Origin of the sequence: Phreatobacter sp. (assembly GCF_016793595.1) — a bacterium.
Classification (GTDB): Bacteria; Pseudomonadota; Alphaproteobacteria; order Rhizobiales; family Phreatobacteraceae; genus Phreatobacter.
Genome location: NZ_JAEULY010000019.1, coordinates 1 through 56,507 on the forward strand (window position 1 = coordinate 1; position 56,507 = coordinate 56,507).

General features: G+C 67.9%; 53 protein-coding genes, 1 tRNA gene and 1 pseudogene (1 of these 55 running past the window's edge). 33 read left to right on the top strand and 22 right to left on the bottom strand.

The annotated features are described in order from the left end of the window. Window positions 1-128: pseudogene (locus JNK84_RS18740) on the top strand (IS5/IS1182 family transposase); the annotation flags it as partial. Window positions 129-137: 9 nt separating this feature from the next. On the opposite strand, the gene JNK84_RS18745 reads toward JNK84_RS18740, so the two are convergent. Next, window positions 138-593, bottom strand: coding sequence for a MarR family winged helix-turn-helix transcriptional regulator (locus tag JNK84_RS18745; RefSeq protein WP_293426596.1), 456 nt, complete (start codon window positions 591-593; stop codon window positions 138-140). A 174-nt stretch (window positions 594-767) separates the two neighbouring features. On the opposite strand from JNK84_RS18745, the gene JNK84_RS18750 reads away from it, so the two are divergent. The 13 genes from JNK84_RS18750 to JNK84_RS18810 all read left to right on the top strand — a co-directional run bounded on the left by JNK84_RS18750 (window position 768) and on the right by JNK84_RS18810 (window position 10,152). Next, complete coding sequence (locus JNK84_RS18750) at window positions 768-1,175, top strand: hypothetical protein (RefSeq protein WP_293426598.1); 408 nt, start codon at window positions 768-770, stop codon at window positions 1,173-1,175. Between the two features lie 177 nt (window positions 1,176-1,352). Beyond that, window positions 1,353-2,618 (top strand): hypothetical protein, encoded by a 1,266-nt coding sequence (locus JNK84_RS18755; protein ID WP_293426600.1) that lies wholly within the window; start codon window positions 1,353-1,355, stop codon window positions 2,616-2,618. Window positions 2,619-2,631: 13 nt separating this feature from the next. Continuing rightward, window positions 2,632-2,910, top strand: coding sequence for a hypothetical protein (locus JNK84_RS18760; RefSeq protein WP_293426602.1), 279 nt, complete (start codon window positions 2,632-2,634; stop codon window positions 2,908-2,910). A 99-nt stretch (window positions 2,911-3,009) separates the two neighbouring features. Then, window positions 3,010-3,216, top strand: a complete 207-nt coding sequence (locus tag JNK84_RS18765; RefSeq protein WP_293426604.1) for a TOBE domain-containing protein — start codon at window positions 3,010-3,012, stop codon at window positions 3,214-3,216. 5 nt (window positions 3,217-3,221) lie between these two features. Continuing rightward, window positions 3,222-3,713, top strand: a complete 492-nt coding sequence (gene tsaA / locus JNK84_RS18770; RefSeq protein WP_293426606.1) for a tRNA (N6-threonylcarbamoyladenosine(37)-N6)-methyltransferase TrmO — start codon at window positions 3,222-3,224, stop codon at window positions 3,711-3,713. An 85-nt stretch (window positions 3,714-3,798) separates the two neighbouring features. Then, complete coding sequence (locus JNK84_RS18775) at window positions 3,799-4,833, top strand: iron ABC transporter substrate-binding protein (protein ID WP_293426608.1); 1,035 nt, start codon at window positions 3,799-3,801, stop codon at window positions 4,831-4,833. A 2-nt stretch (window positions 4,834-4,835) separates the two neighbouring features. Beyond that, window positions 4,836-5,849, top strand: coding sequence for a FecCD family ABC transporter permease (locus tag JNK84_RS18780; RefSeq protein WP_293426609.1), 1,014 nt, complete (start codon window positions 4,836-4,838; stop codon window positions 5,847-5,849). Then, window positions 5,846-6,610 (top strand): ABC transporter ATP-binding protein, encoded by a 765-nt coding sequence (locus tag JNK84_RS18785; RefSeq protein WP_293426610.1) that lies wholly within the window; start codon window positions 5,846-5,848, stop codon window positions 6,608-6,610. Before JNK84_RS18780 ends, JNK84_RS18785 begins: the two co-directional genes overlap by 4 nt. Before the next feature lie 111 nt (window positions 6,611-6,721). Continuing rightward, a tRNA-Thr gene (locus tag JNK84_RS18790) sits at window positions 6,722-6,797 on the top strand. Between the two features lie 280 nt (window positions 6,798-7,077). Beyond that, on the top strand, window positions 7,078-7,614 hold the full coding sequence (locus JNK84_RS18795; RefSeq protein ID WP_293426612.1) for an RNA polymerase sigma factor: 537 nt from the start codon (window positions 7,078-7,080) through the stop codon (window positions 7,612-7,614). Further along, window positions 7,604-8,398: an anti-sigma factor gene (locus tag JNK84_RS18800; protein ID WP_293426614.1), complete on the top strand. Its 795-nt coding sequence runs from the start codon at window positions 7,604-7,606 to the stop codon at window positions 8,396-8,398. The genes JNK84_RS18795 and JNK84_RS18800 overlap by 11 nt, the downstream gene beginning before the upstream one ends. A gap of 177 nt (window positions 8,399-8,575) precedes the next feature. Then, entirely contained in the window at window positions 8,576-9,799 is a 1,224-nt protein-coding gene (locus JNK84_RS18805; protein WP_293426616.1) for a sulfite oxidase, read from the top strand. A gap of 11 nt (window positions 9,800-9,810) precedes the next feature. Then, window positions 9,811-10,152 carry a hypothetical protein gene (locus JNK84_RS18810; RefSeq protein ID WP_293426618.1) on the top strand — a complete coding sequence of 114 codons (342 nt, stop codon included), beginning with the start codon at window positions 9,811-9,813 and terminating at the stop codon, window positions 10,150-10,152. A 172-nt stretch (window positions 10,153-10,324) separates the two neighbouring features. Here the strand turns inward: JNK84_RS18810 and JNK84_RS18815 are convergent, their stop codons facing one another. Next, the gene (locus JNK84_RS18815; RefSeq protein WP_293426620.1) at window positions 10,325-10,990 is read right to left on the bottom strand and encodes a TetR/AcrR family transcriptional regulator; all 666 of its coding nucleotides are present in this window, start codon (window positions 10,988-10,990) and stop codon (window positions 10,325-10,327) included. A 212-nt stretch (window positions 10,991-11,202) separates the two neighbouring features. Here JNK84_RS18815 and JNK84_RS18820 point away from each other — a divergent pair, with 212 nt between their 5' ends. The 7 genes from JNK84_RS18820 (at window position 11,203) to pta (ending at window position 20,749) form a co-directional block, all read left to right on the top strand. After that, window positions 11,203-12,315 (top strand): HlyD family secretion protein, encoded by a 1,113-nt coding sequence (locus JNK84_RS18820; RefSeq protein WP_293426622.1) that lies wholly within the window; start codon window positions 11,203-11,205, stop codon window positions 12,313-12,315. An 89-nt stretch (window positions 12,316-12,404) separates the two neighbouring features. Beyond that, window positions 12,405-13,895 (top strand): DHA2 family efflux MFS transporter permease subunit, encoded by a 1,491-nt coding sequence (locus tag JNK84_RS18825; RefSeq protein ID WP_293426976.1) that lies wholly within the window; start codon window positions 12,405-12,407, stop codon window positions 13,893-13,895. A 120-nt stretch (window positions 13,896-14,015) separates the two neighbouring features. Next, window positions 14,016-14,414: a nuclear transport factor 2 family protein gene (locus JNK84_RS18830; protein ID WP_293426625.1), complete on the top strand. Its 399-nt coding sequence runs from the start codon at window positions 14,016-14,018 to the stop codon at window positions 14,412-14,414. A gap of 123 nt (window positions 14,415-14,537) precedes the next feature. After that, window positions 14,538-16,016 carry an aminotransferase-like domain-containing protein gene (locus JNK84_RS18835; RefSeq protein ID WP_293426628.1) on the top strand — a complete coding sequence of 493 codons (1,479 nt, stop codon included), beginning with the start codon at window positions 14,538-14,540 and terminating at the stop codon, window positions 16,014-16,016. A 174-nt stretch (window positions 16,017-16,190) separates the two neighbouring features. Further along, complete coding sequence (locus JNK84_RS18840; protein WP_293426631.1) at window positions 16,191-17,591, top strand: NAD(P)/FAD-dependent oxidoreductase; 1,401 nt, start codon at window positions 16,191-16,193, stop codon at window positions 17,589-17,591. 149 nt (window positions 17,592-17,740) lie between these two features. Continuing rightward, a complete protein-coding gene (gene xsc, locus JNK84_RS18845) occupies window positions 17,741-19,516 on the top strand; it encodes a sulfoacetaldehyde acetyltransferase (RefSeq protein ID WP_293426634.1) in 1,776 nt (591 codons plus the stop codon). A 225-nt stretch (window positions 19,517-19,741) separates the two neighbouring features. After that, the gene (pta, locus tag JNK84_RS18850; RefSeq protein WP_293426637.1) at window positions 19,742-20,749 is read left to right on the top strand and encodes a phosphate acetyltransferase; all 1,008 of its coding nucleotides are present in this window, start codon (window positions 19,742-19,744) and stop codon (window positions 20,747-20,749) included. Between the two features lie 118 nt (window positions 20,750-20,867). Here the strand turns inward: pta and JNK84_RS18855 are convergent, their stop codons facing one another. Then, window positions 20,868-22,472 carry an ABC transporter substrate-binding protein gene (locus tag JNK84_RS18855; protein ID WP_293426640.1) on the bottom strand — a complete coding sequence of 535 codons (1,605 nt, stop codon included), beginning with the start codon at window positions 22,470-22,472 and terminating at the stop codon, window positions 20,868-20,870. A gap of 341 nt (window positions 22,473-22,813) precedes the next feature. On the opposite strand from JNK84_RS18855, the gene JNK84_RS18860 reads away from it, so the two are divergent. Both JNK84_RS18860 and JNK84_RS18865 read left to right on the top strand, forming a co-directional pair. Next, entirely contained in the window at window positions 22,814-24,454 is a 1,641-nt protein-coding gene (locus tag JNK84_RS18860) for an amidohydrolase (RefSeq protein WP_293426643.1), read from the top strand. A gap of 2 nt (window positions 24,455-24,456) precedes the next feature. Continuing rightward, window positions 24,457-25,449, top strand: coding sequence for a CobW family GTP-binding protein (locus JNK84_RS18865; RefSeq protein ID WP_293426646.1), 993 nt, complete (start codon window positions 24,457-24,459; stop codon window positions 25,447-25,449). A gap of 80 nt (window positions 25,450-25,529) precedes the next feature. Here the strand turns inward: JNK84_RS18865 and JNK84_RS18870 are convergent, their stop codons facing one another. The 5 genes from JNK84_RS18870 to JNK84_RS18890 are packed head-to-tail and all read right to left on the bottom strand — an operon-like array spanning window position 25,530 to window position 29,643. After that, window positions 25,530-26,585, bottom strand: coding sequence for an ABC transporter ATP-binding protein (locus JNK84_RS18870; protein WP_293426649.1), 1,056 nt, complete (start codon window positions 26,583-26,585; stop codon window positions 25,530-25,532). Beyond that, complete coding sequence (locus JNK84_RS18875) at window positions 26,582-27,574, bottom strand: ABC transporter ATP-binding protein (protein WP_293426651.1); 993 nt, start codon at window positions 27,572-27,574, stop codon at window positions 26,582-26,584. The genes JNK84_RS18870 and JNK84_RS18875 overlap by 4 nt, the downstream gene beginning before the upstream one ends. Then, window positions 27,571-28,473 (bottom strand): ABC transporter permease, encoded by a 903-nt coding sequence (locus tag JNK84_RS18880; RefSeq protein ID WP_293426653.1) that lies wholly within the window; start codon window positions 28,471-28,473, stop codon window positions 27,571-27,573. Before JNK84_RS18880 ends, JNK84_RS18875 begins: the two co-directional genes overlap by 4 nt. Then, window positions 28,470-29,450: an ABC transporter permease gene (locus JNK84_RS18885; protein ID WP_293426655.1), complete on the bottom strand. Its 981-nt coding sequence runs from the start codon at window positions 29,448-29,450 to the stop codon at window positions 28,470-28,472. The genes JNK84_RS18880 and JNK84_RS18885 overlap by 4 nt, the downstream gene beginning before the upstream one ends. 28 nt (window positions 29,451-29,478) lie before the next feature. Next, window positions 29,479-29,643, bottom strand: coding sequence for a hypothetical protein (locus tag JNK84_RS18890; protein ID WP_293426658.1), 165 nt, complete (start codon window positions 29,641-29,643; stop codon window positions 29,479-29,481). 140 nt (window positions 29,644-29,783) lie between these two features. Between JNK84_RS18890 and JNK84_RS23505 the strand changes: the two genes are divergently transcribed. Next, window positions 29,784-30,113, top strand: a complete 330-nt coding sequence (locus JNK84_RS23505) for an MlrC C-terminal domain-containing protein (RefSeq protein WP_367272365.1) — start codon at window positions 29,784-29,786, stop codon at window positions 30,111-30,113. On the opposite strand, the gene JNK84_RS18895 is transcribed toward JNK84_RS23505, so the two are convergent. From JNK84_RS18895 to JNK84_RS18935, 9 genes are read right to left on the bottom strand one after another with little or no spacing between them, the layout of a single operon-like run. Continuing rightward, window positions 30,048-30,497, bottom strand: coding sequence for a CoxG family protein (locus tag JNK84_RS18895; protein ID WP_293426661.1), 450 nt, complete (start codon window positions 30,495-30,497; stop codon window positions 30,048-30,050). The genes JNK84_RS23505 and JNK84_RS18895 overlap by 66 nt on opposite strands. Before the next feature lie 18 nt (window positions 30,498-30,515). Beyond that, window positions 30,516-31,220 carry an ABC transporter ATP-binding protein gene (locus tag JNK84_RS18900; RefSeq protein ID WP_293426979.1) on the bottom strand — a complete coding sequence of 235 codons (705 nt, stop codon included), beginning with the start codon at window positions 31,218-31,220 and terminating at the stop codon, window positions 30,516-30,518. Beyond that, a complete protein-coding gene (locus JNK84_RS18905) occupies window positions 31,213-31,968 on the bottom strand; it encodes an ABC transporter ATP-binding protein (RefSeq protein WP_293426664.1) in 756 nt (251 codons plus the stop codon). Before JNK84_RS18905 ends, JNK84_RS18900 begins: the two co-directional genes overlap by 8 nt. After that, entirely contained in the window at window positions 31,965-32,963 is a 999-nt protein-coding gene (locus JNK84_RS18910) for a branched-chain amino acid ABC transporter permease (protein ID WP_441343272.1), read from the bottom strand. Before JNK84_RS18910 ends, JNK84_RS18905 begins: the two co-directional genes overlap by 4 nt. 13 nt (window positions 32,964-32,976) lie before the next feature. After that, window positions 32,977-33,852: a branched-chain amino acid ABC transporter permease gene (locus JNK84_RS18915; RefSeq protein WP_293426667.1), complete on the bottom strand. Its 876-nt coding sequence runs from the start codon at window positions 33,850-33,852 to the stop codon at window positions 32,977-32,979. 38 nt (window positions 33,853-33,890) lie between these two features. Beyond that, window positions 33,891-35,135, bottom strand: coding sequence for an ABC transporter substrate-binding protein (locus JNK84_RS18920; protein WP_293426670.1), 1,245 nt, complete (start codon window positions 35,133-35,135; stop codon window positions 33,891-33,893). Window positions 35,136-35,170: 35 nt separating this feature from the next. Next, complete coding sequence (locus JNK84_RS18925; protein WP_293426673.1) at window positions 35,171-37,543, bottom strand: xanthine dehydrogenase family protein molybdopterin-binding subunit; 2,373 nt, start codon at window positions 37,541-37,543, stop codon at window positions 35,171-35,173. Continuing rightward, entirely contained in the window at window positions 37,540-38,031 is a 492-nt protein-coding gene (locus JNK84_RS18930; RefSeq protein ID WP_293426676.1) for a (2Fe-2S)-binding protein, read from the bottom strand. The genes JNK84_RS18925 and JNK84_RS18930 overlap by 4 nt, the downstream gene beginning before the upstream one ends. Further along, window positions 38,028-38,900: an FAD binding domain-containing protein gene (locus tag JNK84_RS18935; protein WP_293426679.1), complete on the bottom strand. Its 873-nt coding sequence runs from the start codon at window positions 38,898-38,900 to the stop codon at window positions 38,028-38,030. The genes JNK84_RS18930 and JNK84_RS18935 overlap by 4 nt, the downstream gene beginning before the upstream one ends. A 173-nt stretch (window positions 38,901-39,073) precedes the next feature. Here JNK84_RS18935 and JNK84_RS18940 point away from each other — a divergent pair, with 173 nt between their 5' ends. Both JNK84_RS18940 and JNK84_RS18945 read left to right on the top strand, forming a co-directional pair. Continuing rightward, window positions 39,074-39,763, top strand: a complete 690-nt coding sequence (locus tag JNK84_RS18940; protein ID WP_441343273.1) for a TetR/AcrR family transcriptional regulator — start codon at window positions 39,074-39,076, stop codon at window positions 39,761-39,763. Between the two features lie 348 nt (window positions 39,764-40,111). After that, window positions 40,112-40,612 carry an invasion associated locus B family protein gene (locus tag JNK84_RS18945; RefSeq protein WP_293426682.1) on the top strand — a complete coding sequence of 167 codons (501 nt, stop codon included), beginning with the start codon at window positions 40,112-40,114 and terminating at the stop codon, window positions 40,610-40,612. Between the two features lie 21 nt (window positions 40,613-40,633). Here JNK84_RS18945 and JNK84_RS18950 read toward each other — a convergent pair whose 3' ends face one another. Both JNK84_RS18950 and JNK84_RS18955 read right to left on the bottom strand, forming a co-directional pair. Further along, complete coding sequence (locus tag JNK84_RS18950; protein ID WP_293426685.1) at window positions 40,634-43,912, bottom strand: carboxyl transferase domain-containing protein; 3,279 nt, start codon at window positions 43,910-43,912, stop codon at window positions 40,634-40,636. Between the two features lie 32 nt (window positions 43,913-43,944). Continuing rightward, a complete protein-coding gene (locus tag JNK84_RS18955) occupies window positions 43,945-45,564 on the bottom strand; it encodes an AMP-binding protein (RefSeq protein WP_293426688.1) in 1,620 nt (539 codons plus the stop codon). Between the two features lie 174 nt (window positions 45,565-45,738). On the opposite strand from JNK84_RS18955, the gene JNK84_RS18960 reads away from it, so the two are divergent. From JNK84_RS18960 to JNK84_RS18990, 7 genes are all read left to right on the top strand, one after another. Further along, window positions 45,739-46,584, top strand: coding sequence for a TetR/AcrR family transcriptional regulator (locus JNK84_RS18960; RefSeq protein ID WP_293426691.1), 846 nt, complete (start codon window positions 45,739-45,741; stop codon window positions 46,582-46,584). Window positions 46,585-46,698: 114 nt separating this feature from the next. Then, the gene (locus JNK84_RS18965; RefSeq protein WP_293426694.1) at window positions 46,699-48,399 is read left to right on the top strand and encodes an AMP-binding protein; all 1,701 of its coding nucleotides are present in this window, start codon (window positions 46,699-46,701) and stop codon (window positions 48,397-48,399) included. A gap of 75 nt (window positions 48,400-48,474) precedes the next feature. Further along, window positions 48,475-49,701 (top strand): ABC transporter substrate-binding protein, encoded by a 1,227-nt coding sequence (locus JNK84_RS18970; RefSeq protein ID WP_293426696.1) that lies wholly within the window; start codon window positions 48,475-48,477, stop codon window positions 49,699-49,701. Between the two features lie 74 nt (window positions 49,702-49,775). Then, window positions 49,776-50,504 (top strand): transglutaminase-like domain-containing protein, encoded by a 729-nt coding sequence (locus tag JNK84_RS18975; protein ID WP_293426698.1) that lies wholly within the window; start codon window positions 49,776-49,778, stop codon window positions 50,502-50,504. 123 nt (window positions 50,505-50,627) lie between these two features. Further along, complete coding sequence (locus JNK84_RS18980) at window positions 50,628-51,389, top strand: SDR family NAD(P)-dependent oxidoreductase (protein WP_293426700.1); 762 nt, start codon at window positions 50,628-50,630, stop codon at window positions 51,387-51,389. After that, window positions 51,386-52,576: an acyl-CoA dehydrogenase family protein gene (locus JNK84_RS18985; protein WP_293426704.1), complete on the top strand. Its 1,191-nt coding sequence runs from the start codon at window positions 51,386-51,388 to the stop codon at window positions 52,574-52,576. Before JNK84_RS18980 ends, JNK84_RS18985 begins: the two co-directional genes overlap by 4 nt. A 29-nt stretch (window positions 52,577-52,605) precedes the next feature. After that, window positions 52,606-53,766: an acetyl-CoA C-acetyltransferase gene (locus JNK84_RS18990; RefSeq protein ID WP_293426707.1), complete on the top strand. Its 1,161-nt coding sequence runs from the start codon at window positions 52,606-52,608 to the stop codon at window positions 53,764-53,766. 33 nt (window positions 53,767-53,799) lie between these two features. On the opposite strand, the gene JNK84_RS18995 is transcribed toward JNK84_RS18990, so the two are convergent. The 3 genes from JNK84_RS18995 to JNK84_RS19005 all read right to left on the bottom strand — a co-directional run. Beyond that, complete coding sequence (locus JNK84_RS18995; protein WP_293426710.1) at window positions 53,800-54,153, bottom strand: DUF2794 domain-containing protein; 354 nt, start codon at window positions 54,151-54,153, stop codon at window positions 53,800-53,802. Between the two features lie 88 nt (window positions 54,154-54,241). Continuing rightward, entirely contained in the window at window positions 54,242-54,817 is a 576-nt protein-coding gene (locus JNK84_RS19000; RefSeq protein ID WP_293426713.1) for a hypothetical protein, read from the bottom strand. A 52-nt stretch (window positions 54,818-54,869) separates the two neighbouring features. After that, window positions 54,870-56,507: the 3' portion of an ABC transporter ATP-binding protein/permease gene (locus JNK84_RS19005; RefSeq protein ID WP_293426716.1), read on the bottom strand. 132 nt of this gene lie beyond the right edge of the window; 1,638 of the gene's 1,770 nt are visible here — the last part of the coding sequence; the start codon falls outside the window, past its right edge — the gene reads right to left on this strand; it ends in the stop codon at window positions 54,870-54,872.

A 56,507-nucleotide genomic window follows, 5' to 3' on the forward strand; every position in this document is an offset into this window, starting at 1 on the left:
ACCGCGTCGAACGCATGTGGTGCAGGCTCAAGGACTTCCGGCGCGTCGCAACCCGCTACGACAAGCTCGCCCGGAACTACCTCTCGACCGTCCTCATCGCCGCAACAACCGCATACTGGCTCAATTGAGTCCGGACCCTAGTCCTCTTCGGTGCCGCCGGGCTCCGGCTCGCCGCTCGGCTGCAGCGCCAGCAGCACCTGTTCGAGCGCGACAGCAAACGCCTCACGCTCGCGGTCCGCGAGCGTGTCGAGCGCCGCGACGATGGTGCTCAGCGGATCCTTCTCCAGAATGGCGCGCCCGGCATCGGACAGTTCGAGCAGTTCGGCACGGCCGCGTCCGGCCGATCCGGCCTTCCGCAGCAGTCCCTTGGCGATCAGCGTCCTGACCGTCCGCGAGACCGGACCGAAGGCCATGCCCTGGAACCGCGCCAGATTGATCGCCGTGCACTGGGCGCGATCGGCCGTCGAGAAATAGCGAAGCGCCGTCCACTGGGCCGGAAACAGCCCATGGCTGTGCCCCGAGGAATGAAGCGCCCGCGTCGACTGCTCGAACAGCCGGGCCAACGAGTCGGAGCGGATGAACTGTCTCGCCATATCCCAGAACGACCTGCCGAGCGCCTGACGAATCGATCCGGCGCCCGGCGCAGACAATGCGCCGGCCGCGTGTGGGTGTCATCCGCCCGTCAACCAAAGATCATCATACATATTGAAATGCTCACTGAGCTATTATAACCTTGCCGCGTCCTGGCAAGCTCAAGGAGAAGTGTCATGCGTCTTTCGATATCCCGCTCCATCGCCCTCGCAGGCCTGCTCGCCCTCGGCGCGACGGCCACGAACACGCCGGCGGTCGCTGCCGGCTGCGGCGGCTATGTCAATGTCTTCGTCTCCGGATGCGCTCCGTGGGACAACAATCCGCGCCGCATGCCCGGCGCGCCCGGCTATCAGGCGCCCCGCCCGACCACGCCGACGATCCAGCGCACCACGACGGTGCTGCCGCCCCAGACGTCGATGACCCGCCCGGTCATCGCGCAGCAGCCGAACCGCCTCATCACCGACAACGGCGCGGGCCTGCTCAGCCCCGGCAACCGGAACCCCGGCATCATCTCCAATGACGGCGGCGGCCTGCGTAACCGTTCCGGCATCCTGTCGGATCAGGGCGGCGGCATGCGCCGCTGACGGCCGCACCGGAAGTGAGGCCGCCGGGCAACACCGGCGGCCTCGAATTGCCACGCAGGGGCACACCCGACAATTCCCCCTTGCGCGCGTCGTCCGTGCGACTTCTAAAAGAACCAGTGAGCAATTAGAAGAGAGGCTAGGCCAGTGCATCGTCACGTCGCGTCACGCACCGGAATCGTGTCGAGGGCCGCCATCGTCGCCTGCGGGCTGGTGGCCGCGCCGCTGTCGGTCCTTGCGGCGGGTACCGGCCTGCCCGCGCCCGCGACGACCGCCGCTTCGGCCTGGTCCATGCTGTTCGACATCGACACGCGCTTCACCAGCTGGTCCGGGACGCGCGGCACGCCCAATGTCTACGATCTCGGCACGCCCGGCCGGGGCTCGCTGTTCTACATGCCGATGGCGCTCCAGATCGTCGGCAAGCCCAATCCCGATCTCAAGCTGGAGCTGATGGCGCGCACGGGCTGGGTCGATGCGCGACAGAATTCCGGCGGCGGCCTCGCCGGCCGCGTCTCTGCCCTCACCGACACGCTCGTGTCGGGAACCATGACCTATCTCGGCATGCCCGGCATCCAGCCCTTCGTCTCGATCAACGCGAATCTGCCGACCGGCGCGGCCAACCTGCGCGGCACCGGCGCCTTCGCCCGCATGGACCCCGATCTGGTCGAGGTGCCGAATTTCGGCGAAGGCTTCAATCTCGGCGGAACGCTCGGCGCCAACATCCCGGTCGGCGAGTTCACGCTGCTCACCGCCAGCGTCAGCCATACCTGGCGCGGGCCCTATACGCGCGACCCAGTCACCGGCTTCGGCGACCCGGACAACCGGATGCAGCCGGGCTCGTCGTCGTCGGCCTCGTTGCAGGTCGCCCACATGCTCGGGGCGCTGCTGATCAAGGCCGGCGCCACCTACATCATCAACACCGCGACCCGGATCGACGGCACCTATATCAACCGGCCGGGCGAGACGATCGCCCTGACCGCTTCCGCCGGCTACACGTGGAACCCGGACCACAACACCACGCTGTCCGCCTCGTTCAGCCGCACCAATCCGAACCTCATCTTCGACCCGGCGATTCCGGCGGCGGTGCGCGAGGCCTTCAACTCGAACAGCAATGCGGTGCGCCTGCGTCTCGACCACAGCTATCGCCTCACCGAGCAATGGATGGTCGGGGCCTTCGTGAGCTGGTTCAACCGCGACGCCAACGCCTATGTCCCGACCTCCGGCGCGTTCTCGCCCGCCAAGTCCAAATGGGCCGTCGGCGGCTCGGCGCGCTATCAGGTGACGCAGAACGCCGCCCTGACGCTGCGCGCCGAACATTTCTGGGTGCATCAGCGCAGCCGCCCCGATGTCGTCGATCCTTTCCTTGGACCCTTCCCGGGCACCGCCATTCCCGCCCTGAGCTACACCGGCTGGACCGTGTCGCTCGGCGGAACGATCACCTACTGAACGGGGAAATGCCATGAAGTCCCGCGCCGCCACGGTCCTTTCCGCCGCCGTCCTCGCCCTCGTCCTCTCATCCTCCGCCGAGGCCCAGACGGTCTGCGCGGAAGGGCGCACGCGCGAGGGCAAATGCGTCAGCGCCGCGCTCGCCTCCGCCGCCCGGATCGCCGCGATCGTCTACGGCCAGACGCGCCTGTCCTTCTCGATGCTGCCGATCCTGCCAAGCCAGGATCATGCGCTCACCGACCCGACGATGCGCCGGCATGTCGGTCGCGAGGTCAGCGCCATCCATCCGTGACCGCATCAGGGGGAAGCACCGCAGACGTTGTCTCGCTCCGCCGGGCGTTGTATCCATCGGTACTTAACGCAGCCGCCACGCGGCACGAGGAACAGACCGATGAAGATCAGCGCGCGCAACCAGCTCAAGGGCAAGGTCGTTGAGATCACCAAGGGCGCCACCACCGCCCATGTGAAGCTCGACATCGGCGGCGCCATCGTCACCTCCGCCATCACCAATGCGGCGGTGGACGAGCTGAAGCTTGCCGTCGGGCAGACCGCCTATGCGGTGGTCAAGGCGTCCGACGTGATGGTCGCCGTCGACTGACGGCCATGGTGCGCGAGAACGAGATCAGGGCCGGCGAGGTCGCCGTCGACATGCCGCCGGCCAACGATGCCGGCCTCATCTTCATCGGCACCATCCGCACGCCCTGGACGTCGCGGCTGGAATGCCCGCGACGGGGGCGCGAGGACGGCCCCGTCTGCCGCATCGAATTGTTCGAGCCATGGAGCCAGGGGCTGCAGGGCATCGCCGCCTACGAGCGTCTCGAAGTGCTCTACTGGCTCGACCGGTCGCGCCGCGACCTCGTCCGCCAGAGCCCGAAGAATGACGGCTCGGCCCATGGCGTGTTCTCGCTGCGCTCGCCGGTGCGCCCCAACCCCATCGGCACGTCGCTGGTGCGGCTCATCCGCGTCGAGGGGCCAGTCGTCGAAGTCGCGGGCCTCGACTGCCTCGACGGCACGCCGCTCATCGACCTGAAGCCGGACCGGAGCCTGTTCAATCCGCTCGCCCCGCCGCAGAAGGGCGATTTCGAGACGGCCTGAGGCCAACAGGCCCTTTCAGGGCGCCGGGGCGGCGTGCCAGTCTCCCCGGCACCATCGCGCAGACGGGAAACAGGGCGCCGCCATCATGCCCGCCATCGACCGCCGACTGATGATTGCAGGCACCGGCGCCGCACTGGCGGCCCCTGCCCTTGCCCGCACGCCCTTCGTCGTCGATGGCGCCGGCCGGCATGTGACGATTCCTGCCAGCGTCGAGCGCGTCTTCCCCGCAGGTCCGCCAGCCGCGATCCTGCTTTACACGCTGGCGCCCGACCTGCTTATCGGCTGGCCCCGCGCCAACCGGCCCGAGGAGCGCGAGTTCCTGCTGCCCGAAATCGGCGCCCGGCCGGAGGTCGGCCGCATCACCGGGCGCGGCAACACCGCCAATCTCGAACTGGTTCTGGCGCTGAAACCGGACCTCATTCTCGACGCCGGTTCCGTCCGCCGCACTTTCGCGGAACTGGCTGACCGCGTGCAGGAACAGACCCGCATCCCCTACGCGCTGCTCGATGGCAGCTTCCACGCGACCGCCGGCACTTATCGCACGCTCGGCCAGCTCACCGGTCGCGAGCGCCGCGCCGCCCAGCTCGCGAGCTGGTGCGACGACACGATGGGCTCGCTCGTCGCGCGCATCGAGAAGGTCCATCCGGACAGCCGCCCGCGGGTCTATTACGCCCGCGGCCCGCGCGGCCTGGAGACGGGCCTTGCCGGCTCCATCAATGTCGAGACGGTCGAGTTTCTCGGCGCGGTCAATGTCGCGCGCGGCGCGGCCGGCTCGGGCCTCGCCAATGTCTCGCTCGAACAGGTGCTGGCCTGGAACCCGGAGGTGATCGTCACCATCGACCAGACCTTCGCGGCCAATGTCCGCGCGGATCCGGCCTGGGCCGGCGTCAGGGCCGTGCGCGAGGGTCGGGTTCATCTCTCACCGAAACTGCCTTTCGGCTGGGTCGATTTCCCGCCCTCGGTGAACCGCATGGCCGGCCTCTGGTGGCTCGCCAAGCTGCTCTACCCCGCGCTGTTCCCGGAGGACATCCGCGCCCTGACCCGCGACTTCTACGCGCTGTTCTATCAGGTCACGCCGAGCGAGGCGCAGCTCGACCGCGTGCTGGAAGGGCGCGGCTGATCATGCGGGCCCGCACCCTCGGCGGCAGCACCATCGCCTTCGCCGTGCTGGTGACCGGCGTCGCCGTCGCTTTCGCCGTCGGCCGGTTTCCGGTGACCCTGCCCGATCTCGCAACAGCCCTCTGGTCCCGCGTGACCGGAACTCCTTCCGGCCTGTCTCCTTCCGTGGAAGCCGTGGTCTTCTCGATTCGCGGCCCGCGCGTCGTGGCAGCGCTCGCCTGCGGCGCGGCGCTGGCCATTGCCGGCGCGGCCTTTCAGGGCCTGTTCCGCAACCCGCTGGTCTCGCCTGATATCCTCGGCGCCTCGTCCGGGGCGGCGCTCGGCGCGGTGCTCGGCATTTTCCTGTCCTTCGGCATTTTCGGCATTCAGGCCGCAGCCTTCGCCGGAGGGCTTCTCGCGGTCGCGGCGGTCTATGCCGTCGGCTCGACCATTCGATCGGGTGACCCGATCCTGACGCTGGTGCTGACCGGCGTCGTCGTCGGCGCTCTGCTCGGCGCCGGCGTCGGGCTGATCAAGGTTCTGGCAGACCCCTACAACCAGTTGCCGGCCATGACCTTCTGGCTGCTCGGCAGCCTGTCGGCGGCCAATGCGCGCGACCTCGTGCCGCTGATCACGCCGGTCATCCTCGGCGCGGCGGTGCTGATGGCGCTGCGCTGGCGGATGAACGCCCTCTCGCTCCCCGAGGAAGAGGCGCGCGCCCTCGGCCTGCCGACCGGGCCGCTGCGCCTCGCCATCGTCGCGGCGGCGACGCTGGTGACCGCGGCGAGCGTCGCCGCCGCCGGCATTATCGGCTGGGTCGGCCTCGTCGTGCCGCATCTCGCGCGCTTTCTCGTCGGGCCGGATTTCGGCCGCCTGATCCCCGCCAGCGCCATGCTTGGCGGCGGCTATCTCCTGCTGATCGACACGCTCGCCCGCACCGTCGGGCCGGTGGAAGTGCCCCTCGGCATTCTCACCGCCGTCATCGGCACGCCCTTCTTCATCTGGCTGCTCGCCACCGCGCGCGGAGGCTGGTCGTGAACCTTGCCGCCGAAAGCCTCGCCTTCGGCTATCCCCGCCACCCGGTCGGCCGCGACGTCTCGCTTGCCGTCAGGTCGGGGGAGGTCCTCGCCCTGCTCGGCCCCAATGGCGGCGGCAAGACCACCCTCCTGAAGACCCTGCTCGGCCTGATCCCGCCGCAGGGCGGCGCGGTGACGCTCGACGGGCGGCCGCTCGCCGCCCTGACCATCCCTGAACGGGCGCGGCTGATCGGCTACGTGCCGCAGGCCCATGGCGGCACCTTCGCCTTCACCGCCTTCGAGGTCGTGCTGATGGGCCGCACGGCCCATGGCGGACTGTTCGCGCGGCCGACCGCCCGCGACCGCGAGATCGCCCTCGCCATGCTCAGCCGGCTCGGCATCGCCCATCTCGCCGAGCGCCCCACCACCATGATTTCCGGCGGCGAGCGGCAGCTGGTGCTCGTCGCGCGCGCGCTCGCGCAGGAGCCGCGCTTCGTCGTCCTCGACGAGCCGACCGCCAGCCTCGATTTCGGCAATCAGGGCAAGGTGATGCGCCAGGTGCGCCACCTCGCCGCCGATGGCCTCGGCGTGCTGTTCACCACCCATGATCCCAATCAGGCACTCAGCCATGCCGACCGGGTGGCGCTGCTGCGCGGCGGCGGCGTGATCGCATGCGGGCCCGCGCGCGAGGTGCTCACCGCCGCCCGCCTCGCCGCGCTCTACGATGCTCCCGTGGAAACTGTCGTGGAGACTGGCGGGCGCACGGCCTTCCTGCCCGGCTGACCCGCCGGCCGTTTGCGAGCTCCGCCATTGCGGACCATCCACCGGCCGGAACGAAGGCCCGCGCGCGGTGTTGCAATATCCCGGACCTGCGGCTACAAGGCGCCCGCATTGGCCGCGGTAGCTCAGCTGGTAGAGCACGTCATTCGTAATGATGGGGTCGGGGGTTCGAATCCCTTCCGCGGCACCATTCCTCCCGAACATTCGCTGACCTGACCCGCGCTGGTGGACGCTTGTCGGTCCGCCCCGGGCGGCCGATTCCGGCGCGCGGACGATCGCGGCCACCCACGGCGCTATTCCGGCATGCAGCCGGTGAGGTTGGCTCGCATCGGCGCCGGAGCCATGATCGGTGGTGCGGTCGCTCCCGGAATCCGGAGCACGGCCCGCGGAAGGATGTTCGCCCTTGCGTCTGGGGGCGAACGTGTCGAAATGGTCGTCATCGTGGCCTGCCAGCGCGATAGGTGTTGTGGATGCCGGGGACGAGGGACCTGCGCGCAAGGATCGAGGCCGCGCTCCGGCAAGACTGGCAGCGGCTGTTCTCCTATGCTCATCGGCTCACCCGCGACCGGGACGAAGCTGCGGATCTGCTCCAGTCCTGCGCGGTCAAGGCGCTGGCGGCGCCGCGCGGCCCCGACAGCGAGGCAAGCCTGCGCGCCTGGCTCTACACCATTCTCCGCAATGCCTGGGTGGATCAGCTGCGGCAGCGCCCGCCGTCAGGCGATGACGCCGCGCTCGGACCGGCCGGCGCCGAACTCTGGAGCTTCGACGACCGGCTGATCGCGGACCTGACGGTGCGCCGGGCGCTGGAACGCATCGACGGCCAGCATCGCGAGGTCATCGAACTGGTCGATCTCGCTGGCTTTCGCTATGCAGAAGCCGCGCAGATTCTTGCCGTGCCGACCGGCACGGTGATGAGCCGCCTGAGCCGGGCGAGGCTTGCATTGCTCGAAGCCATCGAGGGTCAGAACATCCGTCCGATTCATTCGGGGCGCCGGCATGTCGCGTGAGGCGAACGAAAACGACAGGGCGGCAACCATCTCCTGGGAGATGCTCAACGCCTATGTCGACGGCGAGCTGGAACCGGCCGCCGCGGCGCAGGTGGCCGCCGCCATCGCGCACGACACCGCGCTGGCGGCGCGCGCCGCGACCCTGTCCCGCCTGCGCGCCGCATCCCGCCGCATCGGCCCTGCGGAGGCTGCCCCGCCGTTCATGGCCTTGCCGACCGGCATGCCCCGGTTTCGCGGGGCGCTCGCGATCGCCGCGACGCTGCTGGTCGTGGTGGCGCTGGGCGGCCTCTGGATGGGGTCCATGCGTCCCGCCGCTGTGCACGAGGCCGCGCTGGCCGACGCCGTGGCCGCCCACCATCAGTGGCTGCAGCACGATGTTCCGGGTCCGCATGACAGCCCCGTCCTTGCGGCGGCGGGGCTGCGGACCGAGGGCCTGCCGGACCTCTCGGCCGCCGCGATGCGCCTCGTCTATGTCGCGCTCGATCCGCGGAACCGGACCGGCGGCGTTCTCGCGGGATATGTCGGGCCCAATGGCTGCCGGGTCGGAATATGGATCGGCCCGCCCATGGCCGGCATCCCCGACAGGGCGGTGATGGCCGACGGGGCCGATCTCTCGATACGGGCCTGGAGCGATGGCCGGACCGGTTATGCGGTCATGGCACGGGGCATCGCTCCGGCACGGCTTGAGCAGCTGACCGCGCTGGTCACGCGCGCGGTGCGCGAGCCCGTGCCCGAGGAGCGACTGGCGGGGAGCCCCGGTCCGTCGTCCACCTGCGCCGGCTGAGGCACGGCCGGCCAGCCGGAAATCTTCCGCCCACAATGGAATAAATCGAAGCTGGGCCACGTCTCTCACAGGCGGGGAATATGTCCCCTCGGGAGAAACGCCATGCGTAGCGAGAACATGTCTCAGCGCAGCAACGAAAGAACGGATAACAGGGCCGATGGGCCGTCGAGGCGCGGCATGATGGGCGCGAGCCTCGCCACCATTGGCCTCCTGACCAGCGGTTCCGCATGGCTCGCCGGCACCGGCCGGGTCGAAGCCCAGGCCAGCGCGCCCGCGAGCCGGCCGGCAGCCGCCCCGCAGGCCTTCGACTATCCCGGCAAGGATCGCGGCCTGAGGCTGCTCGGCGACCGGCCGCTCGTCGCCGAGACGCCGGAAGCACTGCTCGACGACGACACGACGCCGATCGCGAAGTTTTTCGTCCGGAACAACGGCCAGATTCCCGACGAGGCCGCCAATGCCGATGGCTGGCAGCTGAAGATCGAAGGCGAGGTCGACAAGCCGTTGACGCTGACCATTGCCGAACTCAAGGCGCGCTTCCCGGTCCACACCTTCCGCATGGTTCTGGAATGCGGCGGCAATGGCCGCTCGTTCTACCAGCCCGCCGCGCGCGGCAATCAGTGGACCAACGGCGGCGCCGGCTGCGCCGAATGGACCGGCGTCCGGCTCGCCGACGTCCTGAAGGCAGCGGGCCTCAAGCCCAGCGCCAGGTTCACGGGGCATTTCGGTGCCGATCCGCATCTGTCGGGCGACACGACCAAGGATGCCATTTCCCGCGGCATGCCCATCGACAAGGCGCTGGAGCCGCATTCGCTGATCGTCTGGAGCATGAACGGCCAGCCGCTGCCGCATATTCATGGCGGGCCGCTGCGCCTGATCATTCCGGGATGGCCGGCCTCGCTCTCCTCCAAGTGGCTGAACCGCGTCCTCGTCCGCAGCACGCCGCATGACGGTCAGGGCATGGGCGGCACATCCTATCGCGTGCCCACCGTGCCGGTCGTTCCCGGCTCCAATGTCGATGGCAAGACGAATTTCGCCGACATGACCTCGATGCCCCTGCGCTCGATCATCACGGCTCCGGCCAACGGCACGCGGATCGCAGCGGGCACGCGCCGGCTCGACCTGCGCGGGGCCGCCTGGGCCGGCGACCACCAGGTGTCCCGGGTCGAGGTGTCCTTCGACGCGGGCCAGCGCTGGCACGCCATGACGATGGCGGCACCGCGCAACCGCTACGACTGGGTGCGCTGGTCGGGTTCGGTCGAGCTTCCCAGCGCCGGTTATTTCGAGCTCTGGGTCAGGGCGACCGATTCCCGGGGCGTCAGCCAGCCGCATGTCGCCACCAACTGGAACCCGCAGGGCTATGGCGCCAATCCGCTCCATCGCGTTGCCGTGCTGGCGGCATAGCGATGCGGAGATTGTCGCTGCTCCTGGCTGCCGCCGCCGTCGGCGTGGTGCTGGCCTCGTCGCCCGGCAGGGCCCAGTCCGAGGAAACACCCGAGAGCCTTCCGGATTTTCCCGGCCGGGAGGAAACCTTCGGCTATTGCATCGGCTGCCATTCCATGAAGGTCGTCGGCCGTCAGGGAATGGACCGGCCGCGGTGGGACGAGACGCTGACCTGGATGACGGAGAAGCACAACATGCCGCCTCCCGACGCCGAGATGCGGAAAGTGCTGCTCGACTATCTCGCGCAAGCCTTCCCGCCGGCCGCTCCGGCGCAAGGCGGCGGCTTCGTCGTGCCGTTCGCCCCGCAGCAGTGATGCTGCCCTGCTGATCGTGCCGCCGGGCCTCTGCCACGAGGCCCGGCGGGACCAAAACCGGTCGAAAAGGTTCGCCCCGAACGATCCGGGACGCCTCTCGTCGCGCGGAACGGGGATCGAGACGGCTCCGCTGGCCGGCGAACCGCTCGCAATGCCGGGAAAGCGCGAGAACTCAGCCCGCCGCAGGTGCCCCGAGCGGATAAGCGCGCAGAAAGACCTCGGCGGCGACCCGCGCGTGATCGCGGGCCTCGCGCTCTGATATCGTGGTTTCGAGGCCGAAAATGATGCGCCGGCTCATCTCCGAGAGGCAGAGATCGAGGAACTGGCGCGCCGCACGGCGAGGATCGTCGACGGTCATCCGCCCCTCGGCCGCCAGACGCGCGAGATATTCGCCGAGCCGGTGGGTCGCGAACATCGGCCCGTCCTCGTAGAAGGCACGCCCGATCTCGGGCATGCGCGGGGCGATGCCAACCACCAGCCGCAGGCGCGCCACGGCTTCCGGGCGGCTCATGGCGAGAATGGTTCTGGCGCCGACCGTGGTCAGCGCCTCGGCGACCGGGCGATCCTCGGCGACGAGCTCGATGAAGCGCTCGGCCTGCTCGCGCTTCTCGATGCCGACCAGAGCGGCGATCAGATGCTCCTTGCTGGGGAAGTAGGCATAGATCGTCGCCTTGGAGACACCGGCCGCGCGGGTGATCGCATCCATGCTCGCCGCCTCGAAGCCGCGCTCGAAGAACACGCGGCGCGCGCCGTCGAGGATCTGCCGGCGCTTGGCCGTATCGGTCTCCGCCCGCTCCCGGCCGGCGACCGCCGCTTCCTCAAGCCCGAGATCACTCACTTGTGCCGATCCCCCATGTGCCGTCAGCGCACACCTCCTCTTGTAGTCGTCGCGGCAGGGGTATAAGTCAAGAATGAACTGAACGGTTCAGTTTGATTTTTTGCATGAGGCATCCGATGGCTGACGCCGCCGGGACCGCGCCTTCGGTGCGCGCCGATGACGCTCCAGTTTCTCCGCAGCAGCCCGCCGCTCCGCCACGCAGGCGGCGGCGGTTGCTGGTCGGGCTCGTCGGGCTGTGCGCCCTCGCGGCCGCCGGCTGGTATGGCCAAGACTGGTACGTCAACGGCCGGTTCATCGTCTCTACGGACGACGCCTATGTGCGGGCCGACACCACGGTTCTGGCCGCCAAGATCTCCGGCTACATCACCGAGGTCAGCGCCCGCGACAATGCCGCCGTGAAGGCCGGCGACGTGCTGGCCCGGCTCGATGACGGCGACTACCGGATCGCGGTCGAATCGGCTGCCGCGCGCGTTGCGACCCAGGACGCCACGATCCGGCGGATGGAAACGCAGATCGGAGCGCAGGCCGCGGTCATCGCGCAGACGAAGGCGCAGCTCGGCATGGTCGAGGCCGACACGCCCCGCGTCGCCGCGGCGCTGGCGCGCGCCCAGCGGCTCGTCTCGCAGGAGTTCGCCAGCCAAGCCGCATTCGACACGGCCCGCGCCGACCGCGACCGCAACCAGGCGCAGATCGAACAGGCCAGGGCCGGCGTCGCCGGCGCCGAGGCGCAGGAGGCCGTGCTCAAGGCACAGCTCGCCGAGGCCCAGCGCCAGAAGAGCGAGCTCGAGGCCGCGCTGGACCGTGCCCGCCGCGATCTCGATTTCACGCTGATCCGTGCGCCGATCGACGGCGTGGTCGGCAACCGCGCCGTTCAGGTCGGCCAGTTCGTCCAGCCGGGCACGCGCTTGCTGGCGTTGGTCGACACAGCCTCGATCTATGTCGAGGCCAACCTGAAGGAGACCCAGCTCGCGCGCGTCGCCATCGGCGAGCCGGCGAGCGTCGCGGTCGATGCCTTCGCCGGGCGCGCCATCGCGGGACGGGTGGACAGCATCTCGCCGGCCTCCGGCGCGCAGTTCTCGCTGCTGCCGCCCGAGAACGCCACCGGCAACTTCACCAAGATCGTCCAGCGCATCCCCGTCCGCATCCGCCTCGACGCGCGCGCGGTCGAGGAAGGCCGCCTGCGGCCGGGCATGTCGGTCGTGGTGTCGATCCGCACTGATACCGGCGCTTCGCCGGCCCGCGTCGGCACCGTCGATCGGGCGGCACGTCCCGTCGCCGCCGGCACCGATGACGGCGCGACACTCGCCGCCCGGTCAGCCCCGTGAGCGCTGGCGCGGCAACCGCCGACACCCTGCCCCCCGCCGCTACGGCGGGGGATCGCATTCCGCTGCCGCGCCTCCTTGCCTTCCTCGCCATGGTCTTCGGAATGTTCATGGCGATCCTCGACATCCAGATCGTCTCGGCCTCGCTCGCCGAGATTCAGGCGGGGCTGTCGGCCAGCGCCGACGAAATCTCGTGGGTCCAGACCTCCTATCTGATCGCGGAGGTCATCATGATCCCGCTGTCGGGCCTCCTGTCGCGCGCGCTGTCGACCCGCGTCATCTTCACCATCTCCTGCGCCGGCTTCACGGTGATGAGCCTGATGTGCGCGCTCTCCACCTCGATCACCGAAATGATCATCTGGCGCGCGCTGCAGGGCTTCCTCGGCGGCGCGATGATCCCGACCGTCTTCGCCACGGCTTTCACCGCCTTCCCGCCGTCGAAACGCGCCATCGTTTCGCCGATGATCGGCATGGTCGCGACGCTCGCGCCGACCGTCGGGCCGACCGTCGGCGGCTATCTCACCGACCTGTTCTCCTGGCACTGGCTGTTCCTGATCAACGTGCCGGCCGGCATCGTGGTCTGCGCCATGGTCTGGCGGCTCGTTGATTTCGACAGGCCCGAGCCCGCCCTGCTCCGCCGGTTCGACTGGCTGGGCTTCGCGGCCATGGCGGTGTTTCTCGGAAGCCTCGAATTCGTGCTCGAGGAAGGCCCGGCCAAGGACTGGTTCCAGGACCATCTGATCCTGGCATTCACCATCGCCTGCGTCGTCGGCGCCGTGGTGTTCTTCTGGCGCGCCTTCACGCAGGAGGTGCCGATCGTCGACCTGACGGCCTTCGGCAATCGCAACTTCTGGACCGGCTGCCTCGCCTCCTTCATCTGCGGCATCGGCCTCTACGGGCTGACCTATCTCTATCCCGTCTATCTCGGCCGCGTACGCGGCTTCTCGGCCCTGATGATCGGCGAGACCATGTTCGTCACCGGCATCGTCATGTTCATCTCGGCGCCGATCGTCGGCCGCCTGTCGACCAGGATGGACCTGCGCGTGATGATGGCGATCGGCTTCCTGCTGTTCGCCGCGGGCACGTGGCAGGCATCCTTCGTGACCAAGGACTGGACCTTCGGCGAACTGCTGGTGCCGCAGATCCTGCGCGGCGCGGCGCTGATGCTCTGCATGGTGCCGATCAACAACCTGTCACTCGGCACGCTGCCGCCGGAGCGCATGAAGAACGCCGCCGGGCTCTACAATCTCACGCGCAATCTCGGCGGCGCGGTGGGACTGGCGCTGATCAATTCGCTGCTCAACCACCGCACCGACCTCCACATGCAGCGCCTGCGGGAATCGGTCGCGTGGGGGCGCCCGCGCGCGGAGGAGACGCTCGCCGGCCTGACCCAGCAATTCCAGTCGCTGGGCTCGGATGCCGAGCTGGCAGCGATCAAGCAGATGGCCGCCATGGTGCGGCGCGAGGCCTTCGTGATGGCGCTCGGCGACGTCTTCTTCGCACTCACTGTGCTCTTCGTCGCAATGCTGCTGCTGGTGCCGCTGATGCGCCGGCCGAAGGCCGTGGCCGCCGCCGCCCATTGAGCCGGGGCGTCGCCCGGGCGATCTGGTCGCATCGTTGCCGTCGTTCTGGCTCTCGCCGCGCCCGCGAAGCGACGCTAAGACGGAGCCTCGTCCGACGACATATCAGGGAAAGTGCCCACGATGAGCAATGCAGCAGCGAAACCGGCCCGCGAGGTGCTGCTCGAGCGCCTGTTTGACGCGTTCAACCGGCACGACGCCGAGGCCGTCATGGCCTGTTTCACGCCGGGCATCGTCTTCGATGCCGCCGTCGGGCCGGAGGCTCACGGCCGTCGGTTCTCGGGACAGGATGCGGTGAAGGCGGCCTTCGTGGCGGTCTGGACCGATATGCCCGACGTGTCCTGGACCATCCGTCGGCACACGATTGCCGGTGATGTCGCCCTGTCGGAATGGCTGTTCGCCGGGACGCGGCGCGACGGGCAGAGGGTCGAGGTGAATGGCCTCGATGTCTTCGCCTTCGACGGCGAGCTGATCGCCTCCAAGAGCGCCTACCGCAAAGACCGGCCGGTTCCGGCGGCATAGAGCCAGCCGGGGGCTGTCGCAGTCCCATGGGACCAGATTTCAGCGATTCATGGTACCACCGATTGACGCCCTCGCCGCCCCGCGCGAACAATTCGAGCCGGTAAGCGCGAAGGGACTGATCGAGTGGCTCGCCGGCTGGATTCCCTGTCTTGGGGCACGCTCTTCGACCGCACCGCCGTCTCCGGGAGGCCGCTGCAGAAGCGGCTGCGCGAGATGGTCATCGGCGCGGCATCGGAAGGCTGGTTGCGACCGGAAACACCGCTGCCGTCGAGCCGCTGCCTCGCCGAGACCCTGAGCGTCGCGCGGAACACGGTACTGCTCGCCTATGAGCAGCTGGTCGAGGAGGGCGTCCTCGAATCCCGCGCGCGCCAGGGCTTCTTCATCCGGCAGTCGTCATCGCTGCCGACACCCGGGGGCACAGATCGGTCCGCGGGCGACCTCGACTGGTCCGAGCGCCTGTCGCTCAGGCCGTCGCTCCGGCGCAACATCGTCAAGCCACAGGACTGGCTGAGCTACCCCTATCCGTTCCTCTACGGCCAGTTCGACCCGGCGCTGTTCCCGACCAACAACTGGCGCGAATGCGTGCGCGAGGCACTGAGCGTCGCCGAAATCCGCGACTGGGCCGTCGACCGGATCGACGGCGACGATACCCAGCTGATCGAGCAGATCCGGACCCGCGTCCTGCCGCGCCGTGGCATCTGGGCGGGCACCGACGAGATCATGGTGACGCTCGGCGCCCAGCAGGCGCTGTATCTGCTGTCGATGCTGCTCGTCGACCAGAAGACGGTGGTCGGCGTCGAGGAGCCCGGCTACCCCGACGCCCGCAACATCTTCTCGTTGCGCACCTCGAACCTGCGCCGCCTTCCGGTCGATGCCAATGGTGTCGTCGTCGGCGCCGTGCCGAGGGACTGCGGCCTGCTGTTCCTGACGCCGAGCCGGCAATGCCCGACGGGCGTGACGCTGGCGCCGGAGCGCGGCGCGGCCCTGCTCCAACTGGCCGAGCAGCGCGATCTGCTGATCATCGAGGACGACTACGAAAGCAATTTCGGACTGGCCCAGAACACAGTGCAGTCGCTGCGCGCGCTCGATACGACGGGACGCGTGCTCTATGTCGGAAGCCTGTCCAAGACGCTCGCCCCCGGTTTGCGTTTCGGGTTCATCGTGGCGCCAGCCCCGGTGCTCCGGGAAGCGCGGGCGCTGCGGCGCCTGATGATGCGGCACGCACCGATGAACAACCAGCGTGCGCTGGCCCTGTTTCTCGCCCTCGGCCATTTCGACCGGCTGCTGCGGCGCAGCGCCGAGGCACTGAGCGACCGCGCCGCGATCATGCGCGATGCGCTGGCGACCCACATTCCCCAGTTCGAATGTTCGTTCGGCGCCGGCGGCTCCTCGGTCTGGGCCAGAGGTCCCGCTTGGCTGGACAGCCGCGAGCTTGCCCGGCGCGCGGCCCTGAACGGCGTCCTTGTCGAACCCGGCGACGTCTTCTTCTCCGGCGAGCAGCCGCCCCTGAACTATCTGCGGATCGGCTTCTCCTCGATCGCCGCCAACCGCATCACGCCAGGCATCCGCATTCTCGCGCAGCTTGTGGAAGAGCTGCGCTGACCCTCGCGAACAGGGGGCCAGCAGCCGCAACTGGCGCAATAGTTCGGCGCATGCTGGCTCTATGGTCCCAGCCGTTTCCCGGTAGCCTGATCCCGGCAGTGACCACTGCCGCGCTGCACGGCGGCGCGCTGGTCGATGCCGGCCGTGCCCGTGCGGGGCGCGAGGATTGTGCCAATGGAAGACCTGCTGCTCCGCCCCAATCGCGCTCCGGATCGCTACGATCCCCGCTACGATCCCGTGACCGATCCCGGGCCCGGGCGCAATCGCGACTATGCGCCGACCTACTGGATCGACACGGCGGGCGAAACACCCCACGACGATGGTCCCGTCACCTCCGACATCGACGTGGATGTCGCTGTCATCGGCTCGGGCTATACCGGGCTGAGCTGCGCGATCCATCTGGCGAAAGAGCATGGCATCAAGGCGACGGTGCTGGAGGCCAACCGCGTTGCCTGGGGGTGCAGCACCCGAAATGGCGGACAGGCGCAGATTTCGGCGGGGCGGCTGAAGCGGTCGCAGTGGATCGAGCGCTGGGGCGTCGATGTCGCGAAGAAACTGCACACCGAGATCGCCGAGGGATTCGACCTCTTTCGCGACCTGATCAATTCGGGAGAGTTCGACTGCGAGGCGGAGGATGGCGGCCATCTGTTCATCGCCCATCGCGCCGCGATCATGCCGAAGCTGGAGGCGGAATCGCGCCTTCTCAACGAAACGTTCGGCTACGGCACCCGCATTCTGTCGCGCGAGCAGGTCCACCGCGACCATCTGCGGGACGAGGAAGCCGCCGGCGCCATGTGGGAGCCCGACGGCATCGGCGTCCACGCCGCCAAGCTGGCTTTCGGCTATCTCGGCATGGCGCGTCGCCTCGGCGCCAAGGTCCACAGCGGCAGTCCGGTCACCGGCTGGCAGACCCGCAACGGCATCCACTATCTCGCGACCCCCGGCGGCACCGTGCGCGCCCGCGCGGTCGCCATCGCCACGGCCGGCTATACCGCGCCGGGCATGCACGATCTCACGCGCCACCGGCTGATGCCGATCCTCTCCAACTCGATCGTCACGCGCCCCCTGACCGAGGCCGAACGCCAGGCCTGCAACTTCAAGAGCAAGCTGGTTCTGACCGACACGCGCACCCTGCGGCACTACTATCGCCAGCTGCCCGACGGACGCGTCCAGATCGGCAGCCGCAGCTCGATCACCGGCGCCGATGCGGAAAACCCCAAACATCTGAACGCCCTGATCGAAGGTCTCGGGCGCAAGTTCCCGGCCCTGCGCGGGATCGAGATCGATTACTCCTGGTGGGGATGGGTCGATGTCAGCCACGACATGATGCCGCGCATCTTCCAGCCGGATCCGGCGCGGACGATCTACTACGCCCTCGGCTATGGCGGAAATGGCGTCATGTATTCCGCGCAGGCCGGCCGCCGCATGGCGCAGCTGGTAGCCGGCAAAGGACAGGCGCTTGACCTTCCGATCTTCACCTCCCCCCTCCCGAGCCACGGCCTGCTCACGCCCTTCCGGCGGCTGGGGCAGCGGGCGATGTATCGCTGGTACTACCTCAGGGACGAAATGCTCTGACACCTGCCACGGCGGCCGCGGATCTCGCTCATTGCGAGCGACGCGACCGGGCGAGCAATGAGGGCGCCCCCGCTTCGCCCGGCGCTGAAATCGCCCCGCGGCGGACTGAGTTCGAAAAGACGCTGAGAACAAACGGAAGGAAACCTCCGATGAGGATGACCACTGAAGAAGCCTTTGTGAAAGTCCTCCAGATGCATGGCATCGACCAGGCATTCGGCATCATCGGATCGGCGATGATGCCGGTTTCCGATCTGTTTCCGAAGGCCGGGATCACCTTCTGGGACTGCGCCCACGAGGCCAATGCGGGCATCATCTGCGACGGCTACAGCCGCGCCACCGGCCGCATGGCGATGGCCATCGCCCAGAACGGTCCCGGAGTGACCGGCTTCGTGACCGCGATCAAGACCGCCTACTGGAACCACACGCCCATGCTGCTGGTGACGCCTCAGGCGGCGAACCGCACGATGGGCCAGGGCGGTTTCCAGGAAGTGCCGCAGATGGCGCTGTTCCAGGACATGGTCTGCTACCAGGAGGAGGTCCGCGAGGCCTCGCGCATTCCCGAAGTGCTGAACCGGGTGATCGAGAAGGCGCTGCGTGGCGGAGCGCCGGCGCAGATCAACGTTCCCCGTGATTTCTGGACGCAGGTCATCGATGTCGAGCTGCCGCAGATCGTCAAGCTGGAGCGTCCGTCAGGCGGCAAGGAGGCGATCGCCGCAGCCGCCAAGCTTTTGTCCGAGGCGAAGTTTCCGGTCATCCTGAACGGCGCCGGCGTGGTCATCGGCGGCGCGATCGAAGCATCCGCGGCGCTCGCCGAGCGCCTCGACGCGCCGGTGTGCTCGGGCTACCAGCACAACGACTCGTTCCCCGGCAGCCACCCGCTGGCGGTCGGCCCGCTCGGCTATAACGGCTCGAAGGCGGCCATGGAGCTCATTTCCAAGGCCGATGTGGTGCTGGCCCTCGGCACGCGCCTCAACCCGTTCTCCACCCTGCCCAGCTACGGCATCGACTACTGGCCCCGCAACGCCGCGATCATTCAGGTCGACATCAATGCCGACCGCCTCGGCCTGACCAAGAAGATCACCGTCGGCATTTGCGGCGACGCCAAGCAGGTCGCCCAGCAGCTGCTCGAGCAGCTGTCGAGCAGCGCCGGCGACGCCGGCCGCGCCGAGCGCAAGGCGCTGGTCCATCGCACCAAGTCCGCCTGGCTCCAGATGCTCTCGTCCATGGATCACGAGGACGACGATCCCGGCACCACCTGGAATGAGGAAGCGCGCGCCCGCGACAAGGACCGCATGTCGCCGCGTCAGGCCTGGCGGGCCGTTCAGGCCGGTCTTCCGGACAATGCGATCATCTCCACGGACATCGGCAACAACTGCGCCATCGGCAATGCCTATCCGGTGTTCGAGCAGGGGCGGAAATATCTGGCGCCCGGCCTGTTCGGGCCCTGTGGCTATGGCTTCCCGGCGATCATCGGCGCCAAGATCGGCTGCCCGGACGTGCCGGTATTCGGCTTCGCCGGAGACGGCGCCTTCGGCATCTCCATGAACGAGATGACCTCGATCGGCCGCGAGGGCTGGCCGTCGGTGACCATGGTGATCTTCCGCAATCACCAGTGGGGTGCCGAAAAGCGCAACACGACGCTCTGGTACGACAACAACTTCGTCGGCACCGAGCTCAATCCGAACTTCAGCTACGCCCGGGTCGCGGACAGCTGCGGTCTGAAGGGCGTCGTCGTGACGACGCAGGACGAGCTCACCGCCGCGTTGAAGGTTGCCGGCGAGGAGCAGGCCCGGGGCGTCACCACCTTCATCGAGGTGATGCTGAACCAGGAGCTGGGCGAGCCGTTCCGGCGCGACGCCATGAAAAAGCCCGTGGCCGTCGCCGGCATCGACCGCGCGGACATGCGGCCCCAGCGCCCGTTCTGACGCTACCGAACAGCATCGCGGCGCGATGCAGGAGAGCCGTGCGGCGCCGAATTCGGCGCCGCGCCACGGCCATGCGGAGCCATGGGCCCTGGCTCGGCTCAGGGATGAATCCGGACGCATGACGGGCGGGTCAGGACAGCCAACCGGCGCGGAAACACTGTTCCTCGCCGCCGTCGTCCTCATCGCACCGCACTTTCTGGCGCATGCCTCCAGGGAAATGGGGCTATGAAACCACTCGACACCATCGTCAATGCGGCCCGCGCCAATCCCCGCCGGATCGTCATGGCGGAAGGGGAAGACGCCCGGATCGTCAAAGGCGCGGTCCGCGCAACGCGTGATGGCCTTGCGAGGATCACCCTGCTCGGCCGCAAGGAGGTGGTGCTCCGGCTGCTCGCCGAGCATGACGCGAGCCCGGCCGATTTCGGGATCGACGATCCCGCGACCTCGCCGAGGCTCGACGGCTATGCCGCGGCCTTTCATCAATTGCGGAAGGGCAAGGGTATCGACGCGGTGGCGGCACGGCGGGCAATGGGCGACCCGCTCCGCTATGCGGCCATGATGGTGCGCCTGGACGATGCCGACGGCACGATCGGCGGCGCGGTCGCGACGACGGCGGACACGGTGCGCACGGCGCTCCAGATCATCGGTCCCGCTCCCGGCGCGGCGCTCGTTTCAAGCTTCTTCCTGATGATGCTGTGCGAGCCCCATCACGCGAAGAAGGGGGCTTTCGCATTCGCCGATTGCGGCCTGGTAGTCGAGCCCGACGCCGCCGAGCTCGCGGGCATCGCGGTATCCACCGCGCATTCGCTCGCGACCCTGACCGGACAGGTTCCGAAGGTCGCCATGCTGTCGTTCTCGACCAATGGCAGCGCTGTCCATCAGCGTGTCGAAAAGGTGGTTCGGGCGACCGAGCTGGCGCGGGCCGCCGACCCGTCGCTCGCCATCGACGGCGAGTTGCAGTTCGATGCCGCTTTTGTCGAAGCGATCAATGCGTCCAAGGCGCCCGGTTCGGTTACCAAGGGCGAGGCCAACGTGCTGGTCTTTCCCAATCTGGACGCAGCCAATATCGGCTACAAGATCGCCCAGCGGATCGGCGGCGCGAAGGCGATAGGGCCCATCCTTCAGGGATTGAACAAGCCGGCTAACGACCTGTCGCGCGGCTGCAGCGCCGAGGACGTCTACGACATGATCGCGGTGACCAGCGTCATGGCTGGCGACCTGACGCGCCAGTGACGACCGGTGCCACCGGGCTTGTGAGGGCGCGCGATCCGGTCCGGCAGAGGCCCGGCTCTGCCGCCCTCGGAGGCGTTTCGGCGGCAGCGCTCGACATGGAGCGCCGCCGCCTGCCGCGTCAGCGCGGCGGCGTGGTCCAGTGGAGTTCGTCCATCGGCGACATCGCACCCCAGATCGTCGCCGGCACGGCGCCCAGGGTCTTCTGGAAGACGCCGACATAGGGCAGCGTGTTGATGAAGAAGATCGGCGCGTCATCGACGACGATCTTCTGGAATTCCGCATAGAGCGCCTTGCGGGCGGCGAGGTCCGGTTCGACGCCCGCCTTGGCGAGCAATTCGTCGACTCGCGGATTGCTGTAGCCCTGCGTGTTGGACCAGATCACGCCCTTGCGGATGTTGCTGCTGAGATAGGTGCGGTCGACGCCGATCACCGGATCGCCCCAGTTGAACACCGTGTCGAGGGTCAGATCGAAATCCCACCCACCGACCCGGTGCGCCCAGGTCGCGAAGTCGGGCGAGGTGCGGACCTGGACGTCGATCCCGACCTTCCGAAGCTGCGGCTTGAAATATTCGGCGGTGCTCTTCACCACTTCGTTGCCGGGCGAGTAGTCCACGGTCAGGGTGAAGCGCGTGCCGTCGGACTTACGCTTATGGCCGGCCTGGTCAAGCAGCTGGTTCGCCTTGTCGAGGTTCAGATCGTACTTCTCGACGTCGGCGGTATAGAAGGGTGAGTTCGGTGCAATTGGACCCGTCGCTGCCTTCGCCCGATCGAGGAGCAGGCGTTTCAGGATGAAATTGCGATCGATGGCGAAGCAGATGGCCTGGCGCACGCGCTTGTCGTCCAGCGGAGCCTTCTGCGTGTTGAAGGCAAGCCAGGTGAGCGCGCCGATGCCCTCGAAGCCCTTGTCGGAAACGGAGAGGGAGGCGTGTCGCGCCATCCGTGCCGTGTCTCGCGGCGTCGACAGATAGGGCACCATGTGCGCTTCACCACGCTCCATGGCGAGCATGATCGCCGTCGGATCGTTGATGTAGCGGAAGATGATGCGGTCGAGCAGCGGCCGGTCCGGAATGAAGAACTTGTCGTTGCGCTCCAGAATGGTGTGCTCGCCGCGCTTGAACTCGACCAGCTTGAACGGTCCGGAGCCGACAGGAGCGCTGTTCGCGGGGTGGTTTCTCAGATCCACACCGTCATCGAAGACGTGCTTCGGCAGGATCGGGCACAGGGCCGGCGACATGGCGAGAAGCAATGCCGGATGGGGCCGGCTAAGTCTGATGACCGCCGTGTGGGCGTCGGGCGTCTCGACCGACGCGACCGGCGCGAACATTTGCTGGAACGGATGGTATTTCTTCACCGTCATCACGGAGAAGGCCACGTCCTCCGACGTGATCGGCTTGCCGTCATGGAAGGTCGCGCCCTCGATCAGCCGGAGCGTCAGCGACTTGCCATCAGCTGCCAGATCCCAGCTCTTGGCGAGATAGGGCTGAGGCCGCCAGTTGCCGTCGAAGCGCAGCGGACTAGCGAAGATCTGCGTACCGGGAACGGCCGTTGCGACGCCCGATTGCACGGCCGGATTGAGGTGACGCGCGCCGCCGCCGGCTTCGGGAATGATGAGCGTGCCGCCGCGCCGTGGCGTCTGGGCCGGAGCCCAGTCGAGACCGGCCGCAAGAGCGGCGCTCGTGGTGGCCGACAGAAGTGCGAAATCGCGCCTGGAAAAGAGTCCCATGGAAATCCCCTGTCCTGCGCTCTGGTTGTTTTATGCCGCAGGCGGGCAACGGTATTGAGGCGGGCGCGGGCGATTGTAGGCCCAGATTTCGGAGACCTATGGAACCAGCCCGCCGGGCCCGGTCTGCGCCGAATTCGCTACGGAGGCTGGCGGGAACCGGCGACGACCAGTCGCGGAAACCGTTGATCGGACGAGGCGCCACGGCAGATCACGTGGCCTCACCGAAGGCGGCCATCTGGCCCTATCGGCGCCGCGGAACGCCGCCCTAGGCTGACCTGCCGCGGCCGGATCTGCCGCCCGTTCGGCGCTGTCAGGCTTGCGCATCCGCGGGGAGACTTCAGGTGCTCGACGAGACCGTCATCTACAAGGCACGCAAGATTATCACCATGAACCCCGACAGGCCCGTCGCGACCCATGTCGCTGTGCGGGGCGGGCGCATTCTCGGCGTCGGTTCGCTCGATGATCTTCGTGGCTGGAGCAAGCGGGACGTCGACATGACGCTTGCCGACAAGGTGCTGATGCCCGGCATGGTCGAAGGTCACAGCCACGCATTCGAGGGGCTCGTCTGGGACCATACCTATGTCGGCTCGTACGAGCGCCGCGACCCCGACGGCAAGCCTTGGCCGGGCGTCGGCACCATCGAAGCGCTGATCGCGCGGCTCAAGGAAGCCGAGGCGCGCCTCGGTTCGCCCGACCAGACGCTGACCGGCTGGGGCTTCGACCCTCTGTTCGTCGAACGGCGGCTGACCGCGGCGGATCTCGACCGGGTATCGACGAGGCGGCCGGTCGTCGTCCAGCACGCCAGCGGCCACATCATCAATGCCAATTCTCTCGTCATGGAACGTGCGGGCATCACGCCCAGCACCAATTCGGAATTCATTCTGCGCGATTCCGAAGGCAGGCTGACCGGTGAATTCGCCGGCCAGGTCGGCCGCTTCATGCTCGCCAAGGCGATCGGCGGAACCGGCCTCGCCGATCTCGGTGACCGGCCCGACGCCGTCCGCCGCTTCGCCAAGGCGGCGCAAATGACCGGCGTCACCACCGCGACCGATCTCCACAACGATCTTTCCGAGAAGACGGTCGAGACCTTCCGGACGGTCACCGCCGAGGATGACTTTCCGATCCGGCTGGTTCCGGCATTTCGCGGAACCCACACCCGCGAGGACGCCGTCGCCTATGTCGGCGGCCTGCAGCGCTACAATTCGTCAAAGCTCCGCTTCGGCCTTGTAAAGCTCATCGCTGACGGATCGATCCAGGGGTTCACCGCGCGCCTGCGCTGGCCGGGCTATTTCAACGGCAGCAAGAACGGTCTCTGGTACATCGCCCCCGACGAACTGAAGAGCCTCGTGAAGCGCTATCACGAGGCCGGCCTGCAGGTGCATATTCACACCAATGGCGACGAGGCCACCGAGGCCGCGCTCGACGCCATCGAGCACGTTCTGGCGGACGTCCCGCGCCGCGATCACCGGCACACCCTGCAGCATTGCCAGATGGCCAGCGCCGCTCAGTTCCGACGCATGGCCGCGCTGGGAGTCTGTGTCAATCTCTTCGCCAACCACATCTACTACTGGGGCGACGCGCATCTCGCCCACACGATGGGACCGGACCGCGCGGACCGGCTCGATGCCTGCGCCACGGCGCTTGCCACGGGCGTACCCTTCGCCATGCACAGCGACGCTCCCGTCACGCCCATCGGCCCGCTCTTCACCGCATGGTGCGCGGTCAACCGCAAGACCCTGTCCGGGCGGGTTCTCGGTGCCGAGCAGCGCATTTCGGTGATGGACGCGCTGCGTGCAATGACCCTCGGCGCGGCCTACACTCTCAAGATGGACGCGGATATCGGCAGCATCGAGGTCGGCAAGTTCGCCGATTTCGCGGTGCTCGAAGACGACCCTACCGAGGTGAACCCGGAGGCGCTGAAGGACGTGCGCATCTGGGGCACGGTGGTCGGCGGCCGCATATTCCCGGCACCGAGGGCCTGACCGTGGTGCGGACGCCTGTCACCGTCATCGGCGGCTTTCTGGGCGCGGGCAAGACGACGCTGCTGAACCATCTGCTGCGCCACACCGATCAGCGGCTGGCCGTTCTCGTCAACGATTTCGGCGAGATCAACATCGACGCCGAGCTGATCGCCAGCCATGACGGCAACACGGTGAACCTGTCGAATGGCTGCATCTGCTGCAGCATTGGCGACAGTCTCGTCGAGGCGCTCATCGGCGTCATGCAGCAGGCCGAGCGGCCCGAGCACATCATCATCGAGGCGAGCGGCGTCGCAGACCCCGCCCGCATCGCGGAGCTCGCCACGCTCGATGCCTCGCTGGAATTGAACGCTGTGGTCGTGCTGGCCGATGCGCCGCGCCTTCCCGACCTCGTTCGCGACAAGTATGTCGGCGATGTCGTCGAGCAGCAGCTTCAATCGGCCGACCTGATCGTCATGAACAAGGTCGACAGGCTCTCGACGACCGACCGCCGGGACGCGACCGAGGTGCTGCTTCGACTGGCTCCAGATGCGCGGGTCATCGAGGCGGTGAACGCCAGCGTGCCCGTGGAGCTCGTGCTCGATGCCGGCCGCGATCTCGAGGCGCTTGCAAGCACCCCGGCCCTGTCCGGCGGCGGCTGTCATGCGCCGGACTGCAACGACCCCGATCATCACCACGATCATCACGGGCATAGCCATGACCGGCGGCATGCCAATCTGTTCGCGACCTGCACGCTATCCGCCGACAAGCCCGTGCCCCGGGCCGCACTGACGCGGTTCCTCGACGGGCTTCCGAAGGACGTGCTGCGGCTCAAGGGCCTGGTGCTGACCGACGAGGATCCGTCGCGGCCCATGCTGTTGCAGATGGTCGGCCGCCGCTGGACGCTCGACGCGGACCACCGGCTGGAAGCCACGCCGAAGACCCGCCTCGTCGCCATCGCCGTCGCGGCGGAGTTCGATGCCGCCAGCCTCCAGCAGGGCTTTGCCGCTCTACAGTAGCAATCGGCCAGACCCGCCGTGCTTCACGGCGACCCCTTGGCGGGTCTTGAATCCACCTGCCCCCGCCACCTCGATAGGCCTCAGGCGACCGAGGCCACCTGTCCCTGAACCGGGTTGTCGACATCGGCCGGAAGCGCGTGATGCGGTGCATCACCGCTATCCGTGACGAGATGGCAGGCGACGCTGCGCCCGCCGGCGACCTGGCGCAATTGCGGCTCCTCGCGACGGCACCGGTCCTCAGCGAACGGGCAGCGGCCAGCGAACCGGCAGCCGCGCGGCAGCATGATCGGGCTCGGCGGGTCGCCCTGAAGCCTCACCCGCTGCCTGCGCTCGCTGCTTGCCCCCGGCACCGCCGACAGCAGCGCCCATGTGTAGGGGTGCAGCGGCTGCGCGAAGAGGCTGTTGCGGTCGGTCAGCTCGACGATACGGCCGAGATACATGACCGCGATCTGGTCGCAGAGATACTGGACCACGCGCAGATCGTGGGAAATGAAGAGGTAGGAGAGGCCGAAGTCCCGCTGCAGTTCGACCAGCAGGTTCAGGGTCTGGGCCTGGATCGCCACGTCGAGCGCCGATACCGGCTCGTCGCAGACGATGAGGTCGGGGCGGCTCGCGAGCGCGCGCGCGATCCCGACGCGCTGGCGCTGGCCCCCCGAGAACTGATGCGGGAACAGGGCAAGCTGTTCGGGCCGAAGCCCGACCCGCCGGAACAGTTCGGTGACGCGATCGGCGCGCTCCGCCGGTGCCCCGACATCCATGAGGTCCAGCGGCTCACGCACGATGTCGCCGACCCGGGTCCGCGGATTGAGCGACGAATAGGGATCCTGGAAGATCATCTGGAACCGACGACGCGCGCGACGCAGCGGCTCGCCGCTCAGCGTGGTCAGGTCGGTGCCGTCGAGCTCGATCGATCCGCTCGTGGCGGTGATCAGCTGCATCACCGCGAGAGCGGTGGTCGTCTTGCCGGAGCCGCTTTCGCCGACGATGCCGAAGGTCGTGCGGCGCGGCAGCGCGAAGCTCACGCCATCGACGGCGTGAACGGTCCGCTGCGGCGCGAACGGATGCGGCCGTGGCAGCGGAAAATGGACCTTGAGGTCGGAGACGCGAAGAAGCGGGGGATCGGCAATCTGGCTCATGGGACCAACATGTCGTCGAGGAGCCAGCAGGCGGCGGCATGATCGGGAGCGACGGCGCTTGCCTGCGGAATGGCCTGGCGGCACCGCAGCATGGCATGCGCGCAACGCGGCGCGAAGGAACAGCCCGGCGGCAGGCGATTCAGCGGCGGCACGATGCCCGGGATCTCCTCGAGGCGCTGGCGTTCCGTCCCGGTGGTGAAATGCGGGATGCAGGCGATCAGCGCCTTCGTGTAGGGATGCTGGGGCCGTGCCAGCACGGCGTCTGCCCGCCCCTCCTCGATCTTGCGGCCGGCATACATGACGACGACGCGATCCGCCGTATCGGTGACGACGCCCATGTCGTGCGTGATCAGCAGGATCGCCGTTCCGAACCGCTGCTGGATGTCCTTGAGGAGGTCGAGGATCTGGGCCTGCACCGTGACATCGAGCGCGGTGGTCGGCTCGTCGGCAATCAGCAGCTTCGGCCGGCAGGCGAGCGCCATTGCGATCATCGCTCGCTGACGCATGCCACCCGACAGCTGGTGCGGATAGTCGTGGACGCGCTGCTCCGGCGCGGGGATGCTGACAGCCTGAAGCAGTTCCACCGCCCGATCGAGCGCGGCCTTGCGATTGAGGTCCTCGTGGAGACGCAGCGTCTCGGCGATCTGGTTCCCGATCGTGAAGACCGGGTTCAGCGCCGTCATCGGCTCCTGGAATATCATCGAGATATCCTTGCCGCGCATGCGCAGGAGCCGCTGGGGCGTGGCCCCGACGAGTTCCTCGCCTTCCAGCCTGATGCTGCCGCTGCGGATCATGCCGTTCGGCTGCGGTACAAGCCCCATGAGGGCGAGCCCGGTCATGCTCTTGCCGCTGCCGGATTCGCCGACGAGACACACCGTCTCGCCCGCCGCGATGTCGAACGAGACGTCGCGGAGAACGCGCGTCTCGGCCGAGCGCGACTTGAAGACGACGTTCAGGTCCTCGACGCGCAGGAGAGGTTGGGGGGTCATCGCTCTCGGAGCCTCGGGTTGAAGGCCTCGTTCAGTCCATCGCCGATCAGGCTGATGCTGAGCACCGTCAGGAAGATGGCGACCCCGGGGATGGTCGCCGCCCACCAGGCGTCGAGCATGTAGGGACGGTTGCCGCCCATCATCCGGCCCCAGCTCATCAGATTGGGGTCGCCGAGTCCGAGGAAGCTCAGGCCGCTCTCGAAGAGGATCGCGACGCCAGTCGTCAGCGTTGCCGAGACGATCAGGGGTGGCAGCGCGTTTGGCAGCACCACGCGCCAGATCAGCCGGCGGTTGCGGGCACCGATCGAGCGTGCCGCCTTGACATATTCAAGCCCCTTGATGCGCAGGAACTCCGCCCGCGTCAGCCGCGCGGAACTGGTCCAGCTGACGATGCCGATCGAGACGGCGACGCTCCAGAGCGTCGGCGAGAAGATCGTCACGATCGCCATGGCGAGCAGGAGCGGTGGCATGACCTGAAACACCTCGGTCAGGCGCATCAGCACCCGATCCACCAAACCGCCGTAGAAACCGGCGAGCGCCCCGACCGTGACCCCTATCGTCATCGTCAGCGCCGCGGCGATCAGCCCGACCGCGAGGCTGACCCTGCCCCCATTGACGATGCCGGCGGTAATGTCGCGCCCGAGATAGTCCGTGCCGAGCAGCGCGCCTTCCTCGCCGGGCGGCGAGAGGGGGGCCGATACGATGTCGAACGGGTCGACCGGGTAGAGCTTGGGGCCGATCAGCGTCATCAGCAGGAAGGTCGCCAGAATGATCAGCCCCGCCACGGCCGACGCATTGCGCCGGAACATGCGCCAGGCATCGCGGGCAGGACTGGCCGCCGGCGCGGGCGTATCCACGACCTTGTCGGCGTCGCTGAGGTCTGGCGCGATGAGACTCATGAATTGGCCCTGATGCGCGGATCGATGAGGCGATAGGCGAGATCGGTCAGCATGTTCACGACGATCACCACGACGGCCGAGAACAGCAGGATGCCGAGCAGGGTCGGTGAATCGCGACGCAGGATCGACATGTAGGCAAGGCTGCCGAGGCCCGGCCAGGCGAACACGGCCTCGACCAGAACGGCACCGGCCAGCACGCTGGAGAACTGCAATCCGACAATGGTCACGATGGGCAGGATGGCGTTGCGCAATGCGTGCTTGAAGACGACCAATCGCTCCGGAACGCCCTTGGCGCGCGCCGTGCGGATGTAGTCGGCGCCGAGAACCTCGAGCATGCTCGCACGCGCCATCCGGCTGTACTGAGCGATGTAGATGATCGAGAGCGTCGATGCCGGCAGAACCAGATGGTGCAGCACATCGAGCGTGCCGGCCCACCAGCCCGCGTCGAGGCGGGCAACGTCGCGCATTCCGCCGACAGGGAAGATGGGTATGGCCGAGGCAAAGAGCAGGATCAGCAGGATGCCGGTCCAGAAGACCGGAGCCGAGAACCCGACGAGCGACAGAACCGTGATGAGGTTGCTGACCCAACCATTGGGGCGGCGCGCGGCCATCACGCCGAGCAGGGTTCCGACAACGATCGCGATCAGAATGGCGGAAATCACCAGGAGCAGGGTCGCCGGCAGACGTTGCAGGATCAGCGAGAGCACCGGCGCGTTGAAGTAGAACGACTGGCCGAGATCGCCGGAAAGCACGTGGCTCATATAGAGCCAGAGCTGATGGATGAAAGTCTTGTCGAGCCCGTATGCGGCGCGCAGCTGGGCCAGCACTTCGGCGTTCGTGCCGCCCATCTCGCCGGCAATGACCTCGGCCGGATCGCCCGGCGCGAGATGGATCAGCGCGAAGTTCAGCACGATGACGATCAGGATCATCACCGCTGCCTGGGCAGCACGTCCGAGAATGGAGAAGAGGACCTGCATGGCGGGGGCTCCGGCGGCGGTCGGATCGTCAGGCGGGCGCCGTCGCCCGATGGAGAACGCCCATCGAGCCGGCAAGGCGGATCTGCCCGCGCCGGGTTCGCGCGCCGGGCTCCGGGGTCATGGCGACGCGAAGACCGGCCGCACGATCGTCAGCCGACAGCAGCGCGCCTTCCTGTTCGGAAAGGTCGTCCATCAGTGCATCCTCTGGCCTGCGCTTTATTTGTTCTGGATCGCAGTTCTTGCAGGCTAAGAGGGATTGGCTGGCCGGATTTAGAACCAGTTCAATCGAACAAATGGAGCCAGCCTGACCAGCAGCTTTCGCCGGTCGGGCGAATGGGATCGCGGCGTGACGGGCGCCACCGGAATCGGGACGCCGTCAGCGGGTTGCACCATGATCCCATGGCCGTGGCGATGTGCAGGGCCGCTGGCGTTGGCGGCCGGCCGCAATTGAGGATCGGCGGCAAGCCTGGGCCGCGATCAGGTCCGCCGCTGGATTTCGACGTCGTCGTGCGAGCCCTTGCCGAGACGCACGGCCAGACCTCGGTCTGGGGGCCAGCGAAGACCGCTCGGCGCGGCGGCATTCGCGGCGGCCCCGTATCAGACCTTGACCTCGCTCAGCGCCTTGGCGAAAGCCTGGAAGAACTGATCGGCCAGTTTGCGTGAGGTAGCGACGATCAGGCGGCTGCCGAGCGCTGCGAGCTTGCCGCCGATCTCGGCCTTGGCCTCGTAGGTCAGGATCGTGTCGCCGCCGTCCTCGGCGAGGCGCACCTGCGAGTTGCCCTTGGCGAAGCCGGCAATGCCGCCATTGCCCTGGCCGACGATCCGGCAACTGGCCGGCGCGTCGATGTCGGTGAGTTCAACGGTTCCGGAGAAGGTCGCCGAGACCGGCCCTACCTTGAGCTGCACCTTGGCCGCGAAACTCGTCGGCGAGGTCTGCTCGACCTCCTTGCAGCCGGGAATGCAACGCTTCAGCGTCTCGACGTCGAACAGCGCGCGCCAGACGAGATCGCGCGGCGCCGCGATGCGGTGCTCGCCAACAATATCCATGATCCTCTCCCGTGAAACTCAGACGGCGCAGTAGCGCTCCTGAATGCCCTTGTCGGCGAGCAGGGCCGCGGCGCTGCTCTCGTGGACGACTTCCCCCTGATCGATGATCACCGCCCGGTCGGCGAGCTTCAGCGCCCATTCGACATTCTGCTCGACGAGCAGGAGCGTGACGCCGGAATCGCGAAGGCGGCGGAACAGCACGCCCATCTCCTCGACGAGCACCGGCATGATGCCCTCGGAAGGTTCGTCCAGCAGGATCATCTTGGGACGCGCGATCATGGCGCGGGCGATGGCCAGCATCTGCTGCTCGCCCCCGGACATGGTTGTGCCCTGTTGGTCGAGCCGCTCCTTCAGGCGCGGAAAGCTTTCGGCGATCTCGTCGATGGCCTGCTTCTCGTCGATGCCGGCCCGGCTCGCCACCAGGCCCAGCTGCAGGTTCTCCCGAACGGTGAGCCCGGGAACGATGCGGCGCTCCTCGGGCACGTAGGCGAGGCCGAGGCCGAAGCGCGCATGAGCCGGCAGCGGCAAAAGGCTGGCGCCGTCGAAACGCACCTCGCCAGCCGCGCGCGGCATCAGGCCCATGACGGAGCGAATGGTCGTCGTCTTGCCGGCGCCGTTGCGGCCGACCAGCGCGACGATCTCGCCCTTGTCCACGCGCAGCGACACGCCGTGCAGTACGTGGCTGGCGCCATACCAGGCGTTGAGGCCCTTGATCTCAAGCATAGCCATCGTTCTGTCCGAGATAGACGCGGCGGACTTCGGAATCCGCCTGGATGTGCTGCGGCGGTCCGTCGGCGATCAGACGGCCGTGGTGCAGCACGAGGATGCGGTCTGAAAGGCCGAGGATCATCTTCATCTTGTGCTCGACGAGCAGGATGGTCCGGTCGGCTGCCAGTTTCTCGATCAGCGCCACCATGTCCTTCGTCTCCTCCGGCCCCATGCCGGCGGTCGGCTCGTCGAGGAGCAGGAGTTCAGGATCGGCCACCAGCGCGATGGCGATTTCCAGCGCCCTCTGCTGGCCGTGGGCGAGGAACTTGGCGGTGGCGCCGCGCTGCTGCGACAGCCCGACGGCGGCGAGCGCCGCATCGGCCTTAGCGTCGAGCTCGGGCAGCCGGCTTCGATCGGTCCAGATGTCGTAACGCGCCCGGAAGGCCTGCGCCGCCACGCGCACGTTCTCGTGGACGCTGAGATCCGGGAAGATATTGGTGATCTGGTAGGATCGGGCGATGCCAAGATGGACGAAGCGGTGCTGTGGCGTTCCCGTCAGGTCCTGTCCCTTGAACCGGATCGAGCCGGTCGAGGGCGGCAGCACGCCGGACAGGACGTTGAAGAAGGTGCTCTTGCCGGCGCCGTTCGGGCCGATAATGGCCGTCACCTTGTTCGGCTCGAACGACGCGGTGACGCCTTCGAGCGCGACGAAGCCGCCGAAGCGCCGGCCGACATTCTCGACCGCGAGAAGGGAAGTGGTCATCGGCCGGCCCTCCAGGCGAGCGCCGTGCCCCAGATGCCCTTGGGCAGAAACAGCACGAACAGGATGAACACCGAGCCGACGACGATCTGCCAGTGCGAGGTCCACAGCGAGATCACGTCCTCCATCAGGAGGAAGGCCAGCGCGCCGACGAAGGGACCGAAAAACGAGCCCGCGCCGCCGAGCAGCGTCATCATCACGATCATGCCGGAGGTGTGGTAGTGCAGCGTGTCGAGCGGCACGATGGCGAGGTGCAGCGCCGACATCGTCCCGGCCAGCGCGCAGATCAGCCCCGACAGCGTGAAGGACAGGAGCTTGGTGCGCTCCACGTCGTAGCCGCAGGCGCGCGCCCGCGTCTCGTTCTCGCGGATCGCCTCGATCGCCGCGCCGAAGGGCGAATTGAGGATGCGCGAGACCAGCCACAGCGCCACCGCCGCGAAGATCATCAGCACGTAATACTTGGCGACCGGGTTGAGGAAATCGACGGTCACGCCGAACAGCGAGATTTTCGCGACCGTGAAGCCACGCAGGCCGTTCTCGCCGCCGGTCCAGGACGAGGCCTGAAGCGCGGCGTAGTAGACGAGCTGCGACAGCGCGAGCGTCACCATCGAGAAGTAGATGCCGCGCGTGCGGATCGACAACAGGCCGATCACCACGGCGAGCGCTCCGCCGATGGCGACGCCCAGCGCCATGGCCACGAACCAGGGCAGCCCGAACTGGCCGATGGCGATGCCGGTGGCATAGGCGCCGGCGCCGAAGAAGGCTGCATGACCGAAGGACAGGAGCCCCGTATAGCCGAACAGCAGGTTGTAGCCGACGGCGAGTAGCCCATAGATCAGAACGTTCACCGCCAGCGCCTTGGACGGCAGAAGCCAGGGCAGCAGGCACAGCGCGAGGATGGTCAGCGGCACGCGCCAGGCGGTCAGCGTCGCGACCAGACCTGCGGGGCGGGCGGCCGCCGCTGCCATGGCGGGAAGCGGGGAGGACGGCGAGGTCATCGATGCTCTCCCCTCAGTGGCCGGCAACGGCGCGGCCGAACAGGCCCTGCGGCCGGACCAGCAGCACCAGCGCCATCAGCGCGAACATGACGATGGTCGCCATCTCGGGCGCGAACAGCGCCGTCATGCTGACCGCGACGCCGACGAGCAGGCCTGCGACGACCGCGCCGATCAGCGAGCCCATGCCGCCGATGACCGTGACGACGAAGGCCTCCGCCAGCACCAGCGCGCCCATTTCCGGATTGACGCTCCGCATCGGCGCGGCGAGCACGCCGCCGAGCGCGGTGAGCCCGATGCCGAGCCCGAAGACCATGAGCCAGACCTTGCCGATATCGACGCCCAGCACCCGCATGATCAGCGGATCGCGCGCGCCGGCGCGCACGATGAGGCCGTACTTCGTTTTCTCCAGAAACAGCCAGAGCAGGACGAGCACGGCGGCCACGACGCCGACCACGAACAGCCGGTAGACCGGGAAGAAGCCGATGCCGAGATCGGCGACACCCGACAGCAAAGCCGGCGTCTCGAACGGAATGCCGTCGCTGCCGAACACGATGCGCACCGCCTCGACCAGCACATAGCCGAGGCCGAAGGTCAGCAGCAGCGGATCGTCCACCGAGCGCTTGTAGAGCGGCCGGATCAGCAGGAACTCGATCGCCATGCCGAAGGCGCCGATGGCGAGCGGCGCGACGAGCAGCCCCCACCAGAAACTGCCCGTCAGCGAGGCGACCCACAGGCCGGCATAGGCGCCGACCATGAACAGCGCGCCATGGGCGAAGTTCACCACGCCCAGCATGCCGAAAATGATCGACAGGCCGAGCGCGACCATGATGAGGATCGCGCCGAGCGCGACCCCCGAGAACAACTGCATGGCGATGAGTTCGGCGTCCATGGCGGGCCCTGGGCTCCTTGCGGCGGGGGATCTGTGCGTCAGGCCGGGAAGCCAAGCTCGGAGCAGGTGCGCAACATGGCTTCCGAGGCCGGCTCGGTCGCCAGGACATTGAACAGGTCGGCATCGCCCTTCATGTCCGCGCGCTTCTTGGACTCCAGCACGAGCACCGACTGCATCGACTGGTGGTCGCACTTGCGGTAGCTCTGCGCGCCCTTGGCAACGTCGTATTTCAGCTCCTCAAGGGCCGCGATGACCTTGTCCGTGTCGGTGCCGCCAGCCGCCTGCATGGCGAGCAGCAGCGAATAGACGCCGGTGAAACCGTAGGCGCCGTAATCGGTAGGCACGGCGCCGCCATGGGCCGCGCGGAAGGCGTCGTTGAACGCCTTGGCGGAGGGAATGGACTGCTCCAGACCCCAATAGTAGTTGGCGCCGCCGACGACCCCGGCGAAGGCGTCGGGGCCGATGGCGAGGCGCTGGTTGTGCAGCAGCACCGGCACCACGATCCGGGCATTGCGGTTCATGCCGAAATCGACGGCCTGCTTGATCGAATTGGCCTGATCGCGGCCGAAATTGGCGATGCACAGGATGTCCGGGCGCATCGCGCGCAGGCGCGGCATGAAGGTCGAATAGTCGGGCGCGCCGAAGGGATGCAGGATCTCGCCGACGCTCTCCGCGCCGAGCGCGGCCTGCGCCCGCTTGAAGCCGCGCAGCATCTCGTGGCCATAGGCGTAGTCGGCGACGAGATAGGCGACCTTCGAACCGCGCTTGAACGTGTGCTTGGCGACCGCAGCGGTGGTCATGTGCGGGTTCAGCGCCTCGTGGAAGGTGAAGCGGCTGAAATCCTTGACCTCGTTGATCGTGTCGGACTGGCTGATCGACACGTAGATGACGCCGCGGGCGCGTGTCACCTCGTTGACCGCAAGCTGGACGGCGCTCGACAGCGCGCCGACGATGGCGTGGGCCTTGTCCTTCTCGATCAGTTCCAGCGTGCGGGTCGCCGCCTCGCCGGCATTGAGCTTGTCGTCACGCACCAGCAGCTCGACCTTGCGGCCCGCGACGCCACCCTTGTCGTTGATCAGCTTGACGGCGAGTTCGGCGCTGCGCACCTGATCACGCGCCTCGGCCGCGAAGGGGCCGGTCAGCGGCGTCGGGAAGCCGATGCGGACGGTGTCGGCGCCCTGCGCGTTCGCCACCCAGGGCGCGGCGACGAGGCTGGCGCCAGCGCCCATCAGCACGGTGCGGCGCGACGGCGACGGGAAGCGGCTGTTGATCATCGTGGTCATTCGTTCCTCCTGATATCTGCTCTCGTTGTGTCGGCTCATATGCGTCCCAGTGCCCTGAGCAGGCGGGCCGGGGTCATGGGTATCTGGGCGATGGTCGCCCCGAAGGGCGTCATGGCATCGTTGACGGCATTGAGCGCCGCGGCCGACGCGGCGGCGGTGCCGGCCTCGCCACAACCCTTGGCGCCGAGGATGGTGTCGAGGGTCGGGGTTTCGACATGGCCGATCTCGATATCCGGAATCTCGCAGGCCATGGGCACGAGGTAGTCGGCGAGCGAACCGTTGGTGAGCTGGCCGGCCGCGTCGTAGAGGCATTCCTCGAAGAAGGCCGCGCCAAGCCCCTGCACGACGCCGCCGCGCACCTGTTCGTCCACCAGCAGCGGGTTGATGATGCGGCCGCAATCCTCGACCACCCAGTGCTTCAGGATCTTGACGAAGCCGGTCTCGGCGTCGAGCTCCACATGGCAACCCTGGATGCCGTTGGTGAAGGCGAAGGGATAGCCCTGCGGCGCGAAGTGATGGGCGACGGTGAGCTGCGCCTCCGTGCCCGGCGGCAGCGTGTCCGAGCGGAAATAGGCGATGCGCGCGACATCGGCGAGCGACAGCCGCTGCTGGCCGAGCGCGTCCACGATCCAGCCGTCCAGGAGGTCGAGCTCGTCGGAGCGGGCCTGAAGGATCGCCGCCGCGACCTTCAGCACATTGGCTTTCAGGGCGCGCGCGGCGCGCAGCGCCGTCTCGCCGCCAATGCCCGCGCCGCGGCAGGCCCACGTCGCGCCGCCATGCGGCGTCACTTCGGTATCGCCGGTGATGACGCGGACCTTCTCGCGCGCGACGCCGAGCTGATCGGCGACGATCTGGCCAATGATGGTTTCGGTGCCCTGTCCCTGCTCGGTCACCGAAATCAGACAGCGCACCTCGCCCGAGGGCGTCACTTTCACCACCGCTCCGTCCTGCGCCGAGATGCGGGCGCCGCCGATGCCGTAGAAGGCCGGGCTCGGATTGGAGATTTCGACGAAGCTCGCAATGCCGATGCCGCGATGGATACCCTTCGCGCGAAGTTCCGCCTGTTCGGCGCGCAGCCCGTCATAATCCATCATCGCCTTGAGGCGAGCGAGGCATTCCTGATGCGACAGGGCCTCGAACTTGTAGCCGGTCGGCGACTCGCAGGGATAGGCGTCGTCCGCGATCAGGTTGCGCTCGCGCATGGCAGCGGGATCGAGGCCCGCCTTCGCCGCCGCCATGTCCACCAGCCTTTCGGTGACCGCGGCGGCAATGGGGTGGCCGACGGCGCGATACTGGCTGGTCTGCACCTTGTTCTGGAACACGACCGACAGTTCCGCGCGGTAGTTGCGGAACCTGTAGGGCGCGCCCATCAGCCGGATCACCTGGTTGCCCTCGACCGCGCTGGTGCGCGGATAGGTCGAGAAGGCGCCGATGGCCGTGACGTCGTCGACGTCCATGCCGATGATGGTGCCGGCCGCGTCGATGGCCATGCGCGCACGCACGCGGTGGTCGCGCGCATGGATATCCGAGACGAAGGACTCGATGCGGTCCGCGACGAACTTGACGGGACGGCCCAGCAGGATCGACAGGCCGACCACGGCCATGTCCTCGTGATAGACGTGCAGCTTCATGCCGAACGAGCCGCCGATATCGGGAGCAACGACCCGCACCTGCGCTTCCGGAATACTGAAATGCCGCGAATAGAGGTCCTGGAACTGGAACGGGGTCTGCGTCGCGTGATGGACGGTGAGGCGCTCCTCGCTCGCGTCATAGTCGGCAAGGATCGCGCGCGGCTCCAGCGTCACGGCGGTATGCCGCCCGAAGAGGAACTCCTCCTCGACGACATGAGCGGCGGCGGCGAACAGGCCGTCGATGCCGCCGGTGTCGAGCTTGGCGTGGAAGCAGATATTGTCCGCGAGCTCCTCGGCGACGCGGTCGGCGCCCGGTTCGCGCGCCGCGTCGATGTCGATGACCGGCGGCAGTTCCTCGAACTCCACCATGACGGCCTCGGCCGCGTCTTCCGCCTGCGCGCGCGTGTCGGCGACGATGGCGACCACGGCCTGTCCGGCCCAGGTCGCCTTGCCGACCGGCAGCGGCAGTTGCGGCGCGGATTTCATGCCCTTGAAATGGTCGAGCGTGCCCGTCCACGGCTGACAGATGCGCGCGAGATCCTCGCCGGTCGCGATCAACCGGACACCCGGCATGGTCCGGGCCGCCTCGGCGTCAACCGAGACGATCCGCGCATGGGCATAGGGGCTGCGCAGGAAAGCCGCATGGACCATGCGCGGCAGGACGAGGTCGGTGACATAGCGCCCCTTGCCGGCAAGCAGGCGCCTGGCGTTCGGGCGCGAAACGGAACGGCCGATGTAGGAATTGGGCCGGTCGAGGGCGCCGAGAGGAGCGTTCATACTGCGACCTCCTCGCCGGCACGCTGTCGCGCCACCGTCTCGATGGCATCGACAATGGCCTCGTAGCCGGTACAGCGACAGTAATTGCCCGACAGCGCGTCGCGGATTTCCTCGCGCGTCGGAACGCCCGGCTGCGCGAGCAGGCTGTGTGCCGTGACCAGCATGCCCGGCGTGCAGAACCCGCACTGGAGCGCGTTGCGCTCATGGAATGCGGTCTGGACATCGGCGATGATGCCGCGCTCGCTCAAACCTTCGATGGTCTCGATCGCCGAACCTGCGGCCTGCACGGCGAAGACGAGGCAGCCATGGGTCGCCTTGCCATCGACCAGCACCAGGCAGGCACCGCAGACGCCCATCTCGCAGCCCGTATGGGTGCCCGTGAGCTGCATGTCGCGGCGCAGGAAATCGGCCAGCGTCTCGCGCGGCTCGATCTCGCGGGTGACGTCCTCGCCATTGACGGTGAGCGTGACGGAAGCGGTGATCGTCATGCCGCCACCGCTGCGTTGTCGACAAGCCCGCCGAGCAGGCGGCCGAGCAGCACGCGTGCGAGATGCAAGCGCATGGCGGCGGGCGTCCGTTCGTCGTCCGGTGGGTCGAGATCGCCGGCGAGCGCCTGCTGCGCATCGGCAATCGCGTCGCCGTCGAGCACACGGCCGACGAGGCGGGCTTCCGCCTGCCGGGCGCGGACAGGTGTCGCCGCCGCCGACAGGAAGGCGAAGCGCGCTTCCGCGACGGCCGGGCCGTCCATGTCCAGCATCAGGCCAGCCCCGATCACGGCATAATCACCGCGCCTGCGGGCGAATTCGTCGAAGGCCCAGCGATGCGACGGCCGGGCAACGGGGACGTGGAATGCCACCAGCAGTTCTCCCGGCTCGAGCGCCGTCTGGTAAAGGTCGAGGAAGAACGCCTCGGCCGGCACGCGGCGGTGTCCGTCCGGGCCCGCGATCTCCATGTCCGCGCCGATAGCCAGCATGACCGCTGGAAATTCCGCGGCCGGATCGGCGAGCGCGACACTGCCGCCGAGCGTGCCCCTGTTGCGGATGGCGGGGTGCGCGACATGCGGCGCGGCCATCCGCAGCAGCGGGGCATGAGCGGCGATGAGCGGGTCGGTCAGCGTCTCGACATGACGCGTCAGCGCGCCGATGCGCAGCCGGTCACCGTCCAGCGCGATGCCACGGAGTGCGTCGATATGGGCGATGTCGATGAGCACGTCCGGCGCCTGGAGCCGGAGCGCGAGTGCCGGCGCAAGGCTGTGGCCGCCCGCGAGATAGCTCGCTTCCCCGCCGGCCTCGGCGAAGGCGTCGAAGGCCTCCGCGATCGTTGCGGGGCGCACATAGCGGAAGGCGCGTGCTTTCACGCCCAGACTCCTCGATGACGTTTCCAGCCAGATTTGTAACCATCTGGTCACTTTCACATTATTCGAAGCATGCGGACGAGCCCGCGTCAACTAGAAATGACCACTTGGTCACTTTTTCGCATTGCGCTATCCCCTGTGTCGGCAGTGGCAACCGGGCAGATTCGAGCCGGACGATGGCGACAGGGGCAGCAGGCGGCGCGAACAAGCCGCGCAGGCGCAACATGCGCGCGGCGGATCGGGAGCAGTTGATCCTCGAGGAAGCCGTGCGCTTCTTCGCGGAGCACGGCTTCGAGGGCCAGACGCGCGAGCTCGCCAAGCGCATGGGCATCACGCATTCGGCCATCTACAGGCATTTTCCGAGCAAGGAATCGCTGATCGAGCGCGTCTACGAGCACATCTATCTCAGCCGCTGGAGCCCGGCCTGGGCGCCGCTCATCCGCGACCGGTCATTGACGCTGGAAGCCCGCCTGACCCGCTTCTATCTCGAATATGTCGAGCGGGTTTTCGACCATGACTGGGTGCGCATCTTCGTGTTTTCCGGCCTGCGGTCGTTCGACATCACCAAGCGCTATCTCGTCATCGTCCGTGACGAGATCATTCGTCCCGCCTGCGAGGAACTGCGCCGGGAACTCGGCATCGACCTCCCCGCCGGCACGGAACTCACCGAGCGCGAGCTCGAAATGGCCTGGGGCCTGCACGGGCGGATCTTCTACCTGGCCATCCGGCGCTTCGTGTATCTGACACCGACCCCCGAACGGCTCGACGACGTCGTTCGCGATGCCGTGCGCATTCACCTCGCGGGCGCCAAGGCTCTCGCCAGCGCCGACGATCGCCCGTGGAACGCCGCTGACAATGCGACCTGACATCGGAAAAACTAGCCGGCGGCATGCTGCGAATCGTCGCGGCTCCGGGCCCAGACGTTTCGGGCCCGTTTGCGCTCAATGAGAAGACAGCAGGTGTCACTGCGTGGCATCCGAACCTTGCAAGGCTGGGAGCCCGCTCGACGGAAACGGCGTTCCGGGCCATGCTTGCGCGGCTGCGTTCGCCGTTTGGCTGGCGGATCACCCCAAGGCCGCCCGCCGGACCTGACGCATGTCACGCGGCAAGCCCGGACCGCCAGACTGTGCCAGAGTACCATGATGATCACGCCTCGCCTTTCATCAGCCCTCGCCGCCGTGCTTGCCGCATCGCTCGCCGCAATGTCCCCGGCCGTGGCTCAGACTCCCCGCCCGCTTCCCGTGCCGGCGGCGGCACAGCCGGCAGCCGCGCTGCCCGGCGGCGCGACCTCATTGCAGGAAACGCATGGCGACTGGGTCGTGGGATGCGTGGTGCAGGGAACGGCCAAGCGCTGCGGCGTGACCCAGGAGCAAACCAACCAGCAGACGCGCCAGCGCGTCGTCGCCATGGAGCTTGCCCCCGCGGGAGACCGGATCGAGGGCGCTCTGCTGCTGCCCTTCGGGCTGTTGCTCGATCAGGGCGTCGCGCTGCAGGTCGACGATCAGGCACCCGGCCAGCCATTGCGGTTCCGCACCTGCCTGCCGGGCGGCTGCCTGGTCCCGCTCGGGTTCGATGCCCGCCAATCGGCGGCCCTGCGCGGCGGGACGGCGCTGAAGGCGCGGGTCGTGCCGGATGGCGGCCAGCCGACGGTCCTGACCATCTCGCTGAAGGGGCTCGGATCCGCGCTCGACCGCACCGCGGCGCTCGCACGCTGACAGGCAGCCTTCCGCCGCGGCTCAGCGCGGCGGAATGAACGGGCGTCGCTTGCCCTCGCCGCGAGGCTGCGGCGCCGCGGTCCTCAGCGCCCGCGTGATCCAGTGGCGGGACTCCTTCGGATCGATCACGCCGTCGATCTCCAGGAATGCCGCCATGTTCACGGCCTTGCCGCGCTCGTAGAGCTCCGCGACGTGCCGGTCATAGGTCGCCTTCTGCTCGGCGGGGTCGGCGATCGCCGCCAGTTCGTTGCGATAGGCGAGGCGCACCGCGCCTTCGAGGCCCATGCCGCCGAACTCGCCGGTCGGCCAGGACACGATGAAGACGGGGGCCTGGAACGAGCCCGCCGCCATGGCCTGCGCGCCCAGTCCGTAGCCCTTGCGCAGCACGATGGTCATGACCGGCACGGACAGCGCCGCGCCCGACAGGAACATGCGCGAGACGCGCCGCACCAGCGCGGTCTCCTCGGCCGGCGGTCCAACCATGAAGCCGGGCGTGTCGCAGAGATTGAGCACCGGCAGGCCGTGGCCCTCGCACAGGTCCATGAAGCGGGCCGCCTTCTCCGCGCCCTCCGCATCGATGGCACCGCCGAGATGCTTCGGATTGTTGGCGATGAGCCCCAGCGGCCGGCCCTCGACGCGGATCAGCGCGGTGATGATGCCGATGCCGTGGGTGGCCCGCAGCTCCAGCACCGAGCCGGTATCGGCGATCAGCTCGATGACCGCGCGGATGTCGTAGGCCCGCAGGCGGTTCTCCGGGATCGCGGCGCGCAGGCGCTCCTGGTCGGCGCATTCCCAGTCGTCCAGCGGACCCTGGAAATAGGCAAGATACTGCTTCGCCGCCGCCACCGCGGCAGCCTCGTCGGCAACGAGGATATCCACCACGCCGTTCGGCACCTGAACCGCCATGGGCCCGACTTCCTCGGGTGAAAAAACGCCGAGGCCGCCGCCTTCGATCATGGCCGGGCCGCCCATGCCGAGATTGGCGTTCTCGGTGGCGATGATCACGTCGCAGCAGCCCGCGACGGCTGCATTGCCGGCAAAGCAACGGCCGGAGACGATGGCGACCGATGGCGCCACGCCGCTATGACCGGCGAGCAGCCGAAAGGTCGGCACGTCGAGGCCGGCAACGCCCATATAATCGGTCTCGCCCGGCCGGCCGCCGCCACCCTCCGCGAAAACCACCAGCGGCAGACGCTGCTCGCCGGCGAGATGGAACATGCGATCCATCTTCTTGTGGTTCATGAACCCCTGGGTGCCCGCGAACACCGTGTAGTCATAGGTCATGACCATGCAGCGCGACGCATCGTCGGCGAACCTGTCGCCATTGATCGACGCCACGCCGCAGATGAGCCCGTCCGCAGGGCTCATCTCGCGCAACTCCTCCAGCGACCGGCGGCGGCGCTGCGCGGCGAGCGCCAGCGCGCCGTATTCCATGAACGTGCCGGGATCGCAGAGGTCCTCGATATTCTCGCGCGCGGTGCGCTGCTTCGTCTTGCGCCGCCTGGCGACCGCCTTCGGCCGGCGATGATCCGTCAGCGCGTCGTACAGATCCTGCACCTCGGCGAGATCCGCGCGAATGTGGCCGGCGCCCGCATCGGCGGCGCCATCATCGTCATCCGCCGCGATGTCGCCCGGCTCGAGGAAGGCGAGCGCTTCGCCGACATCGACCTGATCGCCGGCCTTCAGCGGCAGGAGCCGCACGAGGCCGGCCATGTCGGCCGTCACGACGTGCTCCATCTTCATCGCCTCGATGATCGCAATCTGCCGGCCGGCCGGAACCGCGTCGCCCTCGGCGACGTCGATCGAGACAATGCGCCCGCTCATCGGCGCCTTGACCGGCGCGGTTCCCGCCGGCCCTCCCGCCGTGGCCCGCTTCGCATCGCCCGCCGCGCCTGCGACCGGCGCAACGGTTCGGGCGATGCGCGGCGCCGCCGCCAGCCGCGCCCCGTGGCGCTCGACGAAGGCCGTATCGAACTTGTCGGCGAGCACCTCCGGATCCGACAGCAAGGCCTGGAGCACGGCGATATTCGTCTCAACGCCCTCGATGCGGAACTCCGACAGCGCGCGGAGCGCGCGGCCCGCCGCATCCGGCCAGCGGCCCGAGGGGGCGAAGGCGATCACTTTTGCCAGCAGCGAGTCGAACGCGGTCGAGGTGCGATAGCCCGCATAGCCGAACGTGTCGATGCGAATGCCCGAGCCACCCGGCGGATCGAAGGCGGCGAGCGTGCCACCGGTCGGCACGGCCTGCCCGTCGGCCGCCATCTTCTCCATGTTGACGCGCACCTGAACCGCCATGCCCGAAGGCGCGGCCGGCATGCCGCCGAGGCCGAGTCCCTCCAGCGTCGCACCCGCGGCGAGACGGATCTGGGTGGCGACGAGGTCGACGCCGGTAACCTCCTCGGTCACCGTATGCTCGACCTGAAGGCGGGGGTTGGCCTCCATGAAGACGAAGCGGCTGGCAGCTTCATCGACGAGGAATTCGACGGTCGTCAGCGTCTTGACGCCCGCCGCGCGGCCGAGCTGCACGGCGGCCGCGATCATGCCGTCGCGCAGCGCCGAGGACAGCCCCGGAGCGGGCGCGATCTCGACCAGCTTCTGGTGCCGGCGCTGAAGGCTGCATTCGCGCTCGAACAGATGCGTCACATGGCCGGAGGCATCGCCGAGGATCTGCACCTCGACGTGGCGAGCCGGGCGGATCAGCTCCTCGACATAGAGCGCGTCGGAGCCGAAGGCAGCCTTTGCCTCGGAGGCGGCGCTGCGAAAGGCATCCGCGAGCTCCTCCACGCGATTGACGACGCGCATGCCGCGCCCGCCGCCACCCGCCAGCGCCTTGACCATGATCGCCCGCCCGCCATGGGCGGCCATGAATGCCCGTGCCTCGTCGAGCGTCGTCGCGCCCGACGTTCCGCCCGCCAGCGGCAGGCCGGTCTCGGCGGCGAGACGCCGCGCCGCAGCCTTGTCGCCGAACAGCGCCAGCGTTTCCGGCGCGGGGCCGATGAAGGTGATGCCCGCGTTCGCGCAGGCCCGCGCGAAATCGGCGTTTTCCGAAAGGAATCCGTAGCCCGGATGCACCGCGTCGCAACCAGTCTTGACCGCCGCGTCGACCACCGCAGCGATGTCGAGATAGCCGGCCGCGCCCCGGCCTGGCAGTTCGACCGCCTCGTCGGCGCGCGCGACATGAAGGGAGGCCCGGTCGTCAGGCGTGAAGACGGCGACGCCGGCAATGCCGAGGTCGCCAAGCGCCCGCGACACCCGGATCGACACTTCGCCGCGATTCGCGATCAGAACTTTCCTGAACATGCTGCCTTCGATGGCTGGGGGAGAGAACAAACTTAGCCCGCGAGCTTCTCGCGCCGGACGGAAATGCCGGCTGCTTCGCGGTCCCACGTATCCGTCGTGATCCCGTCCTTGCGGATGAGGTATTTCTCGACCTTGTTGGTCGGCGTCTTCGGCAGGTCGCCGATGACGCGGATGTAGCGCGGCACCATGAAATGGGCCATGCGCGGCGTCAGGAAGGCGAGCAGTTCGGCGGGATCGAGCGCGCGTCCCTCGGCCAGCGACACTGCGACGAGGATGTCGTCCTCGCCGTGCGGGCTGGGCACCGCGACGGCGGCCGCCTCGCGCACCGCCGGATGGGCGCAGACCTCCAGCTCGACCTCGAAGGACGAGACGTTCTCGCCGCGCCGGCGGATGGCGTCCTTGAACCGGTCGACGAAGAAGTAGTTGCCGTCGGCATCGATGCGAAAGGCATCGCCGGTGTGGAACCAGCCATTGCGCCAGGCGCTCGCGGTCGCCTCCGGATTGGCGTTGTAGCCATGGTTCAGCGCCCAGGGCGCATCGGTGCGGATGACCAGCTCGCCGATCTCGCCGCGCGGCACCTCGCGGTCGTGGGCATCGACAAGCCGGAGCTGCACGCCGCGGCGCGGCTTGCCGCAGGTCGCGGCGACGGACGGGTTCGGCTCGGCGACCAGCGGGCAGGACACCTCGCTCATGTTGAACAGCGTGCGCGTGATGACGCCGAACCGCTCGCGGAAGGCAACGCCCTCGGGGCTCAGCGGAATGATGATGACGTTCTTCAGCGGCGTGTCGCGCTCGCCTTCGCGAACCGGCTCCTTCATCAGGAACGAGGCCATGACGCCGAGCAGGATGACGACGGTCGTCTGGGTCGCAGTGACGATGTTCCAGAAGGTACGGGTGTCGAAGGCTTCCAGCAGCGCGATCGATCCACCCGCCACCAGCATGGCATAGGTCGGCGCGGTGCCGCCGACATGGAACATCGGCAGATTGACCATGAAGCGCTCGTCCGGTCCGACGAAGGATACGCCCTCGCCATCGGCGGCCAGCGACGTCGCCATGGCATGGAGATGCGCGTAGGACGACAGCACGCCTTTCGACGGGCCGGTCGTGCCGGATGTGTAGATGATGCTCTGCGTGTCCCAGGGCTCGATGGCGCGGGCGAGCGGCAATACCTCACCCTCGCTTCTGAGCTGCTCGGCCGGCAGCATGGCGAGCCCGTCGACGGGAGGCGCCACGCCGCCCAGCACAACCACCCGCTCGAGCGCGGCCTTGTCGACATGCTGAAGCCGCTCGATCAGGCCGGCATGGCCGATCATCAGTCGCGCGCCGGAATTGCGGATCACGTGTTCGAGGATGCCACCGCGATAGGCCGTGTTGATCGGCACATAGACCGCGCCGACATAGTTGATCGCGAACCAGACCTTCAGCCCCTCGACGCCGTTGGGCAACCAGACCAGCACGTGCTCGCCCTGCGCCACGCCGAGATCCTGAAGGCCGCGCGCAATGGCCCTGACATCGTCGCGCAGCGCGCCGTAGCCGACCCCGCCGCCATCGGGCATGACGACGAAAGGCTTGTCCGGCGTGGCGGCGGCATGGCGATCGAGAAGGTCGCGCAGGACGCAGGCCTCCCGGCCCGGCACACCGCTGGCTGTCATGATCTCCTCCTGTGCGCCCTTGAGGGGGTCTTCGCGTGGCCGACCCCCCAAGGAGGCCCGGCCACGCCATGCTAAGGGGCGGGGTCAATAAATCAATAGACCAAATAATTATTGTGCTCGTCCATCCGGCTGATAGCATGAAGCCAACGAACAACAGCGAGCGCAATCCGCACCATGGCGCGAAGAGCATCCGAAGCCCCCCCGGTCTCCGGACGGCGAAATGCCGCGACGGCGGCGCAAAACCCCGCTGGCAAGCGCTCGGCCGCGGGCGCGGCGAACGATGTCGCGACGACTAGATCGCCGAAGTCTGCCGACGCCCCCAAGCGGCCGCCGGGCCGCCCCCGCAATTCCGAGCGCGACCGCCCCGATCAGACGCGCGACCAACTGCTCGATGCCAGCATCACGCTCTTCGCGCGCTACGGCTTCGACACCGTGACGACCGGCCAGATAGCCGAGGCGGCCGGCCTGACCCAGTCCATGGTTCACTATCACTTCGGCACCAAGACGAAACTCTGGGAAGAGGCGATGCGTCGGCTGATGCGGCGGCGCGGCCGGCTGTTCCGCGCAACACCGGCAGACCTCGCCGGCCTCGACCCCCTCGGCAAGCTGAAGGTGCTGACCCGCCGCCTGATCGAGGCCAACGCAGCCAATCCCGACCATGTGCGGATCGTGGTCTATGAGGCAACCACGCGCAGCCCGCGGCTGAAATGGCTGATCGACAACTTCCTCGCCCCCGGGTTCGGGGTGTTCGATCAGGCCGTGCGCGAGGCGATGGATTCAGGCGCCATGCGCCGGGCGCCCGTGCACGACATCACCAATGCGGTGACCTCGGCTGCCTCGCTCAGCTTCGCGCTGCATACCATCGTCAAGGACATGTACGGCGTCGACCTTGGGCAGCAGAGGGCGGTGGCGTCGTTCTCCGACACGCTCATCGACATCCTGTTCGACGGCCTGCTGGCGGCGCCTGCCCAAGGCTCCGCGTCGCCGCGCCAGCGCGCTCCCGAGACCGACACGGTCTGACGCCGCATCCCCCATGAGGCGGATAGCTGCATGATCGTCAACAATCAATTGCTCTATTGATTTTTCCGGCGCCGGACGTCAGCCTGCGACCAAAGGCAAAGCCGGGAGGAAGGCGTGGACGAGCGGGACTATCTCGCCATGGTGTCGTCGGTGCAGGATCGGCTCTGGCCGGCGGAGTTGCCGCGCGTGCCGCAATATCCGTTCGGCGAAATCCTGCTGACCGACCACCTGCGACGGTGGGCGGAGATCCAGCCGGAGAAGGCGGCGATCAACTTCTACGGCGCGGTGACGACCTATCGCGAGCTGGACCGCCTGAGCGATGCCTTCGCGGCCCTTCTGGTCAGCCTCGGCATCGGCAAGGGCGACCGCGTCGCGGTGTTCATGTCGAACTGCCCGCAATTCATCGTGGCCTTCTACGGCATCCTGAAGCTCGGCGCCGTCCACGTGCCGTGCAATCCGATGTTCAAGGCCCCCGAGCTACTCTACGAACTCAACGACACCGCCGCGACGGCCATCCTCTGCCTCGACCAGCTCCACGACACGGTCGCGGAAGTCCTCGGCCAGACCTCGGTCCGGCATGTGCTGGTGACATCCCTTTCGGAGATGGCTCCTGCAACGCCCGCCGTCCCCGCGCCGGCGACGGTTCTCGCGCCGAAGCGCGCGATCGCCGGCGCCGTCGATATGTTGCCGGCGCTCGGCGCAACAGCTGGCCCCTTCGTCCCGCCGGCTCCTGTCTCCCTCGATGACGTCGCAGCGCTGAACTATACCGGCGGCACGACCGGCATGCCCAAGGGGTGCATCCATACCCAGCGCGACATGGTCTACACGGCGGCAACCACGGTCCCCTTCTCGCTCGGGACAACCAAGGACTCGACCTATCTCTGCTACCTGCCGGTGTTCTGGGTCGCGGGCGAGGTGTTCGGCGTCATTTTCCCGGTCTTCGCCGGCTGCACCTGCGTTCTGTTGAACCGCTGGGACCCTGTCGCCTCCATGGCCGCGATCGACCGGCTGAAGGTGACCCATGCGAGCTTCCTGGTCGACGGCGCGGTGGACATCGTCGATCACCCCGAGCGGCCGAATTACGACCTGACAAGCCTCGAGCGGACGGGCGGCGTCTCCTTCGTCAAGAAGCTCAATCCGGACCTGCGGCGCCGCTGGCGCGAGGTGACCGGCTCGACGATCCGCGAGGTCGCGTGGGGAATGACGGAGACCCACACCTGCGACACCATGAACTACGGTCTCGACCGGGACGATTTCGACCTCAACTCGCAGCCGGTCTTCGTCGGCTTCCCGGTGCCGGGCACGGATTTCAAGATCTGCGACTTCGAGACCGGCGCGTTCAAGGCGCTCGGCGAGGAAGGCGAGATCTGCATCCGCTCGCCCTCGCTGTTCAAGGGCTACTGGAACCGCCCCGACGCCAATGCCGAGGTGTTCCGCAACGGCTGGTTCCACACCGGCGATATCGGCGTCTACGACACGGACGGCATCCTGCACTTCCTCGGCCGCCGCAAGGAAATGCTCAAGGTCAACGGCATGAGCGTCTTCCCCGGTGAGCTGGAGGCGATTCTCGGCCAGTATCCGGGCCTGCTCGGCTCGGGCGTCATCGGCCGCCCTGACGAAGCCAAGGGCGAGGTGCCGGTCGCCTTCGTCTGGCTGCCGGAGGAGCAGCGCAACGCCGCCGGCCAGGACGCCTTCCGCCAGTGGTGCGGGCGAATGATGTCTTCCTACAAGCAGCCGGAAATCCGCTTCGTCGACGTCCTGCCGATGACCGAGACCGGCAAGGTCAAGAAAGAGCAGCTTCGCGCGCTCCTCTAGAGCCGCCAGACGCATGCCGGCTCTCGCCGGACAATGAACATCGAGAAGCCGGCATGACCGGCAGGAGGAAAGATCATGTCTCGCAAATTCTGGAAGAAGGCCGCGCTCGGCGGTCTCGCCGCCTTCGCGGCGCTCGCCATGGCCGAGGCGCCGGTGCGGGCCCAGGGATCGGGCCCCATCCGCATCGGCGTCCTCAACGACCAGGGCGGCCCGTACTCGGCGATCACCGGTCCGGGCTCGGTCGCCGCGGCCCGCATGGCCGTTCAGGATCTCGGCGGCACGGTGCTCGGCCGCCCTGTGGAAGTGCTCTCCGCCGACCACCAGCACAAGCCCGATCTCGGCTCGTCGCTGGCGCGCGAATGGTATGACGTGCAGGGCGTCCGCGCGATCTTCGACATCTATTCCTCGGGCGTCGCGCTCGCCGTCCAGAAGGTCGCGCAGGACAAGGATCGGCTGCTCGTCGTCTCCATGGCTTCCAGCGCCCTCATCGGCGGCGCACAGTGCTCGACCCACGGCATGCAATGGGCCAATGACGGCTACGCCGTGTCGAACCTCACCGTGCGCGGCGCATCCGGCCAGGGCGAGAACAGCTGGTATTTCCTCACTGTCGACTACGCCGCCGGCCACTCGATCGAGGCCGACGCCACCAAGCTGATCCAGGCCGCGGGCGGCCGGGTCGTCGGCGCGGTGCGTTTCCCGCTCGGCACGCCGGACTTCTCTTCGTTCCTCCTGCGGGCTCAGGCCTCCGGCGCCAAGAACATCGGCTTCATCGGCGGCGGCTCCGACATGATCAACTCGGTCAAGCAGGCCGACGAATTCGGCCTGCGCGCCGCCGGCCAGCGCTACGTGCCCTTCTCCATGACCACGGTGGACATCTCCGCCGTCGGCAGCCAGGCGACCCAGGGCATGCCGGTCGTGCTCTCCTACTACTGGGGTGAGAACGCCGAGACGCGCGCCTTCGCCGACCGCTTCAAGCAGGCGACCGGCAGCCTGCCGACCGACCCGCAGGCCAATGTCTACAGCGCCGTGCGGCACTACCTGCGCGCCGTGCAGGCAGCCGGCACTGTCGAGACCGCGGCGGTCCTCGCCAAGATGCGCGAAATGCCCGTGGAGGATTTCTTCACCCGTGGCGCGCGCATTCGCGCCGACGGCCGGCTGATGCGCGATGTGATGTATGCCGAGGCCAAGGCCCCCGGCCAGATGAGCAATCCGGAAGATCTGCTCCGGGTCGTCTCGCGCTTCACCGGCGAGCAGGCCTTCGTGCCGGCGGCCGAGAGCCAGTGCCCGCTGATGCGTCGCTGAACGGCCGGGTTGACGACAAGGCGGGGACCGGGCCATCCGGTCCCCGCGAATTCAACCGAGGCGACAGGGCAGCAATGACAGAGGTGATCCACACCGCGCCGGACGAGGCGCTGACCGATCAGCCCGCCTATCGCGAGCCTGGACGCTTCATCGACAGCGCCGACCCCGCCATCCGCGCCCGCGCGCAGGGCATCGTCGAAGGCGCGGCCGACGACCGTGAGAAGGCGATCCGGCTGTTTTACCACGTGCGCGACGGCTGGCGGTACGACCCGTTCAACTTCCGCCTGACCCCCGAGCACCACATGGCGAGCACCGTGCTCGCCGCCGATCACGGCTACTGCATCACCAAGGCCGTGCTGCTCTCCGCCCTCGCCCGGTCCATCGGCATCCCCTCGGCGATAGGGCTCGCGGACGTCACCAATCACCTGACCTCCGAGAAACTGACGCGGCAGATGGGCGGCTCGACCCTGTTCGTCGACCACGGCTTCTCCCTGCTGCATGTCGACGGCCGCTGGGTGAAGGCGGCGCCCGCCTTCAATATCGAGCTGTGCCAGCGCTTCGGTGTCGCGCCGACCGAGTTCGACGGTCGCGCCGACGCGATCCTGCAGGAATTCGATGCGAAGGGGCGGCGGCACATGGAATATCTGCGCCAGCACGGCGCCTGGTCGGACCTGCCCTTCGACAAGGTCGAGCGCGACTTTCACAAAGCCTATGCCGGCTCCGACATGATCCGGCAGTCCGGTGACAGGCCGGCGAGCGAAAAGGCCGGCGCTGCCGGGGACGACCCCTTTGGCACGCGCTGACACCAGACACGTCATGACGGCGCATCCGCCTGTCGGCTGGATTGGCCCCGACAGGCCTGCGGTCCACACTGATTACCAGCAGACGGGCCGCACGCCCGCGCATCAGAACAAGCGAGCGAAACGATGAAAATTCAGGGCATGGCCGCGGTTGTCACCGGCGGCGCTTCCGGCCTCGGCGGGGCCACGGCATCGCGGCTGGCGGCTGCCGGCGCGAAGGTCACGATCTTCGACCTCAACGAAAGCCTCGGCATCGAGAAGGCGAAGGAAGTCGGCGGCCATTTCGTCAAGCTCAACGTCACCGACGAGGCGGCGGTCGACGCTGCCCTCGCGGAGGCTGAAGGCCTGCACGGCAAGGCGCGCATCTGCGTCAACTGCGCCGGCATCGGCCCGCCCGCCAAGGTCATCGCGCGCGACGGCTCGGCCCTGCCGCTCAAGGACTTCAACACCATCATCCAGGTGAACCTCATCGGCACGTTCAACGTGCTGTCCAAGTTCGCGGCGCGCCTGCACACGGCCGATCCGGTCGGCGAGGAGCGCGGCGTCATCATCAACACCGCCTCCGTCGCCGCCTTCGACGGCCAGATCGGCCAGCCGGCCTATGCAGCCTCCAAGGGCGGCATCGTCGGCATGACCCTGCCCATCGCGCGCGAGCTCGCGCGCTTCGGCATCCGCGTCGTCACCATCGCGCCCGGCCTGTTCCTCACCCCGCTGATGGGGTCGCTGCCCAAGGAGGCGCAGGATTCGCTCGGCGCGCAGGTACCGTTCCCCTCGCGCCTTGGCCACCCCGACGAATATGCCCAGATGGTCGAGGCCATCGTCACCAACCCGATGCTGAACGGCGAGACCATCCGCCTCGACGGCGCTATCCGCATGACGCCGAAATGAGCAGCCACGCACCGGCCGAGCAGGTCTCCGAACGTGCCCGTGTCATCGCCGCGAAGGTCGAAGCCTTCGTGCGCGACATCGTCGTGCCCTACGAGCGCGATCCCCGTCTCGGGCCCCATGGTCCGTCCGAGGATCTGGTCCGCGAGCTGAAGGACAAGGCCCGCAAGGCCGGCGTCCTGACCCCGCACATCCTCGGCGACGGCGACCATCTCACGCAGGTCGAAACGGCCTATGTGCTGATCCGTTCGGGCCTCTCGCCGCTCGGCCCCGTCGCGGTGAACACGGCCGCTCCCGACGAAGGCAACATGTACCTTCTCGGCAAGGTCGGAAGCCCCGAGCAGAAGGAGCGCTTCCTGAAGCAGCTCGTCGAGGGCCGCTCGCGCTCGGCTTTCTTCATGACCGAACCGGCGCTGGAAGGCGGCGCGGGGTCCGACCCCTCCATGATGAAGACGACCTGCCGGCCCGACGGCAATCACTGGGTGATCAACGGCCGCAAGGCCTTCATCACCGGTGCCGAGGGCGCCAGGGTCGGCATCGTCATGGCGAAATCCGACGACGGCGCCTGCATGTTTCTCGTCGATCTGCCGGACCCCGCCATCCGCATCGAGCGGGTGCTCGGCACCATGGACTCCTCGATGCCCGGCGGCCACGCCGTTGTGGTCATCGACAACCTGCGGGTGCCGGCCGACCAGATGCTGGGGGCGAGCGGCGAGGGCTTCAAATATGCGCAGGTGCGCCTGTCGCCGGCCCGGCTCTCCCATTGCATGCGCTGGCTCGGCGCCTGCAAGCGCGCCAACGAGATCGCCACCGATTATGCCTGCCGGCGCGAAGCCTTCGGCAAGCTTCTGGTCGACCACGAGGGCGTCGGCTTCATGCTGGCCGAGAACCTCATCGACCTGAAGCAGGCCGAACTGATGATCGACTGGTGCGCGGGCGTGCTCGATTCGGGTTCGCTCGGCACGGCAGAGAGTTCCATGGCCAAGGTCGCGGTTTCCGAGGCGCTGATGCGCATCGCCGACCGCTGCGTGCAGGTCATGGGCGGCATGGGCGTCTCCACCGACACCATCGTCGAACAGGTGTTCCGCGAGGTCCGCGCCTTCCGCATCTATGACGGCCCGACCGAAGTGCACAAATGGTCGCTCGCCAAGAAGATCAAGCGCGACTGGAAACACGCCCGGCAGGCCTGAAGGCGCCGGCAGCGAGAAGGATCACGACCATGGCCGAGGCCTATATCATCGATGCCGTGCGCACTGCGGGCGGACGCCGCGGCGGCAAGCTCGCCGGCTGGCATCCCGCTGATCTCGGCGGCGAGGTGCTGAACGCCCTCGTGGATCGCACCGGCGTCGATCCGGGCGCGATCGAGGACGTCGTGGTCGGCTGCGTCACGCAGGGTGGCGAGCAGGCCTTTCAGATCGGCCGCAACATGGTGCTGGCCTCGAAGCTGCCGCAGAGCGTGCCGGCGGTCTCCATCGACCGCCAGTGCGGCTCCTCGCAGCAGGCGATCCAGTTCGCCGCGCAGGCGGTGATGTCTGGCACGCAGGACCTGGTCATCGCGGCCGGCGTCGAGAGCATGACGCGCGCGCCGATGTTCTCGAACGTCGCGCTCTACGGCAAGGCGGGCGTCGGAACCGGCCCGGTCTCGCCGCGCATCCGCGAGCGCTTCGGTGTCAACGAGTTCAGCCAGTTCACCGGCGCCGAGATGATCGCCAAGAAGTACGGCTTCACCAAGGACGAGCTCGACCGGTTCGCGCTGGAGAGCCACCGGAAGGCCATCGCCGCGACCGAGGCCGGCGCCTTCGGGCGGGAGATCATCCCCGTCGATGTCGACGGCGTGCCGCATATCCGCGACGAGGGCATCCGCTTCGACGCGACGCTGGAGGGCATCGGCTCGGTGAAGACGCTGGTGGAGGGCGGCTACATCACCGCCGCCAATGCCAGCCAGGTCTGCGACGGCTCGTCGGGCGTGCTCGTCGCCAGCGAAGCCGCGGTGAAGGCTCATGGCCTGAAGCCCATCGCGCGCATCCACAACCTGACCGTCACCGCCGGCGATCCCGTCATCATGCTGGAGGAGCCGATCCCGGCAACCGAGCGCGCCCTGAAGCGCGCCGGCATGCGCATCGAGGACATCGACCTCTACGAGGTCAACGAGGCCTTCGCGCCCGTGCCGCTTGCCTGGCTGAAGGCGACCGGCGCCGACCCGTCGCGCCTCAACGTCAATGGCGGCGCCATTGCGCTCGGCCATCCTCTCGGCGCCTCCGGCACCAAGCTGATGGCGACGCTGGTCCATGCGCTGCGTGCGCGCGGGAAGCGCTACGGCCTCCAGACCATGTGCGAGGGTGGCGGCATCGCCAACGTCACCATCGTCGAGGCGCTCTGATGCCTGGCAGCGCCGTCCCGGCTCGGGGCGGCGCTACTGCACGACCTTTAGGGGCTTTTCAAGCACCGCGAGCACGCGCCTGAGTTCCGGCCCGCGCTTCATGATCAGGCCTGTGGCGCTGACGACCGAGTAGGCGCCCTGCTTGGCCTCCGGATTCTTCTCGATCCGGTAGAGCGGCACTTCCGAGGAGCGGCGGAAGATGGCGAAGACCGCCTTGGATTTCAGGAAATCGATGGCATAGTCGCGCCATTCGCCGGCGGACACCATGCGCCCGTAGAGTTGCAGAATCTGCTGCAATTCGCGCCGATCGAAGGAGACCCTCGGAGGAGCGGCACCGGCGTTCAGGGGAACGACGGTGCCGGCGGGACTCGTCTCGATGTCGGACATGAGGCTCCTTTCGGCGCTCCGGCTCGCGTCATCTGCCGGTCATGATCGACCCATGAGCCGGGATTGGCAAGCCGGAAGCGGCAGGGCTTCAGACCGGCTTTGCCGTACGCTCGAACAGCGGCAGGGTCTGGTACTGCCCCTTGGCTTTGAGGATGCCTTCCTCGACCAGCTTGTCGTGGACGACCTTCGCCTTGTCGTAGGCGTAGGAGCCCGCATAGAAGGCGATCGTGCCGCCTTCCCTGGTCTGGCCGGCCAGCAGCTTCACCATCTCGTAGTCGGTCAGCCCGCCATAGGCGTCATTCGCCTCGGTGCGGAACTCGCCGACATGGAACAGCGTCACGACGTCGAACATCGGCAGCAGGCGCTTGTCGAGCTGATAGATGTCGCCGAAATAGGCCTTGTAGCCCCAGCCAAGTTCCGGATTCTCGACGATCATCGTCTCGTAGGTGCGAATCTCGCCGGGCGAGGCCGTGATGCCGAGAATGGCGTTCTTCAGACCTTTCTCGACATTGTGCAGGCCGAGAATGTGATGCCCGCCGGTGCCGAAATGGAAGATCGCCTTGCCGGTAATGTTCTCCGCTTCGAGCCAGTCGCAGAAGTGAACGTCGCAGGGGCATTCCTTGACCCTCAGGTCCCAGAAGTGATCCCAGATATGCAGTGCCATGGCCTTGCCTTTCGTGAAGCTCGCTTGCGCCGCGCGGCGCGGATGGGATGGATCAGTGGGTGACGGGCCGCGTGCGCAGCGGCACCGATTCGAGATGGGCGCCGCGGGCCCCGCGCTTCAGCACCAGCTTGCGGTCGTGCAGGGCGTCGAGCCCGGGCCTCAGGCCGACGCTGACCAGCGTCGAGCCGTCGAGAACCGCGGCAAGCGTCGCCATCAGGCGCGCCTCGCCCGCCTCGTCCAGCGCGCTGGTCGCGCCGTCGAGGATGACGAGGTCCGGCTTCTGCACGATCAACCGGGCAATGGCGAGGCGCTGGCGCTCGCCGTTGGACAGCGTCTGGTCCCAGCGGTCGGTCTCATCGAGCCGGTGGCTGAGATAGCCAAGCCCCGCCTCGGTGAGCGCCTCGGACAGCACGGCATCGGCCACCTCGGCACTCTGGGCCGGATAGAGCAGCGCCCCGCGCAACGTGCCGGCCGGCAGATAGGCGCGTTCCGGCACGAAGGCGATCGTGCCGCCCGCCGGCAGGGCGATAACGCCGGTGCCCCAGGGCCATAGCCCGGCCATGGCGCGAACGAGGGTCGATTTGCCCGTGCCGCTCTCGCCGGCCACGACGACCTTCTCGCCCGGCTCGATGCGTGCGGTGATCTGGTCGATGAGCACACGGCCCGTGCGGTCGGCGACGGTCAGTTCATCGAGCCGCAAGGCGCCCGAACCGGACGGCGCGAGCACCACGCCGCCGGTATGCAGCCGGTCGAAATCGCCGTCGATATCGTCGATGGCATTGGTCAGTTCGGTCACGCGCTGCATCGAGGCGTAGCACTGGGCGAGCGCCTTGAAGTTGTCGACCAGCCAGGCGATGGCCACCTGCACCTGCATGAAGGCGCCGGCGAGCTGGGTCACCTGGCCGAGCGTGAACTCGCCGGAGAGATATTTCGGCGCCGCCAGCAGCAGCGGCAGGACCGGGATGAACACGCCGTTGGAATTGGTCAGCCAGGTGATGTGGCCATGGCGGCGCACGACACCGAGCCAGCGGGTGACGAGGTCGGCATAGGTCGCGCCCAGCGCGCGCCGCTCGTCCGCCTCGCCGCGGATCAGCGCGACGCTCTCGGCGTTCTCGCGCAGCCGCGTCAGCTCGAAGCGCAGCTTCGCCTCGCCCTCGTTGCGCCGCGCCACGGCCCCCGGCAGCTTGCGGCCGATCCACAGCATCAGGCCGGAGACGCAGACGCCGTAGACGATCGCGGCCAGCACCATGTAGCCGGGGATCACGATGTCGGTGGAGCCGATATGGAGGGTCAGGCTGCCGCCGACCATCCAGAGCACGCCGACGAAGGTCAGCGCCGAGACAATGGAGGTGACGAGGCCGATGGCGAAATCGACGATCGGCTCGGTCGCCATGCGCGTATCGTCGGCGATGCGGTATTCGGGGTTGGCCGGCTCGGTGCGCGCAAGGCCCATGCGATAGTAGCGCTGGCCGCCGATCCACCGGTCCAGCAGCGAGCCGATCAGCCATTCGCGCCAGCGCACCTGCAGCGTCTCGCGCGACAGGACGATGCCGACGCCGATCGCCGCCGCGCAGAAGACAAGGCCGAGAAATGCGATCACCGCCCAGAAGACGGTGTGGCTGTCGGAATTCTCCAGCGCGTCGAAGAAGCGCCGGTTCCAGGTATTGACCGCGAAATTGATGCCGACATT

Excerpts from the sequence above, each read along its gene's own strand:
- JNK84_RS18745 (WP_293426596.1), bottom strand. The coding sequence starts at position 593 with ATGGCGAGACAGTTCATCCGCTCCGACTCGTTGGCCCGGCTGTTCGAG.
- JNK84_RS18750 (WP_293426598.1), top strand. The coding sequence starts at position 768 with ATGCGTCTTTCGATATCCCGCTCCATCGCCCTCGCAGGCCTGCTCGCC.
- JNK84_RS18760 (WP_293426602.1), top strand. The coding sequence starts at position 2,632 with ATGAAGTCCCGCGCCGCCACGGTCCTTTCCGCCGCCGTCCTCGCCCTC.
- JNK84_RS18765 (WP_293426604.1), top strand. The coding sequence starts at position 3,010 with ATGAAGATCAGCGCGCGCAACCAGCTCAAGGGCAAGGTCGTTGAGATC.
- tsaA (WP_293426606.1), top strand. The coding sequence starts at position 3,222 with ATGGTGCGCGAGAACGAGATCAGGGCCGGCGAGGTCGCCGTCGACATG.
- JNK84_RS18775 (WP_293426608.1), top strand. The coding sequence starts at position 3,799 with ATGCCCGCCATCGACCGCCGACTGATGATTGCAGGCACCGGCGCCGCA.
- JNK84_RS18780 (WP_293426609.1), top strand. The coding sequence starts at position 4,836 with ATGCGGGCCCGCACCCTCGGCGGCAGCACCATCGCCTTCGCCGTGCTG.
- JNK84_RS18795 (WP_293426612.1), top strand. The coding sequence starts at position 7,078 with ATGCCGGGGACGAGGGACCTGCGCGCAAGGATCGAGGCCGCGCTCCGG.
- JNK84_RS18800 (WP_293426614.1), top strand. The coding sequence starts at position 7,604 with ATGTCGCGTGAGGCGAACGAAAACGACAGGGCGGCAACCATCTCCTGG.
- JNK84_RS18805 (WP_293426616.1), top strand. The coding sequence starts at position 8,576 with ATGATGGGCGCGAGCCTCGCCACCATTGGCCTCCTGACCAGCGGTTCC.
- JNK84_RS18825 (WP_293426976.1), top strand. The coding sequence starts at position 12,405 with ATGGTCTTCGGAATGTTCATGGCGATCCTCGACATCCAGATCGTCTCG.
- JNK84_RS18830 (WP_293426625.1), top strand. The coding sequence starts at position 14,016 with ATGAGCAATGCAGCAGCGAAACCGGCCCGCGAGGTGCTGCTCGAGCGC.
- JNK84_RS18840 (WP_293426631.1), top strand. The coding sequence starts at position 16,191 with ATGGAAGACCTGCTGCTCCGCCCCAATCGCGCTCCGGATCGCTACGAT.
- xsc (WP_293426634.1), top strand. The coding sequence starts at position 17,741 with ATGAGGATGACCACTGAAGAAGCCTTTGTGAAAGTCCTCCAGATGCAT.
- pta (WP_293426637.1), top strand. The coding sequence starts at position 19,742 with ATGAAACCACTCGACACCATCGTCAATGCGGCCCGCGCCAATCCCCGC.
- JNK84_RS18855 (WP_293426640.1), bottom strand. The coding sequence starts at position 22,472 with ATGGGACTCTTTTCCAGGCGCGATTTCGCACTTCTGTCGGCCACCACG.
- JNK84_RS18870 (WP_293426649.1), bottom strand. The coding sequence starts at position 26,585 with ATGAGCCAGATTGCCGATCCCCCGCTTCTTCGCGTCTCCGACCTCAAG.
- JNK84_RS18875 (WP_293426651.1), bottom strand. The coding sequence starts at position 27,574 with ATGACCCCCCAACCTCTCCTGCGCGTCGAGGACCTGAACGTCGTCTTC.
- JNK84_RS18880 (WP_293426653.1), bottom strand. The coding sequence starts at position 28,473 with ATGAGTCTCATCGCGCCAGACCTCAGCGACGCCGACAAGGTCGTGGAT.
- JNK84_RS18885 (WP_293426655.1), bottom strand. The coding sequence starts at position 29,450 with ATGCAGGTCCTCTTCTCCATTCTCGGACGTGCTGCCCAGGCAGCGGTG.
- JNK84_RS18890 (WP_293426658.1), bottom strand. The coding sequence starts at position 29,643 with ATGGACGACCTTTCCGAACAGGAAGGCGCGCTGCTGTCGGCTGACGAT.
- JNK84_RS23505 (WP_367272365.1), top strand. The coding sequence starts at position 29,784 with ATGGGATCGCGGCGTGACGGGCGCCACCGGAATCGGGACGCCGTCAGC.
- JNK84_RS18895 (WP_293426661.1), bottom strand. The coding sequence starts at position 30,497 with ATGGATATTGTTGGCGAGCACCGCATCGCGGCGCCGCGCGATCTCGTC.
- JNK84_RS18900 (WP_293426979.1), bottom strand. The coding sequence starts at position 31,220 with ATGCTTGAGATCAAGGGCCTCAACGCCTGGTATGGCGCCAGCCACGTA.
- JNK84_RS18905 (WP_293426664.1), bottom strand. The coding sequence starts at position 31,968 with ATGACCACTTCCCTTCTCGCGGTCGAGAATGTCGGCCGGCGCTTCGGC.
- JNK84_RS18910 (WP_441343272.1), bottom strand. The coding sequence starts at position 32,963 with ATGACCTCGCCGTCCTCCCCGCTTCCCGCCATGGCAGCGGCGGCCGCC.
- JNK84_RS18915 (WP_293426667.1), bottom strand. The coding sequence starts at position 33,852 with ATGGACGCCGAACTCATCGCCATGCAGTTGTTCTCGGGGGTCGCGCTC.
- JNK84_RS18920 (WP_293426670.1), bottom strand. The coding sequence starts at position 35,135 with ATGACCACGATGATCAACAGCCGCTTCCCGTCGCCGTCGCGCCGCACC.
- JNK84_RS18925 (WP_293426673.1), bottom strand. The coding sequence starts at position 37,543 with ATGAACGCTCCTCTCGGCGCCCTCGACCGGCCCAATTCCTACATCGGC.
- JNK84_RS18930 (WP_293426676.1), bottom strand. The coding sequence starts at position 38,031 with ATGACGATCACCGCTTCCGTCACGCTCACCGTCAATGGCGAGGACGTC.
- JNK84_RS18940 (WP_441343273.1), top strand. The coding sequence starts at position 39,074 with ATGGCGACAGGGGCAGCAGGCGGCGCGAACAAGCCGCGCAGGCGCAAC.
- JNK84_RS18950 (WP_293426685.1), bottom strand. The coding sequence starts at position 43,912 with ATGTTCAGGAAAGTTCTGATCGCGAATCGCGGCGAAGTGTCGATCCGG.
- JNK84_RS18955 (WP_293426688.1), bottom strand. The coding sequence starts at position 45,564 with ATGACAGCCAGCGGTGTGCCGGGCCGGGAGGCCTGCGTCCTGCGCGAC.
- JNK84_RS18960 (WP_293426691.1), top strand. The coding sequence starts at position 45,739 with ATGGCGCGAAGAGCATCCGAAGCCCCCCCGGTCTCCGGACGGCGAAAT.
- JNK84_RS18970 (WP_293426696.1), top strand. The coding sequence starts at position 48,475 with ATGTCTCGCAAATTCTGGAAGAAGGCCGCGCTCGGCGGTCTCGCCGCC.
- JNK84_RS18975 (WP_293426698.1), top strand. The coding sequence starts at position 49,776 with ATGACAGAGGTGATCCACACCGCGCCGGACGAGGCGCTGACCGATCAG.
- JNK84_RS18980 (WP_293426700.1), top strand. The coding sequence starts at position 50,628 with ATGAAAATTCAGGGCATGGCCGCGGTTGTCACCGGCGGCGCTTCCGGC.
- JNK84_RS18985 (WP_293426704.1), top strand. The coding sequence starts at position 51,386 with ATGAGCAGCCACGCACCGGCCGAGCAGGTCTCCGAACGTGCCCGTGTC.
- JNK84_RS18990 (WP_293426707.1), top strand. The coding sequence starts at position 52,606 with ATGGCCGAGGCCTATATCATCGATGCCGTGCGCACTGCGGGCGGACGC.
- JNK84_RS18995 (WP_293426710.1), bottom strand. The coding sequence starts at position 54,153 with ATGTCCGACATCGAGACGAGTCCCGCCGGCACCGTCGTTCCCCTGAAC.
- JNK84_RS19000 (WP_293426713.1), bottom strand. The coding sequence starts at position 54,817 with ATGGCACTGCATATCTGGGATCACTTCTGGGACCTGAGGGTCAAGGAA.